The organism is Enterobacter cloacae complex sp. CARB60, assembly GCF_036487345.1.
GTDB lineage: Bacteria > Pseudomonadota > Gammaproteobacteria > Enterobacterales > Enterobacteriaceae > Enterobacter > Enterobacter asburiae_D.
The window spans coordinates 1610896-1668566 of record NZ_JAZKLC010000002.1; the positions used below are offsets into that span (position 1 = coordinate 1610896).

Annotated in this window: 51 protein-coding genes, 2 tRNA genes and 1 other annotated feature (2 of these 54 only partly in view); of the genes, 34 read left to right on the plus strand and 19 right to left on the minus strand. The window is 52.7% G+C overall.

The window, feature by feature from the left end; all coding sequences use genetic code 11:
• From cpsG (V4835_RS08695) to ugd, 20 genes are all read left to right on the plus strand, one after another.
• Nucleotides 1-615 carry the final stretch of a colanic acid biosynthesis phosphomannomutase CpsG gene (gene cpsG / locus V4835_RS08695; protein ID WP_063144522.1) on the plus strand. It extends 756 nt beyond the left edge of the window, so the window shows 615 of its 1371 coding nt (coding positions 757-1371); its start codon lies off the left edge, out of view; it ends in the stop codon at nucleotides 613-615.
• A 46-nt stretch (nucleotides 616-661) separates the two neighbouring features.
• Entirely contained in the window at nucleotides 662-2056 is a 1395-nt protein-coding gene (gene wcaJ, locus V4835_RS08700) for an undecaprenyl-phosphate glucose phosphotransferase (RefSeq protein WP_331411938.1), read from the plus strand.
• A 1-nt stretch (nucleotide 2057) separates the two neighbouring features.
• Nucleotides 2058-3536, plus strand: a complete 1479-nt coding sequence (gene wzxC, locus V4835_RS08705) for a colanic acid undecaprenyl disphosphate flippase WzxC (protein ID WP_331411939.1) — start codon at nucleotides 2058-2060, stop codon at nucleotides 3534-3536.
• Nucleotides 3537-3553: 17 nt separating this feature from the next.
• Nucleotides 3554-4834: a colanic acid biosynthesis pyruvyl transferase WcaK gene (gene wcaK / locus V4835_RS08710; protein WP_331411940.1), complete on the plus strand. Its 1281-nt coding sequence runs from the start codon at nucleotides 3554-3556 to the stop codon at nucleotides 4832-4834.
• Complete coding sequence (wcaL, locus tag V4835_RS08715) at nucleotides 4831-6051, plus strand: colanic acid biosynthesis glycosyltransferase WcaL (RefSeq protein ID WP_331411941.1); 1221 nt, start codon at nucleotides 4831-4833, stop codon at nucleotides 6049-6051. The genes wcaK and wcaL overlap by 4 nt, the downstream gene beginning before the upstream one ends.
• Nucleotides 6052-6063: 12 nt before the next feature.
• On the plus strand, nucleotides 6064-7455 hold the full coding sequence (gene wcaM / locus V4835_RS08720; RefSeq protein ID WP_331411942.1) for a colanic acid biosynthesis protein WcaM: 1392 nt from the start codon (nucleotides 6064-6066) through the stop codon (nucleotides 7453-7455).
• 176 nt (nucleotides 7456-7631) lie between these two features.
• The gene (galF, locus tag V4835_RS08725; RefSeq protein ID WP_331411943.1) at nucleotides 7632-8531 is read left to right on the plus strand and encodes a UTP--glucose-1-phosphate uridylyltransferase GalF; all 900 of its coding nucleotides are present in this window, start codon (nucleotides 7632-7634) and stop codon (nucleotides 8529-8531) included.
• Nucleotides 8532-8791: 260 nt separating this feature from the next.
• Nucleotides 8792-10189: a mannose-1-phosphate guanylyltransferase/mannose-6-phosphate isomerase gene (locus V4835_RS08730; RefSeq protein WP_331411944.1), complete on the plus strand. Its 1398-nt coding sequence runs from the start codon at nucleotides 8792-8794 to the stop codon at nucleotides 10187-10189.
• A complete protein-coding gene (cpsG, locus tag V4835_RS08735) occupies nucleotides 10189-11574 on the plus strand; it encodes a phosphomannomutase CpsG (protein ID WP_331411945.1) in 1386 nt (461 codons plus the stop codon). The genes V4835_RS08730 and cpsG (V4835_RS08735) overlap by 1 nt, the downstream gene beginning before the upstream one ends.
• A gap of 32 nt (nucleotides 11575-11606) precedes the next feature.
• Nucleotides 11607-12923 carry an O-antigen ligase family protein gene (locus V4835_RS08740; protein WP_331411946.1) on the plus strand — a complete coding sequence of 439 codons (1317 nt, stop codon included), beginning with the start codon at nucleotides 11607-11609 and terminating at the stop codon, nucleotides 12921-12923.
• The gene (locus V4835_RS08745; RefSeq protein WP_331411947.1) at nucleotides 12920-14056 is read left to right on the plus strand and encodes a glycosyltransferase; all 1137 of its coding nucleotides are present in this window, start codon (nucleotides 12920-12922) and stop codon (nucleotides 14054-14056) included. The genes V4835_RS08740 and V4835_RS08745 overlap by 4 nt, the downstream gene beginning before the upstream one ends.
• Entirely contained in the window at nucleotides 14049-15215 is a 1167-nt protein-coding gene (locus V4835_RS08750; RefSeq protein WP_331411948.1) for a glycosyltransferase family 4 protein, read from the plus strand. The genes V4835_RS08745 and V4835_RS08750 overlap by 8 nt, the downstream gene beginning before the upstream one ends.
• Entirely contained in the window at nucleotides 15212-16705 is a 1494-nt protein-coding gene (gene murJ / locus V4835_RS08755) for a murein biosynthesis integral membrane protein MurJ (protein WP_331411949.1), read from the plus strand. Before V4835_RS08750 ends, murJ begins: the two co-directional genes overlap by 4 nt.
• A gap of 12 nt (nucleotides 16706-16717) precedes the next feature.
• Nucleotides 16718-17917, plus strand: coding sequence for a glycosyltransferase (locus V4835_RS08760; protein ID WP_331411950.1), 1200 nt, complete (start codon nucleotides 16718-16720; stop codon nucleotides 17915-17917).
• Entirely contained in the window at nucleotides 17895-19076 is a 1182-nt protein-coding gene (locus tag V4835_RS08765; RefSeq protein ID WP_331411951.1) for a glycosyltransferase family 4 protein, read from the plus strand. Before V4835_RS08760 ends, V4835_RS08765 begins: the two co-directional genes overlap by 23 nt.
• 43 nt (nucleotides 19077-19119) lie before the next feature.
• The gene (wbaP, locus tag V4835_RS08770; protein WP_331411952.1) at nucleotides 19120-20556 is read left to right on the plus strand and encodes an undecaprenyl-phosphate galactose phosphotransferase WbaP; all 1437 of its coding nucleotides are present in this window, start codon (nucleotides 19120-19122) and stop codon (nucleotides 20554-20556) included.
• Between the two features lie 65 nt (nucleotides 20557-20621).
• Nucleotides 20622-21686: a dTDP-glucose 4,6-dehydratase gene (gene rfbB / locus V4835_RS08775; RefSeq protein ID WP_331411953.1), complete on the plus strand. Its 1065-nt coding sequence runs from the start codon at nucleotides 20622-20624 to the stop codon at nucleotides 21684-21686.
• A gap of 14 nt (nucleotides 21687-21700) precedes the next feature.
• Complete coding sequence (gene rfbA / locus V4835_RS08780; protein ID WP_331411954.1) at nucleotides 21701-22567, plus strand: glucose-1-phosphate thymidylyltransferase RfbA; 867 nt, start codon at nucleotides 21701-21703, stop codon at nucleotides 22565-22567.
• A 150-nt stretch (nucleotides 22568-22717) separates the two neighbouring features.
• Nucleotides 22718-24124 carry an NADP-dependent phosphogluconate dehydrogenase gene (gene gndA, locus V4835_RS08785; protein WP_023336249.1) on the plus strand — a complete coding sequence of 469 codons (1407 nt, stop codon included), beginning with the start codon at nucleotides 22718-22720 and terminating at the stop codon, nucleotides 24122-24124.
• Nucleotides 24125-24377: 253 nt separating this feature from the next.
• On the plus strand, nucleotides 24378-25544 hold the full coding sequence (gene ugd, locus V4835_RS08790) for a UDP-glucose 6-dehydrogenase (RefSeq protein WP_023336248.1): 1167 nt from the start codon (nucleotides 24378-24380) through the stop codon (nucleotides 25542-25544).
• Between the two features lie 52 nt (nucleotides 25545-25596).
• Here ugd and V4835_RS08795 read toward each other — a convergent pair whose 3' ends face one another.
• Nucleotides 25597-26601: an NAD-dependent epimerase gene (locus tag V4835_RS08795; protein WP_331411955.1), complete on the minus strand. Its 1005-nt coding sequence runs from the start codon at nucleotides 26599-26601 to the stop codon at nucleotides 25597-25599.
• A 192-nt stretch (nucleotides 26602-26793) separates the two neighbouring features.
• Here V4835_RS08795 and wzzB point away from each other — a divergent pair, with 192 nt between their 5' ends.
• The gene (gene wzzB / locus V4835_RS08800) at nucleotides 26794-27774 is read left to right on the plus strand and encodes an LPS O-antigen chain length determinant protein WzzB (protein ID WP_331414103.1); all 981 of its coding nucleotides are present in this window, start codon (nucleotides 26794-26796) and stop codon (nucleotides 27772-27774) included.
• Between the two features lie 40 nt (nucleotides 27775-27814).
• Here the strand turns inward: wzzB and hisIE are convergent, their stop codons facing one another.
• The 9 genes from hisIE to hisL all read right to left on the minus strand — a co-directional run bounded on the left by hisIE (nucleotide 27815) and on the right by hisL (nucleotide 35031).
• Nucleotides 27815-28426 carry a bifunctional phosphoribosyl-AMP cyclohydrolase/phosphoribosyl-ATP diphosphatase HisIE gene (gene hisIE / locus V4835_RS08805; protein WP_331411956.1) on the minus strand — a complete coding sequence of 204 codons (612 nt, stop codon included), beginning with the start codon at nucleotides 28424-28426 and terminating at the stop codon, nucleotides 27815-27817.
• A complete protein-coding gene (gene hisF / locus V4835_RS08810) occupies nucleotides 28420-29196 on the minus strand; it encodes an imidazole glycerol phosphate synthase subunit HisF (protein ID WP_023330862.1) in 777 nt (258 codons plus the stop codon). The genes hisIE and hisF overlap by 7 nt, the downstream gene beginning before the upstream one ends.
• Complete coding sequence (gene hisA, locus V4835_RS08815) at nucleotides 29178-29915, minus strand: 1-(5-phosphoribosyl)-5-[(5-phosphoribosylamino)methylideneamino]imidazole-4-carboxamide isomerase (protein WP_193939492.1); 738 nt, start codon at nucleotides 29913-29915, stop codon at nucleotides 29178-29180. The genes hisF and hisA overlap by 19 nt, the downstream gene beginning before the upstream one ends.
• Nucleotides 29915-30505: an imidazole glycerol phosphate synthase subunit HisH gene (gene hisH, locus V4835_RS08820; RefSeq protein ID WP_023336242.1), complete on the minus strand. Its 591-nt coding sequence runs from the start codon at nucleotides 30503-30505 to the stop codon at nucleotides 29915-29917. The genes hisA and hisH overlap by 1 nt, the downstream gene beginning before the upstream one ends.
• Nucleotides 30505-31572, minus strand: a complete 1068-nt coding sequence (gene hisB, locus V4835_RS08825) for a bifunctional histidinol-phosphatase/imidazoleglycerol-phosphate dehydratase HisB (RefSeq protein ID WP_331411957.1) — start codon at nucleotides 31570-31572, stop codon at nucleotides 30505-30507. The genes hisH and hisB overlap by 1 nt, the downstream gene beginning before the upstream one ends.
• Nucleotides 31569-32630 carry a histidinol-phosphate transaminase gene (gene hisC / locus V4835_RS08830; protein ID WP_331411958.1) on the minus strand — a complete coding sequence of 354 codons (1062 nt, stop codon included), beginning with the start codon at nucleotides 32628-32630 and terminating at the stop codon, nucleotides 31569-31571. The genes hisB and hisC overlap by 4 nt, the downstream gene beginning before the upstream one ends.
• Nucleotides 32627-33931, minus strand: coding sequence for a histidinol dehydrogenase (gene hisD / locus V4835_RS08835; RefSeq protein WP_331411959.1), 1305 nt, complete (start codon nucleotides 33929-33931; stop codon nucleotides 32627-32629). The genes hisC and hisD overlap by 4 nt, the downstream gene beginning before the upstream one ends.
• 5 nt (nucleotides 33932-33936) lie before the next feature.
• Nucleotides 33937-34836: an ATP phosphoribosyltransferase gene (hisG, locus tag V4835_RS08840; protein ID WP_028018500.1), complete on the minus strand. Its 900-nt coding sequence runs from the start codon at nucleotides 34834-34836 to the stop codon at nucleotides 33937-33939.
• 45 nt (nucleotides 34837-34881) lie between these two features.
• Nucleotides 34882-35005: a sequence feature (His leader region), on the minus strand.
• The gene (hisL, locus tag V4835_RS08845) at nucleotides 34981-35031 is read right to left on the minus strand and encodes a his operon leader peptide (protein WP_001364200.1); all 51 of its coding nucleotides are present in this window, start codon (nucleotides 35029-35031) and stop codon (nucleotides 34981-34983) included. Its footprint overlaps the feature before it by 25 nt.
• A gap of 175 nt (nucleotides 35032-35206) precedes the next feature.
• On the opposite strand from hisL, the gene V4835_RS08850 reads away from it, so the two are divergent.
• The 4 genes from V4835_RS08850 (at nucleotide 35207) to V4835_RS08860 (ending at nucleotide 38632) form a co-directional block, all read left to right on the plus strand.
• A complete protein-coding gene (locus tag V4835_RS08850) occupies nucleotides 35207-36031 on the plus strand; it encodes an SDR family oxidoreductase (RefSeq protein WP_331411960.1) in 825 nt (274 codons plus the stop codon).
• A 41-nt stretch (nucleotides 36032-36072) separates the two neighbouring features.
• Nucleotides 36073-37002 (plus strand): LysR substrate-binding domain-containing protein, encoded by a 930-nt coding sequence (locus V4835_RS08855; RefSeq protein ID WP_331411961.1) that lies wholly within the window; start codon nucleotides 36073-36075, stop codon nucleotides 37000-37002.
• 219 nt (nucleotides 37003-37221) lie between these two features.
• On the plus strand, nucleotides 37222-37284 hold the full coding sequence (gene yoeI, locus V4835_RS24370) for a membrane protein YoeI (RefSeq protein ID WP_154816137.1): 63 nt from the start codon (nucleotides 37222-37224) through the stop codon (nucleotides 37282-37284).
• Nucleotides 37274-38632: an APC family permease gene (locus V4835_RS08860; RefSeq protein WP_023336236.1), complete on the plus strand. Its 1359-nt coding sequence runs from the start codon at nucleotides 37274-37276 to the stop codon at nucleotides 38630-38632. Before yoeI ends, V4835_RS08860 begins: the two co-directional genes overlap by 11 nt.
• 99 nt (nucleotides 38633-38731) lie before the next feature.
• Here the strand turns inward: V4835_RS08860 and sbcB are convergent, their stop codons facing one another.
• Complete coding sequence (sbcB, locus tag V4835_RS08865; protein WP_442877323.1) at nucleotides 38732-40168, minus strand: exodeoxyribonuclease I; 1437 nt, start codon at nucleotides 40166-40168, stop codon at nucleotides 38732-38734.
• Nucleotides 40169-40366: 198 nt separating this feature from the next.
• Here sbcB and dacD point away from each other — a divergent pair, with 198 nt between their 5' ends.
• The 4 genes from dacD (at nucleotide 40367) to V4835_RS08885 (ending at nucleotide 43771) form a co-directional block, all read left to right on the plus strand.
• On the plus strand, nucleotides 40367-41533 hold the full coding sequence (gene dacD, locus V4835_RS08870; protein WP_032658759.1) for a serine-type D-Ala-D-Ala carboxypeptidase DacD: 1167 nt from the start codon (nucleotides 40367-40369) through the stop codon (nucleotides 41531-41533).
• Nucleotides 41534-41652: 119 nt separating this feature from the next.
• Nucleotides 41653-42126: a DNA gyrase inhibitor SbmC gene (gene sbmC, locus V4835_RS08875; protein WP_331411962.1), complete on the plus strand. Its 474-nt coding sequence runs from the start codon at nucleotides 41653-41655 to the stop codon at nucleotides 42124-42126.
• Nucleotides 42127-42218: 92 nt separating this feature from the next.
• Nucleotides 42219-43277 (plus strand): FUSC family protein, encoded by a 1059-nt coding sequence (locus tag V4835_RS08880; protein ID WP_063144493.1) that lies wholly within the window; start codon nucleotides 42219-42221, stop codon nucleotides 43275-43277.
• A 158-nt stretch (nucleotides 43278-43435) separates the two neighbouring features.
• A complete protein-coding gene (locus V4835_RS08885; protein WP_008499467.1) occupies nucleotides 43436-43771 on the plus strand; it encodes a DUF496 family protein in 336 nt (111 codons plus the stop codon).
• 47 nt (nucleotides 43772-43818) lie between these two features.
• On the opposite strand, the gene V4835_RS08890 is transcribed toward V4835_RS08885, so the two are convergent.
• A complete protein-coding gene (locus V4835_RS08890) occupies nucleotides 43819-44154 on the minus strand; it encodes a gamma-glutamylcyclotransferase family protein (RefSeq protein ID WP_029739253.1) in 336 nt (111 codons plus the stop codon).
• 53 nt (nucleotides 44155-44207) lie between these two features.
• Nucleotides 44208-44283, minus strand: a tRNA-Asn gene (locus V4835_RS08895).
• Between the two features lie 161 nt (nucleotides 44284-44444).
• Between V4835_RS08895 and emmdR the strand changes: the two genes are divergently transcribed.
• Complete coding sequence (emmdR, locus tag V4835_RS08900) at nucleotides 44445-45899, plus strand: multidrug efflux MATE transporter EmmdR (RefSeq protein WP_331411963.1); 1455 nt, start codon at nucleotides 44445-44447, stop codon at nucleotides 45897-45899.
• A 103-nt stretch (nucleotides 45900-46002) separates the two neighbouring features.
• Nucleotides 46003-46078 (plus strand) — tRNA-Asn (locus tag V4835_RS08905).
• A gap of 145 nt (nucleotides 46079-46223) precedes the next feature.
• Here the strand turns inward: V4835_RS08905 and V4835_RS08910 are convergent.
• The 3 genes from V4835_RS08910 to shiA form a co-directional block, all read right to left on the minus strand.
• Nucleotides 46224-47996, minus strand: coding sequence for an aminopeptidase P family protein (locus V4835_RS08910; RefSeq protein ID WP_331411964.1), 1773 nt, complete (start codon nucleotides 47994-47996; stop codon nucleotides 46224-46226).
• An 18-nt stretch (nucleotides 47997-48014) separates the two neighbouring features.
• Complete coding sequence (locus V4835_RS08915) at nucleotides 48015-49469, minus strand: AMP nucleosidase (RefSeq protein WP_063144489.1); 1455 nt, start codon at nucleotides 49467-49469, stop codon at nucleotides 48015-48017.
• A gap of 73 nt (nucleotides 49470-49542) precedes the next feature.
• A complete protein-coding gene (shiA, locus tag V4835_RS08920; protein WP_063144488.1) occupies nucleotides 49543-50856 on the minus strand; it encodes a shikimate transporter in 1314 nt (437 codons plus the stop codon).
• A 256-nt stretch (nucleotides 50857-51112) separates the two neighbouring features.
• On the opposite strand from shiA, the gene pagP reads away from it, so the two are divergent.
• Complete coding sequence (gene pagP / locus V4835_RS08925) at nucleotides 51113-51688, plus strand: lipid IV(A) palmitoyltransferase PagP (protein WP_331411965.1); 576 nt, start codon at nucleotides 51113-51115, stop codon at nucleotides 51686-51688.
• On the opposite strand, the gene V4835_RS08930 is transcribed toward pagP, so the two are convergent.
• The 3 genes from V4835_RS08930 to V4835_RS08940 are packed head-to-tail and all read right to left on the minus strand — an operon-like array spanning nucleotide 51685 to nucleotide 56794.
• The gene (locus tag V4835_RS08930; RefSeq protein WP_331411966.1) at nucleotides 51685-52650 is read right to left on the minus strand and encodes an acyltransferase; all 966 of its coding nucleotides are present in this window, start codon (nucleotides 52648-52650) and stop codon (nucleotides 51685-51687) included. The two genes, pagP and V4835_RS08930, sit on opposite strands and share 4 nt — an antisense overlap.
• Nucleotides 52647-55709: an efflux RND transporter permease subunit gene (locus V4835_RS08935; protein WP_331411967.1), complete on the minus strand. Its 3063-nt coding sequence runs from the start codon at nucleotides 55707-55709 to the stop codon at nucleotides 52647-52649. The genes V4835_RS08930 and V4835_RS08935 overlap by 4 nt, the downstream gene beginning before the upstream one ends.
• Nucleotides 55709-56794, minus strand: coding sequence for an efflux RND transporter periplasmic adaptor subunit (locus V4835_RS08940; RefSeq protein WP_331411968.1), 1086 nt, complete (start codon nucleotides 56792-56794; stop codon nucleotides 55709-55711). The genes V4835_RS08935 and V4835_RS08940 overlap by 1 nt, the downstream gene beginning before the upstream one ends.
• A gap of 396 nt (nucleotides 56795-57190) precedes the next feature.
• Here V4835_RS08940 and V4835_RS08945 point away from each other — a divergent pair, with 396 nt between their 5' ends.
• Both V4835_RS08945 and V4835_RS08950 read left to right on the plus strand, forming a co-directional pair.
• A complete protein-coding gene (locus tag V4835_RS08945) occupies nucleotides 57191-57622 on the plus strand; it encodes a universal stress protein (RefSeq protein ID WP_032658736.1) in 432 nt (143 codons plus the stop codon).
• A 47-nt stretch (nucleotides 57623-57669) separates the two neighbouring features.
• Nucleotides 57670-57671 carry a 2-nt sliver of a cation-transporting P-type ATPase gene (locus V4835_RS08950; RefSeq protein WP_331411969.1) on the plus strand. 2692 nt of this gene lie beyond the right edge of the window, so just 2 of its 2694 coding nucleotides fall inside the window; its start codon straddles the right edge of the window (only 2 of its three bases are visible, at nucleotides 57670-57671); its stop codon lies beyond the right edge, outside the window.

Consider the following 57671-nt stretch of genomic DNA (forward strand, 5'->3'; position numbering starts at 1 on the left):
CTGTTCGACGAGAAAGGGCAGTTCATCGAGGGCTACTACATTGTCGGCCTGCTGGCGGAAGCGTTCCTCGAGAAAAACCCGGGCGCGAAGATCATTCACGATCCACGTCTTTCCTGGAACACCGTCGACGTGGTGTCTGCGGCAGGCGGCACGCCGGTGATGTCCAAAACCGGCCACGCCTTTATCAAAGAGCGCATGCGCGAAGAAGACGCCATTTACGGCGGCGAGATGAGCGCCCACCACTACTTCCGCGATTTTGCCTACTGCGACAGCGGGATGATCCCGTGGCTGCTGGTCACCGAGCTGCTGTGCCTGAAGGGGCAGACGCTGGGCGAGCTGGTGCGCGACCGCATGGCGGCGTTCCCGGCGAGCGGGGAAATCAACAGCAAGCTGGCGCAGCCAGCCGAGGCCATTGCCCGCGTGGAGCAGCACTTTGCGATTCACGCGCTGGAAATTGACCGTACGGACGGCATCAGCATGGCGTTCCCGCAGTGGCGCTTCAACCTGCGCTCGTCCAACACCGAGCCGGTGGTGCGCCTGAACGTGGAATCCCGTGCTGATACCGCGCTGATGGAAGCCCGAACGAAGGACATTCTGGCGCTGTTGAATCAGTAACAATTGCCCCTCCCGGCGGGAGGGGGAACCGAATACAGGAACAACGATGACGAATCTAAAAAAACGCGAACGAGCGAGAACGAATGCATCGTTAATCTCTATGGTGCAGCGTTTTTCTGATATCACCATCATGGTCGGCGGATTGTGGGCGGTGTGTCGGATCGGCGGGCTGCCGTTCTTATACATGCATCTGCTGATGGCACTCATTGCGCTGGTCGTGTTTCAGATGATCGGCGGGATGACGGATTTCTACCGCTCGTGGCGCGGCGTCAAAATGACCACCGAACTGATGCTGTTGCTGCAAAACTGGACCCTGAGCCTGATCTTTAGCGCGGGCCTGGTGGCGTTCAGCCATGATTTTGACAATCGCCTCGTCACCTATCTCTGCTGGTATCTGCTGACCAGCGTCGGCATGGTGGTGTGCCGTTCCCTGATCCGCTTTGGCGCGGGCTGGCTGCGTAACCGTGGCTACAATCGCCGCTTCGTGGCGGTAGCGGGCGATCTGCCGGTCGGGAAGGTGCTGCTCAACAGCTTCCGCAAAGAGCCGTGGTTAGGGTTTGAAGTGGTGGGGATTTACCACGACGCGAAGCCGGGCGGCGTGCCTGCGGACTGGGCGGGTAATTACGAACAGCTTATTGAAGACGCGAAGGCCGGCAAAATTCACAACGTCTACATCGCCATGCAGATGAAAGACGAATTCCGCATTAAGCAGCTGATGCGCGAGCTGGCGGATACCACCTGTTCGGTGATCCTGATCCCGGACGTGTTTACCTTCAACATCCTTCACTCCCGTATTGAAGAGGTAAACGGCGTGCCGGTGGTGCCGCTGTACGACACGCCGCTGTCGGGCATTAACCGCGTGCTGAAGCGCGTGGAGGATATCGTGCTCTCTTCACTGATCCTGCTGCTGATTTCGCCTGTTCTGTGCTGCATTGCCCTGGCGGTGAAGCTGAGCTCTCCCGGCCCGGTTATCTTCCGCCAGACCCGCTACGGTATGGACGGTAAGCCGATTATGGTGTGGAAATTCCGCTCCATGAAGGTGATGGAAAATGACAAGGTGGTGACCCAGGCAACGCAGAACGATCCGCGCGTCACCCGCGTGGGCAACTTCCTGCGCCGCACCTCGCTGGACGAGCTGCCGCAGTTTATCAACGTCTTTACCGGCGGCATGTCGATTGTTGGCCCACGTCCACACGCGGTGGCGCACAACGAGCAGTACCGCTCGCTGATTGAAGGCTACATGCTGCGCCATAAGGTGAAGCCGGGCATCACCGGTTGGGCGCAGATCAACGGCTGGCGCGGCGAAACCGACACGCTGGAAAAAATGGAAAAACGTATCGAATTCGATCTGGAGTACATCCGTGAATGGAGTATCTGGTTCGATATCAAGATTGTTTTTCTGACCATCTTCAAAGGTTTCGTGAACAAAGCGGCGTACTAAGATGAGCTTACGTGAAAAAACCATCAGCGGGGCGAAGTGGTCAGCGATGGCGACCATCGTCATCATTGGCCTCGGCCTGGTGCAGATGACCGTGCTGGCGCGTATTATTGATAATCATCAGTTCGGTCTGCTAACCGTCTCGCTGGTGATTATCGCGCTGGCCGATACGCTGTCTGATTTTGGTATTGCCAACTCGATTATCCAGCGCAAAGAGATCAGCCATCTCGAGTTGACCACCCTCTACTGGCTGAACGTGGGGCTGGGGATTTTCGTGTTCGTGCTGGTGTTCCTGCTGAGCGACACCATCGCCAGCGTGCTGCATAACCCGGATCTCGCCCCGCTGATGCGCACGCTGTCGTTTGCTTTCGTGGTGATCCCGCACGGGCAGCAGTTCCGCGCGCTGATGCAGAAAGAGCTGGAGTTCAACAAGATCGGCATGATTGAGACAAGTGCCGTTCTGGCGGGCTTTACCTTCACCGTGGTGAGCGCCCATTTCTGGCCGCTGGCGATGACGGCCATTCTGGGATACCTGGTTAACTCCTCCGTGCGCACGCTGCTGTTCGGCTACTTTGGCCGCAAGATCTACCGTCCCGGGCTGCATTTCTCTCTCGCTTCCGTCTCGTCCAACCTGCGCTTTGGCGCGTGGCTGACGGCGGACAGCATCATCAACTATGTGAATACCAACCTGTCTACGCTGGTGCTGGCGCGTATCCTTGGCGCGAGCGTGGCGGGGGGCTACAACCTGGCCTACAACGTCGCGGTGGTGCCGCCGATGAAGCTGAACCCGATAATCACCCGCGTCCTGTTCCCGGCGTTCGCCAAGATTCAGGACGACACCGAGAAGCTGCGCGTCAACTTCTACAAGCTGCTTTCCGTGGTGGGGATTATCAACTTCCCGGTGCTGCTGGGGCTGATGGTGGTATCCAGCAACTTCGTGCCGCTGGTGTTTGGTGAGAAGTGGAATGGCATCATCCCGATCCTGCAGCTGCTGTGCGTGGTGGGGCTGCTGCGCTCCGTGGGGAATCCGATTGGTTCCCTGCTGATGGCAAAAGCGCGCGTGGACATCAGCTTTAAGTTCAACGTATTCAAAACCTTCCTGTTTATTCCGGCGATTATCGTCGGCGGGCATACGGCGGGCGCCATCGGCGTCACGCTGGGCTTCCTGCTGGTACAGGTAGTCAATACGGTTCTGAGCTACTTCATCATGATCAAGCCGGTGCTGGGTTCCAGCTACCGTCAGTACATCCTGAGCCTGTGGCTGCCGTTCTATCTCTCATTGCCAACCCTGGCGGTGAGCTACGGCCTGGGCATCATCCTCAGCGGCCACCTGCCGCTGGCCGCGCTGCTGGCAGTGCAGGTTGCCGCGGGCGCGCTAGCATTCGTCGTGATGATTGTGCTGTCGCGCAATGCGCTGGTGGTAGAGATGAAGCGCCAGTTTTGCCGTAACGAAAAAATGAAAACGCTGCTTCGCGCAGGCTAGTTATTTAAGAGGCCATTATGAAATTATTAATTCTTGGCAACCATACCTGCGGCAACCGTGGCGACAGCGCCATCCTGCGCGGTTTACTGGATGCAATTAACACCCTTAAGCCTGAGACCGAAGTGGACGTGATGAGCCGTTATCCGGTCAGCTCATCCTGGCTACTGAACCGCCCGGTGATGGGCGACCCGCTCTACAGCCAGATGAAACAGCATAACAACGCTGCGGGCGTGATGGGCCGCGTGAAGAAAGTGCTGCGTCGTCGCTACCAGCACCAGGTGCTGCTTTCCCGCGTGACCGATACCGGCAAGCTGCGCAATATCGCTATCGCGCAGGGCTTTACCGATTTTGTTCGTCTGCTGTCCGGCTATGACGCCATTATCCAGGTTGGCGGTTCGTTCTTCGTCGATCTCTACGGCGTGCCGCAGTTTGAGCATGCGCTTTGTACGTTCATGGCGAAAAAACCGCTGTTTATGATTGGCCACAGCGTGGGGCCTTTCCAGGATCCGCAGTTTAACCAGCTCGCGAACTACGTCTTCTGCCACTGCGACGCGCTGATCCTGCGCGAGTCGGTCAGCCTCGACATGATGAAGCGCAGCGAAATTGACACCTCAAAAGTTGAGCACGGCGTGGATACCGCCTGGCTGGTGGATCACCAGAACGACAGCTTCCAGCCGAGCTACGCGGTGCAGCACTGGCTCGACGTGGCGGCGAAACAGAAAACCGTCGCAATAACCCTGCGCGAGCTGGCGCCCTTCGATAAGCGTTTAGGCACCACGCAGGCGGCGTATGAGAAAGCCTTCGCCGACGTGGTGAACCGCGTGCTGGACAGCGGTTATCAGGTGCTGGCGCTTTCCACCTGCACCGGTATCGACAGCTACAACAAAGACGACCGCATGGTGGCGCTGAACCTGCGCAATCTTGTGAACGATCCGTCCCGCTATCACGTGGTAATGGACGAACTGAACGACCTGGAGATGGGCAAGCTGCTCTCCGCCTGTGACCTGACCGTCGGCACGCGCCTGCACTCCGCCATTATCTCCATGAACTTTGGCACGCCGGCCATTGCTATCAACTACGAACACAAATCAGCAGGCATCATGCAGCAGCTTGGTATGCCTGAAATGGCCGTGGATATCCGTCATCTGCTGGATGGTTCGCTAGGTGCGATGGTGGGGGATACCCTGGGTCAGCTGCCCGCCATCAATGAACGCCTGGCCGTAGCGGTGAAAGCCGAGCGCGAGAAGGGCATTGGGATGGTGAAATCGGTACTTGACCGCGTACGGGAGGGGAAATGAAGGTTGGTTTCTTCTTACTGAAATTTCCGCTGTCCTCTGAAACGTTTGTCCTGAACCAAATCACCGCGTTTATCGATATGGGATATGACGTGGAGATTATCGCCCTGCAAAAGGGCGATACCCAAAACACCCATGCGGCGTATACCCAGTATGGGCTGGAGGCGAAAACCCGCTGGCTGCAGGATGAGCCGTCCGGGAAGCTGAGTAAGCTGCGCCACCGGGCCAGCCAGACCTTACGCGGGATCCATCGCGCGTCGACGTGGCGGGCGCTGAATGTTTCTCGCTATGGATCCGAATCTCGCAATCTGATCCTGTCGGCCATCTGCGGGCAAACGGCGCAGCCGTATCGTGCCGACGTGTTTATCGCCCACTTTGGCCCGGCGGGCGTTACCGCCGCGAAGCTGCGCGAACTGGGCGTGATTGACGGTAAAATTGCGACCATCTTCCACGGTATCGACATCTCCAGCCGCGAAGTGTTGAACCACTACACGCCGGAGTATCAGCAGCTTTTCCGCCGCGGCGACATGATGCTGCCTATCAGCGACCTGTGGGCCGGACGCCTGAAAAACATGGGATGCCCGGGCGAGAAAATTGCCGTGTCGCGTATGGGCGTGGATTTAACGCGCTTCACTCGCCGTCCTGTCAAGGTGCCGGGAAAACCGCTGCAGATCATCTCCGTTGCTCGTCTGACCGAGAAGAAAGGCCTGCATGTGGCCATTGAAGCCTGCCGCCAGCTGAAGGCGCGCGGGGTGGATTTCCACTATCGCATTCTCGGCATTGGGCCGTGGGAGCGCCGCCTGCGCACGCTTATCGAACAGTATCAGCTGGAAGATGTCGTGGAGATGCCGGGCTTCAAGCCGAGCCACGAGGTCAAGGCCATGCTCGACGAGGCGGATGTGTTTCTGCTGCCCTCGGTGACGGGCGCCGATGGCGATATGGAAGGTATTCCGGTAGCGCTGATGGAGGCGATGGCCGTTGGTATTCCTGTGGTATCGACCCTGCACAGCGGGATCCCGGAGCTGATTAAGTCGGACCATTCCGGCTGGCTGGTACCGGAGAACAACGCGATGGCCCTTGCGGACCGATTAGCTGCCTTCAGCGACATCGACCAGCAGGCGCTGGAGCCCGTGCTCCAGAATGCCCGACAAAAAGTGGAAGCCGATTTTAACCAGCAGGTGATTAACCGCCAGTTAGCGAGCCTGCTGCAAACGCTGTAACGCCGAGGTTGTATGCTGAAAAAGATTACCCGACGCACCTTTATCTCTTCTCTGTCTGTTCTGGCGGCCACGCCGCTGCTGTCGTCACGCACCGCGCAGGCGGCAGCCGGAAGAACGGTCTCTGTTAATCAGTACAATAACAACGACTGGATCGCCGCCTTTAAGCAGGCGTTTAACGAAGGGGACACGGTTGTTGTTCCTGCGGGACTGACCTGTGAAAACATCAATACGGGCATTTTTATTCCCGACGGTAAAACGCTGCTGATCCGCGGGGCGTTAACCGGCAACGGGCGCGGCCGCTTTGTTTTGCAGGAAGGCAGCAAAGTAATAGGCGAAGGTGCCGGGCGCACGGAGAACATAACGCTCGACGTTCGCGGCTCTGACTGCGTCATCAAAGGGCTGGCCATGAGCGGTTTTGGCCCGGTGACGCAGATCTATATCGGCGGCAAGAAACCCAGCGTGATGCGCAATTTGCTGATTGATAACATCAGCGTGAGTCAGGCCAACTACGCCATCCTGCGCCAGGGTTTCCACAACCAGGTGGACGGTGCCCGCATCACCAACAGTAAATTTAGCCATCTGCAGGGGGATGCGATTGAGTGGAACGTCGCCATTAACGATCGCAATATCCTGATCTCCGATCATGTCATCGACAACATCAACTGCACTAACGGCAAGATCAACTGGGGCATCGGCATTGGCCTCGCCGGCAGCACCTACGATAACGACTATCCAGAGAAGCAAACCGTTAAGAACTTCGTAGTGGCCAACATCACCGGCAGCAATTGTCGCCAGCTGGTGCACGTTGAAAACGGCAAACATTTTGTTATTCGCAATATTAAGGCCAAAAATATTACTCCCGACTTCAGTAAAAAGGCGGGAATAGACAACGCCACGGTGGCTATTTATGGCTGTGATAATTTCATTATTGATAATGTCGATATGGTTAATAGTGCCGGAATGTTAATCGGCTATGGGGTAATAAAAGGCGATTATTTGTCCATCCCGCAGAACTTCAAGCTCAACAATATTCACCTCGATAATCGACAGCTTGCGTATAAATTGCGCGGAATACAGATTTCATCCGGTAATGCCACCTCGTTTGTGGCGATAACCAACGTGGAAATGCAGCGTGCTACGCTGGAATTACACAACAAGCCGCAACATCTTTTTTTACGCAACATCAATGTGATGCAGGAAGCCGCTGTGGGGCCCGCCCTGAAGATCAACTTCGACCTGCGCAAGGATGTGCGGGGTAAATTCATGGCGAAAGACGAGACGTTGCTGTCGCTGGCGAACATTAAAGCTGTGAATGAGAAAGGGCAAAGCTCGGTAGATATTGACCGGGTCGACCAGCAGGTGGTAAATGCAGAAAGGCTGAACTTTGCGCTTCCGCACAGATAATCGACAATGTTCTGTTTTGAGACTATTCCTGGCATAAAAGCGCGATCGAATCAGATTACATCTACAGAAATTTGTGATGCGAAGGCGTAACATTGCTCAAGGATTACGGCAAATCATGCTGGCGAAAACAGGTTAAAGAGCTATAATTCGTCAACCATTTTAAGGTGGAAGAAATAATGATTAATTTGAAAGCAGTCATTCCGGTAGCAGGCCTGGGCATGCATATGCTGCCAGCCACAAAAGCCATTCCTAAAGAGATGCTGCCGATCGTCGACAAGCCAATGATTCAGTACATTGTCGACGAGATTGTTGCTGCAGGGATCAAAGAAATCGTCCTGGTTACCCACTCGTCCAAGAATGCGGTAGAAAACCACTTCGACACCTCTTACGAACTCGAAGCGCTGCTTGAGCTGCGCGTTAAGCGCCAGCTGCTGGCGGAAGTACAGTCTATTTGTCCGCCGGGCGTGACCATCATGAACGTACGCCAGGCGCAGCCGCTGGGTCTGGGACACTCTATTTTGTGTGCCCGTCCGGTTGTGGGTGACAATCCGTTTATCGTTGTGCTGCCGGATATCATTCTGGACACCGCCACAGCCGATCCACTGCGTTACAACCTGGCGGCAATGGTCGCACGTTTCAATGAAACCGGTCGTAGCCAGGTGCTGGCTAAGCGCATGGAAGGTGACCTGTCTGAATACTCTGTTATCCAGACGAAAGAAGCGCTGGAATCGGACGGTCAGGTGAGCCGCATTGTTGAGTTCATCGAAAAACCGGATCAGCCGCAAACGCTGGATTCCGACCTGATGGCGGTAGGTCGCTATGTTCTTAATGCTGATATCTGGGCTGAGCTGGAAAAAACGAAACCCGGTGCCTGGGAGCGTATCCAGTTGACCGATGCGATTGCAGAGCTGGCTAAAAAACAGTCTGTTGACGCGATGTTGATGACGGGCGACAGCTATGACTGCGGCAAGAAAATGGGGTATATGCAGGCGTTTGTGAACTACGGACTGCGTAATGTGAAGGAAGGGCAGAAGTTCCGCGAAAGGATTACGAAACTGCTCGAATCACATGATTAAACGGCAATTTTGAAGATACAGCAAAACAGGAGACTACCCTGAATTTCAGGGTGGTCTTTTGTTCTATTTAAAGTAAATAAACGCATTTTCAAATTTTGGCAATCAATGAGCCAAAATCATATTATATCTCTCCTGCATGTGGTCGGTATCGGCAGGGTGAGAAATTCAATTTCGATTATTGCTTCTGGTAGCCTAAGCCAGGGGCGGTAGCGTGCCTTTTTTACACACAAATCAGTATTGAGCAAAGCAGGAGAAGAAGGATGTTACTTCCAGTGGTGATCGCAGGAGGAACAGGGAGCCGGCTATGGCCGATGTCTCGCGAGTTGCAGCCCAAGCAATTTCTGTCATTCCATCAGGGGGGATCAATGCTTCAAAATACGATCTCTCGTTTGGACGGACTCAATGTGACAAATCCCATCGTTATCTGTAATGAAGATCATCGTTTTCTGGTGGCAGAACAGCTGAGGCAAATGCACAAACTTGCCGGGAACATCATTCTTGAACCTGTAGGACGCAATACTGCTCCAGCGATAACACTCGCTGCACTGCATGCGATTAGCGCAGGGGAAGATCCCGTAATGCTCATTTTGGCAGCGGATCATCTCATCTCCGACACCGCAGCTTTTCATGCTGTCATCACCGACGCGATCCCCTTTGCCGAAGATGGAAAACTCGTCACCTTTGGTATCGTCCCCACTCAGCCTGAAACGGGATATGGTTACATCCAGCGTGGCGAAGAGCAGCATGCTGGCAACTCAACGGCCTGGAAAATCAAAAGATTCGTTGAAAAACCTGATAAAGCGACGGCTATTTCCTATCTTGAAAGCAAAGAATACCTCTGGAACAGCGGGATGTTTATGTTCCGGGCCTCCGCGTATCTGAATGAAGTTGCTAAATTTTGCCCATCAATACTTGATGCCTGCAAGAATGCAATGCAGCAACCTGTCAACGATCTCGATTTTATTAAACTCAATAAAGATACCTTTACGGATTGCCCGTCTGACTCTATCGACTATGCCGTAATGGAGCATACGGAATTAGGGATCGTAACTGCAATGGACGCCGGCTGGAATGATGTAGGCTCATGGTCTGCTCTGTGGGAAACATCGACCCATGATACAAATGAAAACGCATTGATTGGGGATGTATTCACTCATAATACACGCTCATGCTATATACACAGCGAAGATAAATTAACTGCCGCACTGGGATTAGACGATCTTATTATCGTCAATACAAAAGATGCACTGCTTGTCTCTCATAAAAATAGCGTTCAGGATGTCAAAGTCGTAGTTGAACATCTGAAGGCAAATTCACGAAGTGAATGTCGCGAGCATACGACGCGCTATATGCCATGGGGGCATGTTGAAACATTGGTTCGCGATTCACGTTATAAAGTTAATCGTGTAACCATTATTCCTGGCGGCGAGCTTTCACTTCAATTGCATCATCACCGACTGGAGCACTGGGTTGTCTTAACCGGTACGGCGTTGATTGGGGTAGAGGATGAAGTTGTTTACCTGACTGAAAACGAATCTACAACAATTCCGGTTGGTAAAAAACATCGACTTTCAAACCCAGGAAAAATCAATCTTGAGGTTCTGGAAATTCAGTTTGGTAGCTATTTGGGTGACGATGACGTATTAAGGATTTCATAATGGAAGATAAAAATAATAAAAAGTTAACATGCTTCAAAGCCTATGATATTCGTGGGAAACTTGGCGAAGAACTTAATGAAGATATTGCCTGGCGTATCGGGCGAGCTTATGCACAGTGCTTATCTTCGAAGCAGGTAGTGATTGGCGGTGATGTTCGTTTAACTAGCGAATCATTAAAACTGGCGCTTGCAGAAGGCTTGATGGATGGGGGATGTGATGTCCTTGATATTGGGTTGTCAGGGACTGAAGAGATCTATTTTGCGACATTCTTCCTTAATGTAGACGGTGGGATTGAAGTTACCGCAAGCCATAATCCAATAGATTATAACGGGATGAAACTGGTTCGCAGAGGCGCGCGTCCTGTGAGTGGTGATACTGGCTTAAAAGATATTCAAGCGTTAGCAGAAGAAAACAAATTTACGCCCAGCAAGACAAAGGGAAGTTATAAGAAAATTAATATCCTGGACGCTTATGTTGACCATCTGCTGGGATATGTCAATCTTGATAATTTCCGCATCAAACCGTTGAAGTTGGTTATCAACTCCGGTAATGGTGCGGCGGGCCATGTTATTGACGAAATAGAATTACGATTCAAAAAAGCCGGCGTTCCTGTTGAGTTTGTCAAAGTTCATAATGAACCCGATGGCACATTTCCGCACGGTATACCAAACCCACTGCTGCCTGAAGCACGACAGGATACTGCAAACGTTGTGTTAGAAACTCAGGCTAATATGGGCATTGCCTTTGATGGTGATTTTGATCGCTGTTTCTTGTTTGATGAGCATGCCAATTTTATTGAAGGCTATTATATTGTTGGTTTGTTAGCAGAAGCATTTCTTAAGAAAGAGCCCGGTGCAAAAATTATCCATGATCCACGCTTAACATGGAATACCATCGATATAGTTGAAAGTGCTGGCGGCATACCCGTTCTGTCGAAAACAGGCCATGCTTTCATTAAAGAACGTATGCGCATAGAAAATGCGGTGTACGGTGGCGAAATGAGCGCCCACCACTATTTCCGCGAGTTTGCTTATTGCGACAGCGGTATGATTCCGTGGCTCCTGGTTGCGGAACTTGTCCTGACGTCAGGTTCTTCACTGGGAGAACTCGTTAAATCGCGCATTGCAAGATTCCCTGTCTCGGGTGAGATCAATCGTAAGGTGGAGAATGCAGTCGAGCTTATTGCTGATATTGAAGCCCGCTATTCTCCGCTAGCTATTAATATTGACTATACCGATGGCTTGAGCATGTCATTTGCTGATTGGCGTTTTAATATCCGTACGTCTAATACTGAACCGTTGCTCCGTCTTAATGTTGAGACGGATGCTGACGAGGAATTAATGATAACGAAACGAGATGAGCTGTTAGAACTGATTAATAGCTGACTCTGATTTGCTCAATCGCGTGGGAAAAATTAATGATAGAAGTTTTATTAGCGGCGTTAGGTTTAATTTTATTTTTTATTTTCCTCACGCTTTCATTAAAATTCAGACTGCTGCTGGTTTTGATTTGCAGCGTTCCGCAATTATATTTAGTCCAACTGGGTGGGGCGGATGTCCCACTTGCTTTTTTACTCCCTGCACTGCTTCTTCCTGAGTTTGTAAAGAATGCGAACCGGTTTTTAGCTAAACCTGCAATTTTGTCTTTAATTGGTCTGATCTGTATTAGTACAATCAGCCTCGCGTGGTCCGAAGAAAAATCAATGGGTATACGCGATATCGCGTATCTTATAGAGTTTATAGTAATTGCAAATGCAGTTTACGTATTGGGGCTAACAAATAAGCGGGCGCTTTATAAAGTTATTAATGCCATGCTTTTTGTAATCTGTCTTCAGGCAGTGACAGTTATCCTTTTCAGACTAAATGAAACATTAGAGTTATCTATCGTTCTCTCTCCGGTAAGTAAGTATTTGATGGGCATGAATACGCTACAGGGATTGCTGGATGGGGCCAGAAATAACTTCTACGATCCTGTAAAAGCAGGTGGCGTATTATTCGTCAATGCGAATGCGGCGGCTTGCTACGCAGGCGTCTCATCATTTATGGCTTGGGGAATTTATAAAGCGCTCAACTCGAAGCTAACGCTGCTGATGGCCATTTTATTATGGGTAACAGTCTTCTTTACAGGCTCTAAAGCAGGCGTTCTTTTTGCAGTACTTATTCCTGTGTTCATCTTCTACCTGAAACTTCAGCGGCAAACAAAGATCGTTGTAGGTTCAGTTGGTGCCTCATTCGCTATTGCCCTTATCGCAATTAGCTTGATATCCAGCGTTGCTGAACAGAGTGGTTTTTTGCAAGAATCGACAAATACAGCAGAAACGCGCTATGAAATTTGGAACTATGCATTCAATGCCTTTTTGAACAATCCGCTTATGGGGCAGGGCTTTGGTGGCTGGGAAATTGACTATAGCAAGCATACGGATTATTTCCTGCCTCCACACAATACCTTGATCTATCTTTGGTCCAAGTCTGGGATCATCGCTTCACTTATGGGGCTGAGTTTCATTCTGACAAGTATTGGTGTGGCATTGCGTGCAGTCAAAAATATCAATCCAGAAGCGAAGAATCTCGGTTTCTCCTTATTAATGATTCTTGCATGGCAATTTGCTCACGGCTTTGGTGAAAACTTTGGTCTGATCGGTGAACAGCATCAGATGGTGGTAATGGCAGTAATGCTTGGGTTATGTATGGCAGGAAACATATCGATGGCCCGGGAGAGTAAGGGACAACAATGAAAACAGTCGGTATTTTTCGCAATCAGCTCTTCAAGGGTTCTGAAGTTTTTATACAGCAGCAGGCCGAAGCAATTAAGAATTATAACAAGTGTTATATCGGCAGACGCATGATTGGTAATAAACCTGAAGGTGCCACCGCGTGCGTACTTAATCCCAACGGTGATATACGGGGCAGGGTGGCTGAGTTGCTCAATGCTGTAACAACCTCAGCACAGCCATACCACACAGCGTTAAGCAATCAACCTTTAGATCTTATCCATGCACATTTTGCGATAGACGGTCTTTACGCCCTTTCGCTGGCGCAGCGAAAAAACATTCCTTTAGTGACAACGCTACACGGCTTTGATGTGACGGTGAGCAATAAAGATTTGCTTAAGTCACGTTCGCCTGCATGGATTAACTACCTTATTCATCAGCACAAAGTCAAAAAAGAGGGAGATAAATTCATCTGTGTCTCCAATTTTATCGCTCAGCAAGCAATCAAACATGGTTTTCCTGAAGATAAGCTAGTTCAGCACTACATTGGCATTGACGTTGATAAATACCAACCTCGCGACCAACGTGACGATCAGGGTATTATTTTACATGTGGCAAGGCTAGTAGAGAAAAAAGGAACTGCCATCTTGATCAAAGCGCTAAAGCATGTCCAAAAAACATGTGCAGATGCCAGATTAGTGGTAATTGGAGAGGGGCCACTGTTGGCCGAATTAAAAACGCAGGTGGGCGCATTAGGTCTTGAACAAAATGTCACGTTTACCGGTGCGCTGCCCCATCAGGACGTTATGGCATGGATGCGTAAGGCCAGTATGCTGATATTGCCGAGCATCACGGCGAAAACGGGTGATGCTGAAGGGCTGGGAATGGTACTCCTGGAAGCCGCCGTAACGGGGGTTCCTGTTATCGGAACTCATCATGGTGGTATCCCGGAGGCGATTATTGATGAGCGAACCGGCTTTTTAGTGACAGAACGCGATGATATGCAGCTGGCAGAGCGAATTTCTTACTTGCTCAATAATGGCGAAGAGCGATTCAACATGGGCAGGAATGCGCGTGAATTTATCTGCGAGAAATTCAACTTATCAAAACAAACGTTAAAATTAGAAAAAATATATCAGGAACTGATTCATGGCTGAACAAGTAATCATTTTTGCACGCTCTCTCCCATTTCATCATCTGGGAGGTATGGAAGTTGTTGCATGGGATCTTGCTGTTCAGTTGCAGGTCACTGGGTTTGATGTCAAGGTTATCACGACGGATTTTGATGCTGAAACTGTATCGTCAGAGCATTATCCAGAAATTATTAAAATTAAAAACATTCCTAAAGCACAATATTCACCCGGCTGGTGGACTGAGACTGAAAAACTGATAGCAGGCTGGGATGATAAAGAAAATGTCAGTGCTGTGATCAGCATCAGTGCCGGTGCTTTCAGCACTTTAAAATATAAGCCAAGCTTCCCCAACGCAAAGTTTATCATGCAAGCACATGGAACCTCAGTGGGGGAATTAGTATCAAAGTTAAAAACCCGAAAATTAAAAAAAGTATTATCAAGCGTGAAGAACGTACTGGGTTTCTATTCCGATGCTAAGCACTATAGACATTTCGACAGGATCGTAGCTGTTGGTGATGCTGTCAGTAAAGATTTAACTAGCTTCCCGACAAACATGATTTGTGATAGCAACAAAGTGGTGAAGATCGAAAACGGCATTGATGAGCATCTGTTTTCTGACGCCACAACGAGCAAAGACGTCCTGCGGGAGCAATTAGATATAGCACCGGAGTCGTTGGTTTTCATATCGGCATCTCGGTTGCATGAACAAAAAGGTGTGGATAAAAATATTGAGCTCTTTTCTCAAGTAAAAAAAATCAGACCCAAGTCAAAACTCCTTATTTGTGGAGACGGACCTTATGAACCGCAATTAAGAAAGAAAGTGAATGATCTCGGTCTTGAGCATGATGTTATTTTTATGGGCGCTAAAAACCGAACGCAGTTAGCAAATCTTATGCAATGTGCCGATATGTTTTTATTTCTCACAAAGCGAGTTGAGGGTTTGCCTTTAAATGTGCTTGAAGCTATGAGCGCTGGACTGCCATTGATTATTTCTGAGCACCTTACGTTTAGCGCCGGTCCGAAGATATTTAAATGCAACCCAAACGATATTCCCGCCGATAAAGTACAGACTTTTATTGATGACGTCACCCGATTACAGCGGGAGTCCTATATACCCGTTAAAAACACCTTGAGCTATTCAGTGGGTGAGTACATTTCATTGTTTAAAAGATCATCTAAATGAAAAAAGCTATAAGCCAGTTACTTGGCGGAAACATGCTATCAAAAGTTCTGGGATTGCTCAGGGAAATTTTGATGGCAAAATTTTTTGGTACCGGTGATATCAATGGGGCATACCGCATAGCCCAGACAGGCACCTTGGTTCCAATTAACTTCATGACAAGTGATAGCCTGAACTCTGCATTTATCCCGCTATATAAAAAATATCTAACAGAAGATGAATTTCGGGCATCAACCTTCAAGTTGTGCATGTTTTTATTTTTTGCTGTTATCTCGCTGTTGCTATTTTTTGTATTATTCTTTTTATCGGATTACTGGGTGGGCATTATGGCGCCGGGCATTAATGGCAATGCCCGCGAAATGACCAATGAATTGTTCAAAATAATGGCAATTTGCTGTCCATTTTATCTTTGCTCAGGTCTGATTAATTACATATCAATGGCACATGGTGACTACAAACCCATGTCTATGAGAGCATCCATCCAGAATGTTGGTATGCTTCTGGGGGTTGTCGCTGCCTGGTATTATAATAATTATCTGCTGCTGGCATGGGGATTCACCGGTAGCTACATTGCTTTTAGTATCTGGGCGGTGTTGAGGGCACGCAAAGAACGTATTCTTAACCTTCCAGAACGGTTTGATATGTCTGAAGTTAAGCAGGTGATGAACAGTTTCTGGATTACTCTGCGGCCACTACTTCTGCTACCTTTGATTCTGCAGGGCAATATCACGCTTGAGAGAGCGCTCGCATCGTTAATTAGTATAGATGTTGTTTCTGCTCTGGATTACGCGCGCTTTATTACCGACACGGTCACCTTTATCCTGTCTGTGCCTATTGCCTTTGCCGGACTGCCTATCTGGTCCTCGCAATCTCCTGAAGTCGTGCGAGAGAAAGTGACAATTATTTATAATTGGTTAGCACTTCTCTCGATGAATATGTCTTTCTTTATCTTCGTTTATGCGAAAGATATTGTCATTTTACTCTTTATGAGGGGTGAATTTAACTTACACTCAGTGGCTGTTACTACCGATATTATTCAGGGGATGTGTATTGGTCTTTGGGCTCAGGTTATTGGATATATATTCATAAAGGCTTTAAGTGCACATCTGAATAACAAACAAGTGCTGATTGTCATGATCGTTGCATTGCTGGGGAATGCGCTGGTCAACTTAGCGACCTATAAGGTTTGGGGGGCATTTGGTCTCGGCGTGGGTAACTCGATATACGGCCTGGTCATGTTTGTGTGCAGTGCATGGTATCTGAAAATAGCAAAAGACCTCATACCAGCAGCATTGAGGATTGCGCCTGGCCTGATTATCTACAGTGGATTCATTATGGTATTAGGGCATGTTGTCACTGAACCATCCAGTGTGCTTATCAGATTGCTGGTCGACGGGTCACTCTTCGTCACGTTCGCAATTTTGTGGGCCATGTTATTCCCAATGTATCGAAATGGTATTAAAGGGATTTTCATAAAAAAGGGACTGAGATAACGTAATAATATTATGAAAAATAATACTGACATTAAAGATATCGTCGTCTTGTCGACAGCAGACTGGGATAATCCATTCTGGACAAACAAGCAACATGTTGCGGTAGAACTGGCCAACCGCGGCCACCGCGTACTCTATATCGAGTCGCTGGGACTGCGCAGGCCAAGTGTAAATAAGAAAGACCTTTCGCGTATCTTCCGCAGGATTGTTAAAGCGATTAAAGCGCCGAGAAAAGTAAGAGATAATATTTGGGTCTGGTCACCAATCTCAATTCCGTTTAACAACTATGCGTTCGTTCGCAGGCTCAATAAGTTCATTTTGAGCAGCGCACTCAAGTTCTGGTGCTGGCGCTTGAAGTTCAAAGATGAAACGCTCTGGACCTATAACCCGCTCACTACGCGCTTTCTTGAACCCGGTGATTTCCAGTACGTTGTGTATCATTGCGTTGACGAAATCAAAGCGCAACCCGGTATGCCTGTAGACATTCTCCAGGATGCAGAGGAAGAGCTCGTTCGACGTGCGGATATCACGTTCGTTACCTCGTTGACCTTGCTTAAGTCGCGTGAGCAGTGGAGTGATGAAGTCTATTATTTTTCTAATGTTGCCGACTATAACCATTTTTCCACCGCGCTGGATGACGATTTACCTTTGCCGTCCGATCTTCACGCCATTCCTGAGCCACGCATCGGTTTTATTGGCGCAATCAGCGGTTATAAAGTCAACTTCTCACTGCTCGAAGAGATTGCGAAAGCGCATCCTGAATGGTCTATCGTGATGATAGGTGACGTTGGTGAAGGCGATCCGAATACGGATGCAACACAGTTGACCCGCCATAAAAACATCCACTTAATTGGTCCACGCGCTTATCAGCAATTACCGGCTTATTTGAAGGGATTTACCGCAACCTTACTGCCTAATAATTTGAATGAATACACGGCCTCCATGTTCCCGATGAAATTCTTCGAGTATCTGGCAGCGGGTAAAGCAGTGGTTAGCGTTGATTTAGCGTCGTTATGTGATTTCAAGGATTATGTGCGTATTGCCCACACGTCGACCGAATTTATTTCAGCACTGGAAGATATTACTTCAGGTCAGCGAATTTCTGTTGAGAAATGTCAGGAACTTGCACAAGAGTATACTTACCAGTCGCGTACTGAAAAAATGTTTAAGTTAATTGATGAGAAGCGTAATGAAAGTAGCAATCGTTCATGAATGGCTGAGTTCCTATGCAGGTTCAGAAAAAGTAGTTGAACAAATTCTTCGTTGCTATCCTGATGCGGATATTTTTGCGGTTTGTGACTTTTTAAAACCTAAAGACAGACATTTTCTAAACAATAAAAAAGTCACTACGACATTTATACAGCGTCTACCTTTTGCAGCGAAAAAATTTCAGTCTTATCTACCGCTCATGCCACTGGCGATAGAGCAACTCGATATGTCGGCTTATGACGTGGTGATATCGAGCAGCCATGCGGTCTCTAAAGGCGTTATAACGGGTCCAGACCAGATTCATGTTTCTTACGTGCATTCGCCTATCCGTTATGCGTGGGATTTCCAGCATCAGTACTTACGTGAATCTGGCTTGAATAAAGGGCTGAAGGGATGGCTTGCTAAGTATCTTCTGCACAAAATTCGTATCTGGGACTATCGTACGTCTGCAGGAGTAAATCATTTCATCGGTAATTCCCAGTTTATTGCTCGCCGAATCAATAAAGTTTACGGCAGGCAAGCAGATGTCATCTACCCACCCGTGAACACGGATAAATTTGAGTTTAGCGACAGTAAAGAGGATTTCTACCTGGCAGCTTGCCGCATGGTTCCCTATAAGCGCGTCGATCTTATCGTTAGCGCCTTTGCCAAAATGCCCGATAAAAAATTGGTTGTTATCGGTGACGGCTCAGAAATGGATAAAATTAAGCAACTGGCGACTGACAATGTTACGTTGCTGGGCTATCAGGACGATGCTGCGCTTGTTGATTACATGAAGCGTGCTAAGGCGTATGTATTCGCAGCGGAAGAAGACTTCGGTATTTCCCCGGTCGAAGCGCAGGCAAGCGGCACGCCTGTGATTACCTATGGAAAGGGAGGGTGTCTGGAAACGGTTAAACCTCTCGGAAGCGAGAAGCCAACCGGTCTGTTCTTCTTTGAACAAACCGCCGAGGCTATCTGCGATGCCGTGGAAACGTTTGAAAAGCATGCGGGAGAGATCAATCCGCAGGATTGCCGGGAGCATGCTCTGACATTCTCTGAGCAACGATTCCGTGAAGAGATTATCAACTTTGTTGATAAAGCGTGGTCGCAATATTCTGAGTCATTAATAAATACTCAGGCTGCGCGTGTGCAGAACAATTATACTCATCCAGGAAAATAATGACCACGGCATAAATCTTGGGATTTATGCCAGGGAATAAATAATGAAAAGTAGCGTATTTCAAGATCAAAAGAAAGAGTTTGTTTGTCGCATCTCTTTGATGCTTTCGGATTTTTTCTGGTTAAACATCTCTTTAGGGCTTTCATTTTTAACCATCATGTTCTTCATTGGTGATTTGAATACCTTCATGCCACTGGTTCAGATGGACGTTCGTCTTCTGTCGCATCTTGTTCTGACAACATTATGTGTACTTTGGTTTGGCGTCCGTTTACGCCACTATGCACAGAAAAAACCATTCTGGTCTGAGTTGAAAGAAACACTGCGAACTATTGTCATTTTTTCCATTTTTGACCTCGCCTTGGTTGCATTCTCAAAATGGCACTTCTCTCGATATATTTGGGCCTATTGCTGGATATATGCCATCATTATGGTTCCGGTTTCACGAGAACTAACAAAAGTTTTGCTTAATAAACTTGGCTACTGGAAGAAGCGTACTGTCATATTAGGGTCTGGACGCAATGCCCGTGAGGCATATTTCGCACTCCAGAGCCATGAAGTATCCGGGTTTAAAATTGATGCCTTCTGCGATTTTGATGCAACAGCGGATACTCTGGAAGAGTGCCCTATTGTTAAAGATGAGAAGACCCTCTTAACTCACTACAATGCTTTTTCTACACAGTTCGTTGTCGCCTGTGATTTTGATGAAAAAGATAAATTTGAGAACTGGCTACGTTTCCTTGCCAGACATAAATGCCGTAATGTCATTATTATTCCTTCTCTGCGAGGATTCCCGCTTTACGGCACAAGCATGTCCTTCATTTTTAGCCATGAAGTCTTGCTGCTGCAGGTCCACAACAACCTCGCAAAACTGACATCACGTTTTATTAAACGTACTTTCGATATCGTTTGTACGTCAGCTATTCTCTTGCTTTCCTCCCCGCTGTTTGTATATCTTTGGTACAAAGTATCACGCGATGGCGGCCCGGCAATCTATGCCCACAGCAGGATAGGACGACGTGGAGAGTCATTTGACTGCTACAAATTCCGCTCTATGGATATTAACTCAAAAGAAATACTGGCGGAATTACTTGAGAATGATCCTGAAGCCCGTGCCGAATGGGAGAAAGACTTCAAACTCAAGAACGATCCACGTATTACGCCTATCGGCAGGTTTATTCGTAAAACAAGCCTTGATGAACTTCCACAGTTATTTAATGTGCTCAAAGGTGAGATGAGTCTTGTTGGTCCTCGCCCGGTAATTCAGGAAGAGTTAGAACGCTATGCGGATGATGTTGATTATTACCTGATGGTGAAGCCAGGTATGACGGGATTATGGCAGGTGAGTGGTCGTAATGATGTCGATTATACTACCCGTGTTTATTTTGATTCGTGGTATGTTAAAAACTGGTCACTATGGAATGATATCGTAATCTTGTTCAAAACAGTGAATGTTGTCCTGTTTAGAAAAGGTGCTTACTGATTTTAATAGTATCTTAGTTAATAAACGTAATGCTGTCTGTCTTAGCCAGAAATAGTGAAGGGAATATGAAAATACTCGTAACAGGTGGAGCAGGTTTTATCGGTTCTGCCGTCGTCCGTCATATTATTAACCATACGCAGGATACGGTCTGTGTTGTTGATTGTTTGACCTACGCGGGCAACCTTGAGTCCCTGGCATCCGTTGAAAAGAGTCCTCGCTATTCATTTTCGCGTACTGATATCACGGATGCTGTGGGTATTAGCGCTCTGTTCCGCGAGTTCAAGCCGGATGTTGTCATGCATCTGGCGGCAGAAAGCCATGTTGATCGTTCTATCGATGGTCCGGCTGCGTTTATCCAGACCAATGTGATAGGTACGTTCACGTTGCTTGAAGCCGCGCGCCAGCATTATTCAATTCTTGATGATAAGCAAAAAGCGGGATTCCGGTTCCATCATATTTCTACCGACGAAGTCTTTGGCGACCTTCACGACAATGAGGGCTTGTTCAATGAAGAGAGCGCATATGCGCCGAGCAGCCCGTACTCCGCCTCTAAAGCGGGAAGCGACCATTTAGCGCGAGCGTGGAACCGGACTTATGGTCTGCCTGTTATCGTCACAAACTGTTCCAATAACTATGGGCCATATCATTTCCCGGAAAAGCTGATCCCGCTGGTCATTCTAAACGCCTTAGCGGGAAAGCCGCTGCCGGTGTACGGTAACGGAGAACAGGTCCGCGACTGGTTGTACGTAGAGGATCATGCCCGAGCCTTGTACAAAGTGGCGACGGAAGGAAAAGCCGGCGAAACGTACTGTATAGGCGGCCACAATGAGCGTAGAAACATTGATGTTGTCAAAACAGTGTGTTCAATTCTCGATAGCATCATAGTGAACAAACCGGCCAATATAAACAGTTTTGCCGACCTGATTACCTTTGTGGAAGACCGACCGGGGCACGATCTTCGCTATGCGATTGATGCCAGTAAGATTGAACGCGATCTCGGATGGGTGCCTCAGGAAACGTTCGAAAGTGGTATTGAGAAGACTATCAAATGGTATCTCGCCAATGAAAGATGGTGGCAACGTGTGCTTGATGGCTCTTATGCCGGTGAACGACTCGGCCTGAATAAATAATCGAGGTATAAGTAATGAAAGGAATTGTTTTAGCAGGTGGGTCAGGCACGCGTCTTTATCCCATTACGCAAGGTGTATCGAAACAATTGCTCCCAATTTACGACAAACCGATGATTTTCTATCCCGTTTCTGTCCTTATGCTGGCCGGAATTCGCGATATTTTAATCATTACCACCCCGGAGGATATGCCCGCCTTTCAGCGTTTGATGAAAGACGGCTCCCAGTTCGGCGTGAATTTCACCTATGCAGTGCAACCCTCGCCCGATGGCCTGGCTCAGGCATTTATCATCGGTGAGAAGTTTGTGGGGAATGACCCCTGTGCTTTAGTTCTTGGCGACAATATCTTCTTTGGTCACGGTTTCAGTAAGAAACTGGAAGATGCGGCCAGTAAAACGACCGGGGCAACGGTGTTCGGTTATCAGGTCCAGGATCCTGAGCGATTCGGTGTCGTTGAGTTTGATGAGCATTACAAGGCCTTGTCTATAGAAGAAAAACCGCTGAAGCCAAAGTCTAACTGGGCGGTTACAGGGCTCTACTTTTACGATAACAACGTACTGGAGATGGCGAAAGAGGTGAAGCCTTCAGCGCGGGGTGAACTGGAAATTACGACCCTGAATCAAATGTATCTGCAGCGTGGAGAGCTGGACGTACAGCTTTTGGGACGTGGGTTTGCCTGGCTTGATACCGGGAACCACGACAGCCTGATAGAGGCTTCTCAATACATCCACACGATTGAAAAGCGGCAGGGAATGAAGGTGGCTTGCCTGGAAGAGATTGCGTTCCGTAAGAAATGGTTAACTGCAGAAGAGATCTCCGCTCAGGCAGAGAAACTCAAGAAAACGGCTTATGGTCAATATCTGGCGATGTTGATTAAAGAATAAAGGGTAATTGCTTACTTATTTACCCATTGCGTTTCGTTGCAAACGTAAGCGCACCAAAGGCTATCCACAAGTAGCTGGCTTGAGTTAACATCATAGATACATTCAAACTGCATTGCATCGCAGTGATTATCCCCAAGACAGGAGTATGTAATGTCCAAGCAACAGATCGGCGTTGTCGGTATGGCAGTGATGGGGCGCAACCTGGCGCTCAACATCGAAAGCCGCGGTTATACCGTCTCCGTATTCAACCGCTCCCGTGATAAGACCGAAGAAGTCATCGCTGAGAATCCAGGTAAGAAACTGGTTCCCTTCTATACGGTTAAAGAGTTCGTTGAGTCTCTGGAAACACCTCGTCGTATCCTGTTAATGGTGAAAGCGGGCGCAGGTACCGATGCAGCTATCGACTCCCTGAAACCTTATCTGGATAAAGGCGACATCATTATTGATGGAGGTAACACCTTCTTCCAGGACACCATTCGTCGTAACCGTGAGCTGTCTGCTGAAGGCTTCAACTTTATCGGCACCGGTGTTTCCGGTGGTGAAGAGGGTGCTCTGAAAGGCCCATCAATCATGCCTGGCGGCCAGAAAGATGCGTACGAACTGGTCGCGCCTATCCTGACCAAAATCGCAGCCGTCGCTGAAGATGGTGAGCCTTGTGTAACCTACATCGGTGCAGATGGTGCGGGTCACTATGTGAAAATGGTGCACAACGGCATCGAATACGGCGACATGCAGCTCATCGCTGAAGCTTACTCCCTGCTGAAAGGCGGCCTGAACCTTTCCAATGAAGAACTCGCTGAGACTTTCACCGAGTGGAACAAAGGCGAGCTGAACAGCTATCTGATCGACATCACCAAAGATATCTTCACGAAAAAAGATGAAGAGGGTAAATACCTGGTTGATGTGATTCTGGATGAAGCAGCAAACAAAGGTACCGGTAAATGGACCAGCCAGAGTTCTCTGGATCTGGGCGAACCGCTGTCTCTGATCACCGAATCCGTCTTCGCGCGTTACATCTCTTCCCTGAAAGAGCAGCGCGTCGCGGCATCTAAAGTTCTGTCTGGCCCACAGGCTAAACCAGCAGGTGACAAAGCCGAATTCGTTGAAAAAGTTCGTCGTGCACTGTACCTGGGTAAAATCGTTTCTTACGCGCAGGGCTTCTCTCAGCTGCGCGCGGCGTCAGACGAGAACAACTGGGATCTGAACTACGGTGAAATCGCGAAGATCTTCCGCGCGGGTTGCATCATTCGTGCGCAGTTCCTGCAGAAAATCACCGATGCCTATGCTGAAAATGCGGGTATCGCTAACCTGCTGCTGGCGCCGTACTTCAAGAAAATTGCGGACGAATATCAGCAGGCGCTGCGTGACGTGGTTGCCTACGCTGTCCAGAACGGTATTCCGGTTCCGACCTTCTCTGCTGCGGTGGCGTACTATGACAGCTACCGTGCTGCAGTATTGCCAGCGAACCTGATTCAGGCACAGCGTGATTACTTCGGTGCGCATACTTATAAACGCACCGATAAAGAAGGTGTATTCCATACCGAATGGCTGGATTAATCTGATTTAAAGCAGCCTGTTAAAAAAGCCCGGTGATGATCACCGGGCTTTTTTTATCACGTATAAGCCCATCTGGACTTGCTTTGTGCAGTGAATGTCTTTCAACCCCGTATAAACCACTGCATTTTCTCATTTCTGCAGCCAGGCATTCGCCTTGACAGCTACTCAACATAAGAGGTAAAAACCTCAACAGTTGTTTATTGCGGTGGCGTGCTTACGCCTCCTGAAACTTAAACTTGAAGAAGTTAAACGAATGAAAATAACTATCTCCGGAACAGGCTATGTAGGCCTATCAAACGGCATTCTGATCGCACAAAACCACGAAGTGGTGGCGTTGGATATCGTTCAGTCCAAAGTGGATATGCTTAATCAAAAGAAATCCCCGATTGTCGATAAAGAGATCCAGGAATATCTTGCTAATAAACCACTGAACTTCCGTGCAACGACTGACAAAGAAGATGCCTATCGCGACGCAGATTTCGTCATCATCGCCACTCCAACTGATTACGATCCTAAAACCAACTACTTTAATACCTCAACCGTAGAAGCGGTGATCAAAGACGTTGTCGCAATCAACCCAAAAGCGGTGATGATCATTAAGTCGACCATCCCAGTAGGCTTCACTAAATCTATTAAAGAAGAGTTGGGTATTGATAATGTCTTCTTTTCGCCAGAGTTTCTGCGCGAGGGCAGGGCGTTATACGATAATCTGCACCCCTCCCGTATTGTGATCGGTGAGCGCTCTGAGCGAGCGGAGCGGTTTGCCGCACTGCTGCAGGAAGGCGCAATCAAGAAAGATATTCCGGTACTGTTCACGGATTCCACCGAAGCGGAAGCGATCAAGCTGTTCGCCAACACCTATCTGGCAATGCGTGTGGCTTACTTCAATGAGCTGGACAGCTATGCAGAGAGTCTGGGCCTGAACACCCGCCAGATCATCGAAGGCGTGTGCCTTGACCCGCGTATTGGCAACCATTACAACAACCCGTCGTTTGGCTATGGCGGTTACTGCCTGCCAAAAGATACTAAGCAGCTGCTGGCAAACTATCAGGCGGTGCCAAACAACCTGATTTCCGCGATTGTGGATGCCAACCGCACGCGTAAAGACTTCATCTCTGATTCTATCCTTGCGCGTCAGCCGAAAGTGGTGGGTGTCTATCGTCTGATCATGAAGAGCGGCTCTGATAACTTCCGCGCGTCTTCCATTCAGGGGATCATGAAGCGTATTAAGGCGAAAGGCGTTCAGGTTATTATTTACGAACCTGCGATGCAGGAAGACGAGTTCTTCCACTCCCGTGTGGTTCGAGATCTGGATGCGTTCAAGCAGGAAGCGGACGTGATAATCTCTAACCGCATGGCGGAAGAACTGGCGGACGTGGCGGATAAAGTCTATACCCGCGATCTGTTCGGAAGTGATTGATTACTCTTAACGCACGTAAAAAACCCGGCCTGGTTGCCGGGTTTTTTTATTTTCAGACCTTGTAGAAAGCGCGATACCAGTCGACAAAGTTTTTTACCCCGTCTTTGACCGAGGTCTGCGGTTTAAAGCCTATAACGTCATACAAGGCTTTCGTATCCGCGCTGGTCTCCAGCACGTCACCCGGTTGAATCGGCATCATGTTTTTCTCCGCTTCTTTGCCGAGTGCCTCTTCCAGTGCCGTAATGTAATCCATCAGCTCAACTGGGGAGCTGTTACCAATATTGTAAACGCGATAAGGTGCGGAGCTGGTCGCCGGGGAACCGGTCTCGACGGTCCAATTAGCATCGGCCTGAGGAATCACATCCTGAAGACGGATGATCGCTTCAGCGATGTCGTCGATATAGGTAAAGTCACGTTTCATCTTGCCGTAGTTATAGACGTCGATGCTGTTCCCTTCAATCATCGCTTTGGTGAACTTAAACAGGGCCATATCCGGGCGTCCCCAGGGACCGTACACCGTAAAGAAGCGCAGACCGGTTGTCGGCAGGTTGTAGAGATGCGAGTAAGTGTGCGACATCAGCTCATTGGCTTTTTTGGTCGCCGCATAGAGTGAAACCGGATGATCCACTGAGTCATCAGTAGAGAACGGCATCTTACGGTTCAGACCATAAACGGAGCTGGAAGAAGCATACAAGAGGTGTTGAACCTTGTTATGACGACAGCCTTCCAGTACGTTGAGATGACCCACCAGGTTAGCATCTGCATAAGCGTGCGGATTTTCCAGCGAGTAGCGTACCCCCGCTTGTGCGGCCAGATGGATCACACGGTCAAATTTCTCGTTGGCGAAGAGCGCGGCCATGCCTTCACGGTCGGCCAAGTCCAGCTTTTGGAAGGTGAAATTATCGGATTTGAGCAGATCCAGACGCGCCAGCTTAAGGTTCACATCATAGTAGTCATTGAGATTATCAATCCCGACGACCTGGTGTCCGGCATCCAGCAAGCGTTTACTGACATGAGAACCGATAAACCCTGCCGCGCCCGTAACCAAAAATTTCATATCTTCCCTCATTACTTTTCTATCTTGTCGATGCCTGAGGCATCAGAATTGCTATATGATAGCGCGTTGACCGCGAGTTATATAACCCATCTTTCCGATATAACTCATCGGATTCTGATAGAAAAATCGCTGGCAACAGATACACTATGTAAACATGACTATTTTTGCCCTTTTTCATCTGTTAGGGATTGTATGACGCAGAACAACAATACTCCGGTTAATAGCAGTACTGTTCCGGAGCAAATTGATTTACTTGATTTAGTGCTACAGCTGTGGCGTGGAAAGTGGGTAATTGGCGCTTTTGTTGCTGTTTTTATCGTCCTGGCGGGTATTTATATTACAGTCGCAAAAGAGAAATGGACCTCTTCCGCGATCATTTCTCAGCCAGATGCGGCGCAGATTGCCACTTACGCCAATGCACTGAATATCCTGTACGGTAGCGCAGCACCTTCACTGCCGGACATCCAAAACCGTGCTATTAGCCGTTTCAATTCCTCATTTTCTGCTTTAGCGCAAGCGCTCGAAAACCAGGAAATACCAGAAAAGCTGACCATCGACGCTACCGTTAAGGGCCAGACGCTGCCGTTAAGCGTCTCCTATACCGCTGAGTCTGCGGAAGCTGCGCAAAAACAGCTGGCACAGTACATCCAGCAGATTGACAAGCAAACGGCGAAAGAGCTCGCTCTCGACCTTAACGACAACATTAAACAGCAGATCACCACGCTTAATGACTCACTGGAAAACCAGGAAAAAGTGGCTCAGGAGCAGAAGGATTTGCGTATCAAGCAAATCACTGAGGCGCTGAAAAACGCTGAGGCAGCGAAAATCAGCACGCCGCAGATTCAGCAAACCCAGGACGTAACGCAGGAAACCATGTTCCTTCTGGGAAGTGAAGCGCTTAAGTCGATGATCGATAACGAAGCGTCTCGTCCGCTGGTCTTCTCAGTTGCGTACTACCAGACCAAGCAGAACTTGCTGGATATTGAGAATCTCAACGTAAATCCGGAAACAATCCATGTTTATCGCTACGTGATGAAACCGGATCTCCCTGTTCGTCGTGACAGCCCGAAAAAAGCGATTGTACTGATTCTTGCCGTGCTGCTGGGTGGCATTATCGGTTCAGGTTTCGTACTGGGCCGCAACGCATTGCGTAGCTACAAACCAAAAGCCTGATTTGCAGATTAAAAAAAACCGGGGATTATCCCCGGTTTTTTTATTTGTGACGTTTGCGAAGATTTTCAATCACGGCCGTCAAATCCAGCTCTTGATCCTGCAGCAGCACCAGCAGGTGATACATTAAATCAGACGCTTCATTCGTCAGCTCCTCGCGGTCATGCACGGTTGCAGCCAGCGCGGTTTCAACGCCTTCTTCTCCTACCTTCTGTGCGATACGCTTGGTTCCGCTGGCGTACAGCTTGGCGGTATAGGAACTCTCAGGATCCGCCGTTTTACGCTCAGCAAGCAGCTGTTCCAGTTGATACAGGAATAACCACTGATGATTCGTCTCGCCGAAGCAGCTGCTGGTCCCTTTATGGCAGGTTGGGCCGATTGGGTTTGCCAGCACCAGCAGGGTGTCGTTATCGCAGTCGGGCGCTATGCTGACCACATTGAGGAAATGCCCTGAGGTTTCTCCTTTGGTCCACAGGCGCTGTTTCGTGCGGGAGTAGAAGGTCACTTTGCCGCTGTCGAGCGTTTTTGCCAGCGCGTCCTGGTTCATATACCCCAGCATCAGCACTTCGCCTGAGACGGCATGCTGGACCACCACCGGCAGTAATCCGTCCGTTTTTTCCCAGTCCAGCTGCGCCTGTTGTTGCTCTGTTAACATACCCTGATCTCCACGCCCTGGTCGGCCAGGTACGTTTTTAACTCACCAATATTAATAATCTGTTTGTGGAACACGGAAGCGGCCAGCGCACCGTCAACGTTGGCATCGCGGAAGGCTTCGAGGAAGTGTTCCATGGTGCCCGCGCCGCCGGAGGCAATCAGCGGAACGTGGCAGACCGCACGGACTTTTTTCAGCTGCTCGAGGTCATACCCGTTACGCACGCCGTCCTGGTTCATCATGTTGAGGACAATCTCGCCTGCGCCTCGCTTCTGCACTTCCTGCACCCAGTCGAGCGTTTCCCACTGCGTCACGCGCGTGCGGCTTTCATCTCCGGTGTACTGGTTGACGTGGTACTTGCCCGTTGCGGCGTCATACCAGGTGTCGATCCCAACCACAATACACTGTACGCCAAAACGATCGGCCAGGCGGGTGATCAGCTCCGGGTCGGCCAGGGCAGGGGAGTTGATAGAAATCTTGTCGGCACCAAAAGAGAGAATTTTGGCGGCGTCGTCAGCGGACTTAATCCCGCCCGCTACGCAGAATGGAATGTCGATCACTTCCGCCACGCGCGCTACCCAGCTTTTGTCGACCACGCGGCCATCGCTGGAAGCGGTGATATCATAAAAGACCAGCTCGTCTGCGCCTTCATCGGCATAGCGTTTTGCCAGCGGGACGATGTCGCCAATGATCTCGTGGTTGCGGAACTGCACGCCTTTCACGACCTGGCCGTCACGTACGTCAAGACAAGGAATTATCCGTTTTGCCAGCATTGAATCGCCTCCGTCACAGTAAATTTACCTTCCAGCAGGGCCCGGCCCACAATCACACCCTGTACACCGGTACCGCGCAGCGCGGCCACGTCGGCAATATCACCGATACCGCCAGAAGACTGGAACGCTACCTGCGGATAACGGGCACAGACCTCTTCATACAGAGAAACGTTGGAGCCCGCGAGCGTTCCGTCGCGGGAGATGTCCGTGCATAACACGTGCTTAAGACCAACCGGAAGATAGATATCAACCAGCTCTTCCAGCGTCACGCCGGAGTTTTCCTGCCAGCCGCTCACGGCAACCTGCTTGTTACCCTGTTCGTCAATACGCACGTCCAGCGCCAGCACCAGCGCATCTGCGCCAAAGCGGCGGAACCAGCCCTTCACCGTCTCAGGATCTTTCACGGCGGTTGAACCCACCACCACGCGGGCCACGCCAGCGTCCAGCAGCGCCGCAACGTCATCTTCCGTACGCACGCCGCCGCCGACCTGCACGGGCACATCAACACCGGCGACCAGATTTTTCAGCAGTGGGATCTGGCGTTTCGCCGGGTCTTTCGCGCCCGTCAAATCCACCAGGTGCAGCACCTGAGCACCCTGGGCGGCATAATCCTGCAGACGCGGCAGCGGATCGTTACCGTAGTCGCGCTGCTGGCCATAATCGCCCTGGTGGAGACGGACAACGGTGCCGTCAATTAAATCTAAAGCGGGAATAATCATCACATCTCCAGGAAGTTTTTCAACAGCTGCGCGCCTGCGGCGCCAGAGCGCTCCGGGTGAAACTGCACGCCGAAGAAATTGTCTTTCTGTACGGCTGCCGTAAACGCCTCGCCGTAGGTGCACTGGGCGATCGTATTCACGTTCACCGGCATGGCGTAGCTGTGCACGAAGTAGAAATACGCGCCGTCTTCGATGCCGCGAAACAGCCGATCGCCCGCTTTGGCATAAACGCGGTTCCAGCCCATATGCGGCAGAGGCAGGCCGTGGTCGGTCATTTTCGGCACGTCTTCGTCAATAATGCCCAGCAGGTCAACGCCGTTGCTCTCTTCGCTGCGGCGGCCCAGGATCTGCATGCCCAGGCAAATGCCCAGCACCGGCTGGGTACAGGCTTTGATCAGATCGACCAGCTCGCGTTCGCGAATCTGATCCATCGCGGCCTGCGCGGTTCCCACGCCCGGTAAAAAGAGTTTGTCGGCGCGCAGCACCACGTCCGGATCACGGCTCACCGCTGGCTCATAGCCGTGACGCGCAATCGCCGATTTCACGGAGTTCAGGTTGGCGCATCCGGTATCCAGAATCACCACGTTCATTACAGCACTCCTTTCGACGAGGGTAGGGCGTCACCTTCCACGCGAATCGCCTGGCGAAGGGTACGGCCAAAGGCTTTGAAGAGACTCTCCACGCGGTGGTGATCGTTCTTGCCCTTGGTCTTCAGGTGCAGCGTCAGGCCCATGGTGTAGGACAATGAGCGGAAGAAGTGCTCCACCATTTCGGTGCTCAGATCGCCCACGCGCTGATAGGTGAAATCGGCTTTATATTCCAGGTGCGGACGACCGGAGATGTCCATTGCGCAGCGCGCCAGACACTCGTCCATCGGCAGGACAAAGCCGAAACGGTTAATGCCGCGCTTATCGCCGAGCGCCAGCTTCAGGGCTTCGCCCAGCGCCAGGCCGGTATCTTCCACGGTGTGGTGATCGTCAATGTAAAGGTCGCCTTTTACCGCGATCTCCATGCGGAAGCCGCCGTGGGTGGCAATCTGGTCCAGCATGTGGTCGAAGAAGCCGACGCCGGTGTGGATCTTGCTGCCGCCTTCACGGTCCAGCCAGACCTTCACATCAATCTGCGTCTCTTTGGTGTTGCGCTCAACGTGGGAATAGCGGTTGCGTTTTGTCAGCTGCTCGCCAATCTTCGCCCAGTTAAGGTTGTTGCGGTCGTAGCGCAGCCCCGCGATGCCCATGTTTTCCGCCAGCGTAATATCGGTGATGCGATCGCCGATGACATAGCTGTTGGTTTTATCCAGCGCATCTTCAGCCAGGTAACGCTCTACCAGCTTCACCTTTGGCTTACGGCAGTCACACTCGTCGGCCGGCATGTGTGGGCAAATCAGCACCTCATCAAATACCACGCCCTGAGAGGTCAGCACCTGCATCATCAGATTATGCGGGCCGTCAAAGTCTGCCTGCGGGAAGCTGTCGGTACCCAGACCGTCCTGGTTGGTGATCATCACCAGCTTAAAGCCTGCTTTTTGCAGATTAAGCAGCACCGGGATCACGTCCGGTTCAAAAGCCAGCTTGTCGAATCGATCGACCTGAAAATCGGCTGGTGGCTCCGAAATAAGGGTGCCGTCACGATCGATAAAAAGGATCTTCTGGGTCATACTTTCTCCGCTTTCAGGGCGTCAATCACGCGCTGGCTCTCTGCACGGGTGCCTACGGTAATGCGCAGGCATCCGCTCAGAGAAGGTTGTTTATTCTGGTCTCGTAAGATAATGCCCTGATCCCACAAAGATTTAAATACGGCACTGGAGGCGGTGAAGCGCACCAGGATGTAGTTAGTTTCCGAGTCGAACACCTGCTCTACGCAGGAAATATCCTTCAGGGCGGTCACCAGATACTGACGTTCCTCCAGGATTTGCGCCACGCGCTCGCGCATCGCGTTGATTCCCTGAGGCGTCAGGGCCTGTGCCGCAATATCGGCAACCGGCGTCGAGAGCGGGTACGGGGCGATCACTTTCAGCAGCAGGTCGATGACCTCTTTATTCGCCAGGGTGAATCCGCAGCGTAGACCCGCGAGGGCAAAGGCTTTAGACAGCGTACGCAGTACCACCAGGTGCGGGTACTCTTCCAGCCAGCCTGCCAGCGTCGCCTGCGGGCAGAATTCGATGTAGGCTTCGTCGGCCACCACCAGGGCTTTACCGCGCGTCATCTCCAGCAGGGTACGGATATCCTGCGGGTTGATAATCTGTCCGGTCGGGTTGTTCGGGCTACAGACAAAGACGACTTTTACGCCTTCGAGATTGTCGGCAATGCCCTGCAAATCGAGCTGCCAGTTCTCCAGCGCCTGCACGTTGCGGCACGCCACGCCGAAGGTTTCCGCGCTGACGCTGTACATGCCGTAGGTCGGCTGGCAGTACATCACCGCATCTTTGCCCGGCTCGCAGAAGGCGCGGATCAGCAGTTCAATACCCTCATCCGCGCCGCGGCTGACCAGCACCTGCTCCGGCTTCACGCCCGCGTACTGCGCGTAGTTTTCAATCACCGCTTTCGGCTGACACTCCGGATAGCGGTTCAGCGTCTGCTGCGACAGCTCAAAATGCACCGCAGTCGGGAATTCGTTGGCATTCAGCCAGACATCCCCTTTGCCGCCGAGACGACGCGCAGACTGGTAAGGCGTCAGGCGACGGACATTTTCGCGGGCTAACTCTTCAATGTTCATGCTTGCTCCTTCAGGGCTGCAACGCGCAGCGTAACGGCATTTTTGTGGGCGGTCAGTCGCTCGGCGGCAGCCAGGGTTTCAATAGTCGAAGCCAGTGACGCAAATCCTTCGCGGGAGAGTTCCTGCACGGTCATGCGTTTCTGGAAATCCGCCAGGCCCAGGCTGGAACAGGTAGAGGTATAGCCATACGTCGGCAGAACGTGGTTGGTGCCGGAGGCATAATCCCCTGCGGACTCCGGTGACCAGTCGCCGAGGAACACCGAGCCCGCGCTGGTAATGCTGTCGACCAGATCGCGCGCGCTGCGGGTCTGAATAATCAGGTGCTCGGGGCCGTACTGGTTGGAGATGGCAATGCACTGGTCCAGATCGCGCGCCACAATCAGGCGGCTGGCCGCTAACGCCTGGCGTGCCGTGTCGGCGCGGGGCAGGTCGGCAAGCTGACGCTCCACGGCTTCGCCCACGCGTTTCGCCATATCGGCATCCGGCGTCAGCAGGATGACCTGCGAGTCCGGGCCGTGTTCCGCCTGAGAAAGCAGGTCGGAGGCGACGAAGTCCGGCGTTGCGCCGCTGTCGGCAATCACCAGCACTTCAGACGGTCCGGCAGGCATGTCAATTGCCGCGCCGTCCAGACGCTGGCTGACCTGGCGCTTGGCTTCGGTCACGTATGCATTACCCGGGCCAAAAATTTTGTCGACCTTCGGAATGGATTCCGTACCGAACGCCAGGGCTGAAATCGCCTGCGCGCCGCCCACTTTATATACCGCCTGCACGCCGCACAGCTTCGCCGCATAAAGGATCTCGTCGGCAATCGGTGGCGGAGAGCAAAGTACCACTTTCTGACACCCGGCAATGCGTGCGGGAGTCGCCAGCATCAGTACGGTGGAGAAAAGCGGGGCAGAGCCGCCTGGAATATAGAGGCCGACGGATGCAACCGGGCGCGTGACCTGCTGGCAACGCACGCCGGGTACGGTTTCGACATCCACGGTCTGCAGCTTTTGCGCGGTGTGGAAGGTATCAATGTTTTTCACCGCGACGGCCATCGCCTGCTTGATGTCGTCACCCAGGCGATTACTGGCGTCAATGATTTCCTGCTCGGTAACCTGCAATGCGCCGACTTCCGTCTTATCAAATTTTGCGCTGTATTCACGCAGCGCGTCATCGCCACGGGCTTTGACGTTGTCCAGGATCTCCGCCACGATGCGTGAGATGCTTTCGGAGGCGGAAATCGCCGGGCGCATCAGCAGCTCGCGCTGCTGTGCGTCGCTACAGTTATTCCAGTCGATGATTGTGTTAAAGCTCATGGCCATTACTCCATCATCTTCTCAATAGGCAGCACCAGGATGGAGCTTGCGCCCAGCGCCTTCAGTTTTTCCATGGTTTCCCAGAACAGGGTTTCGCTGCTCACCATGTGCATCGCCACGCGCTGCTGATCGCCCGCCAGCGGCAGGATGGTTGGGCGCTCGGCGCCCGGCAGCAGGGCAATCACTTCATCCAGACGCTCGGTTGGGGCGTGCATCATGATGTATTTGGACTCACGCGCCTGAATCACGCCCTGAATACGGGTCAGCAGTTTGTCGATCAGCTGCTGTTTGGCGTCGGCCATGTCGCCGTCGCGCTGAATCAGGCACGCTTTAGAGCGGTAGATCACCTCTACTTCGCGCAGACCGTTCGCTTCCAGCGTCGCGCCGGTAGAGACGAGGTCACAGATGGCGTCCGCCAGACCCGCACGCGGTGCCACTTCAACAGAGCCGTTCAGCAGGCAGGATTTAAACTGCACGCCTTTCTGGTCGAGATAACGCTTTAACAGGTGAGGGTAAGAGGTGGCGATACGTTTGCCGTTCAGCGCGGCCGGTCCGTCCCACGCTTCATCAACCGGCGTTGCCAGCGACAGGCGGCAGCCGCCGAAGTCCAGACGACGCAGGGTGAAGTAACGCGGATCTTCGCCCTGCGCGCGGCGGGTCAGCAGCTCTTCTTCCAGCACGTTTTCACCGATGATGCCGAGGTCAACGACGCCGTCCATAACCAGGCCGGGAATATCGTCATCACGCACGCGCAGAATGTCGATGGGCATGTTTTCAGCCAGAGCAATCAGGCGCTGCGTGTGCAGGTTAATTTTAATCCCGCAGCGGGCCAGCAGTTCGCGTGAGTCATCGCTCAAACGGCCTGATTTTTGAATAGCTATGCGTAAGCGTGAGTTATCTAACATTCTTTATTCCTCGTTAACCTGTTTTAACCTGTCTGAATTCGGTCCAAAAAAAAGCCCCCGGAAGAAGATCTTCCGGGGGCTTTCTCATGCGTTCATGCACCACTGGAAGATCCAAACGTCTTCCAGCACACATCGCCTGAAAGACTAGTCAGGATGATGGTGATGATGGTGGTGTTTAAATTGAACGCGTGTCATATAAATTCTCGATGAATGCTTATTCATTTGATGTCTTTTAACCTAAACCAGTTGTACGACATATTGCAAGGGCTTTTTTTGATCATTAATTCATTTCATATTGATGCTATGAATTGTGTGTTCTGCCGGGCTGGCGTAGCCTTATAAAAGACGAGTGAGAGTCAGGAGAATTCGCATGAAAAAGGTCGCGATTGTCGGTTTAGGATGGCTGGGAATGCCGCTGGCGATGTCATTAGCCGCAAAAGGCTGGCAGGTGACCGGGAGCAAAACCACGGCGGATGGGGTAGAGGCAGCGCGCATGTGCGGTATTGATGGCGTTGAACTGCGTCTTGAACCGGAGCTGGTGTGTGATGCTGACGATCTGGACACGCTGATGAACGTCGATGCGCTGGTGATTACGCTACCCGCGCGGCGCAGCGGGCCGGGCGAGTCTTTTTATCTGCAGGCGATGCAGGAGATCGTCGACAGCGCGCTGGCGCACCATGTTCCGCGCATCATTTTTACCAGCTCGACGTCGATCTATGGCGAGGTTGAGGGCGTGGTGAAAGAGAGTTCCGAGCGCCGTCCCGTGACGGCGAGCGGTCAGGTTCTGAAGGAGCTGGAAGACTGGCTGCATCATCTTCCCGGCACGCAGGTCGATATCGTACGTCTGGCGGGGCTGGTAGGCCCTGGCCGCCATCCGGGACGCTTTTTTGCCGGGAAATCTGCGCCAGACGGACAGCATGTCGTCAATCTTGTACATCTTGACGATGTTGTTGGCGCGATTGAGCTACTCTTACAGGCTCCGAAAGGTGGACACATCTATAATATATGTGCACCGTCTCATCCGGCGCGCAGCACGTTTTACCCGCTGATGGCACGTCAGCTGGGCCTGGCGGCGCCGGTTTTCGGTGAGGCAAAGGATGACAGTAAAGGCAAAATTGTTGATGGCAATCGCATTTGTCATGAGCTGGGGTTTGAGTATCAGTATCCCGATCCGCTGGTGATGCCCATGGAATAAGTCCCGCAGCGGAGACCATCGCACACCGAAAGGGGGCGAGCATGAAACCGCTGCTGGATGTTCTTATTATTCTGGATGCACTGGAAAAAGAGGGGAGCTTTGCCGCGGCGTCGGCAAAGCTCTACAAAACCCCGTCTGCGTTGAGCTATACTGTTCAAAAACTGGAAAGCGATCTCAATATCCAGATCCTCGATCGCACAGGACACCGCGCCCGTTTTACCCGTACCGGACAGATGCTGCTGGAAAAAGGCCGCGAAGTCCTCCATACCGTCCGTGAACTCGAAAAACAGGCCGTAAAACTCCATCAGGGGTGGGAAAACGAGCTGATCATTGGCGTGGATGATACCTTTCCGTTTTCTCTCCTGACGCCCCTGATTGAGGCCTTTTATCAACATCACAGCGTGACCCGGCTTATTTTTATCAACGGCGTGCTGGGGGGCTCCTGGGATGCCTTAACGCAGGGCAGGGCGGATATTTTTGTCGGTGCACTCCATGAGCCTCCCCAGTTGAGCGAGTTTGGTTTTGCCCGGCTGGGCGTGCTGGAGCAGGTGTTTGCCGTAGCGCCTCATCATCCTCTGGCTCAGGAGCCAGAACCTATTAACCGTCGCGTGATTAAAGGCTACCGCGCCATCGTGGTCGGAGACAGCTCTCGTCCGGAATGTTCGGTCTCCTCGCAGCTGCTTGATGAGCAGGAGGCCATTACCGTTTTCGACTTTAAAACCAAGCTGGAACTGCAAATAAGCGGTCTGGGCTGCGGTTTTTTACCCCGCTATCTGGCGCAGCGGTTTATTGACAACGGTGCGCTTGTTGAAAAACAGGTACTTGCTCAAAGCAGTAATGAATCGGTGTGGGTAGGCTGGAATGAACAAACTGCAGGGCTGGCCAGCGCATGGTGGCGAGACGAGATTTTAGCAAATAGTGCTATCGCCGCCGTTTACTCTCAGCCCGGCGTCCAGAAATCAGCCATTTAGCAAAAAGAAAATTGTCCCGTGCTTTGCAAAGTATTGCCTTTTGTATCCGATGTGGGGCAAAATGCCGCCGCTGCAACCAAATGAATAATCGACGATATAAAAGGCGTCGGTTATTTTTTTTTGCATGTACGAAACGAAACTAAAAACCAAGAGGCCGGGCTTCGTACCGGATAGATATTTACTAAAATCCGACAGTTGTTGTCGCTGAGGAAGAAAGAAATGGGGCAATTTTTCGCTTACGTGGCGGTTATCACCTTCAAGGAGAATAACTATGTCGCATAACGCAACTCCAAACACCTCTCGCGTGGAATTACGTAAAACGCTTACGTTGATTCCGGTTGTTATGATGGGCCTCGCCTATATGCAACCGATGACGCTGTTCGATACATTCGGTATCGTATCGGGCCTCACAGACGGTCACGTGGCAACGGCGTACGCCTTTGCGCTGGTCGCCATTCTCTTTACTGCGCTGAGCTACGGTAAACTGGTTCGCCGTTTCCCGTCTGCAGGCTCTGCCTACACCTATGCCCAAAAATCCATCAGCCCGGCGGTTGGCTTTATGGTGGGCTGGTCATCTCTGCTGGACTATCTGTTCATGCCGATGATCAACATTCTGCTGGCAAAAATTTACTTTGAAGCGCTGGTGCCTTCTGTTCCATCGTGGATCTTCGTTGTCGCGCTGGTGGCCTTTATGACCATCTCTAACCTGCGCAGCATCAAGACCGTGGCGAACTTCAACACCCTGATTGTTATTCTGCAGATGGGTATTGTGGCGGTTATCGTTGGCCTGATCATCTACGGTGTTTCTCACGGTGAAGGTGCAGGTACGCTGACCAGCACGCGTCCATTCTGGTCTGAAGGTGCGCACGTTGTGCCGATGATTACCGGTGCGACAATTCTGTGCTTCTCGTTCCTGGGCTTTGACGGTATCTCTTCTCTGTCCGAAGAGACCAAAGATGCTGAGCGCGTGATCCCGAAAGCGATTTTCCTGACCGCGCTGATTGGCGGCCTGATCTTTATCGGAGCTTCCTACTTCCTGCAGCTGTACTTCCCGGACATCTCTCGCTTTAAAGATCCGGATGCGTCACAGCCTGAAATCATGCTGTATGTTGCGGGTAAAACCTTCCAGTGGGGCGTGCTGATCTTCTCCAGCGTGACCGTACTGGCGTCCGGCATGGCGGCACACGCAGGCGTTTCTCGTCTGATGTACGTGATGGGCCGTGACGGCGTATTCCCGACCCGTTTCTTCGGCTACGTTCATCCGAAATGGCGTACTCCGGCGTGGAACGTGCTGCTGGTTGGCGCTATTGCCCTGCTGGCGATTAAATTCGACCTGGTGACGGCGACCGCGCTGATCAACTTCGGTGCGCTGGTGGCGTTCACCTTCGTTAACCTCTCCGTGATCTCGCAGTTCTGGATCCGTGAGAAGCGCAACAAAACGCTGAAAGACCACTTCAACTATCTGGTGCTGCCAGTGTGTGGTGCCCTGACCGTGGGCGCGCTGTGGATTAACCTGGAAGAGAGCTCTATGGTTCTGGGTCTGATCTGGGGTGCTATCGGTTTGGTTTACCTGGCCTGCGTCACCAAGAGCTTCCGTAACCCGGTTCCTCAGTACGAAGACGTCGCGTAATTCCGTGTCGGGTGGCGGCTACGCCTTACCCGACCTACAAAACCCAAGCGGGTATAAAAAAGCCGGAGACATCGCCTCCGGCTTTTTTATACCCCTCACTCAGACTATCTCTTGCGCGTACTGGTACAGGGATTTCAACAGTGCCTGTTTTTCAGCATTCCCTTCATACTGGCCATAAAGCATTTCCAGCTCCTGGGCATAGCTATTAAGGAACTCAGGGGTAAAGACATTGCGACGATGCTGCAGCCAGCGATCCTGTTCTGCCTCGTCCAGCGTGCCGGGGTAGTTACGCGCGCGGTAATTAAACATCAGCTTTTCGATGCGTTTATCTGCGAAGGTAATATCCAGCGCCGGTAAGTTGCGCGGCTCGGTTTGCAGAAGGATATTCATCGCCGCGCGATCGGCATCGCTGAAGAAACCGTTATAGAGCTGGGCATCCACGTTTTCAGACGGAACGAAAGGCTCCGCCTCGGCAAAGATGGCGACCACCTTCTCGCGCACCTGAGGATTATCGCGCAGCACTTTCAGATTATCGAGGCAGTGCTGCCGGTTTATGCCCAGCCTGTCCGCATCTTCCGGGCGTAGCGTATTCGCCTGCGCCAGGACCGGACATTTATTGATATGCACCAGTTTAACCGGCACCGCAGGCAGATCCCCGAGTTCATTTTTCGGGGTATAAAGCCGCTCGCGCAGGGTGTCACTGTCAAGCTCCAGCAGCGGTGAAATATCACCGGCCAAATCCACCATGATGACCGCATTACGGTTATCCGGATGCCAGGCCAGCGGGGCGACCCAGCTGGTATTGCCGCGCCAGGCGCCAAACATGCCGGAAATATGCACCAGCGGCTTCATCTGTGGCACATCAATCAGCGTGGTTAATTTTTGTTTACTGCGGTGGCTCAGCAGATATTCAAATAGCCGCGGCTGAGCGGTTTTCACCAGCTTCGCCATGGCAATGGTGGCATAGACGTCCGCCATCGCGTCGTGAGCATTGCTGTGCTCGATACCGTTTGCGCGCGTCAGGTGTTCCAGCCGGAAGCTGGTCAGCCCTTCCTCATTTTCCGGCCAGTTAATGCCTTCAGGGCGCAGGGCATAACAGGCGCGCATGATGTCGAGTAAATCCCAGCGCGAGTTGCGGTTCTGCCAGCTCCAGGCATAGGGATCGTAAAAGTTACGATAGAAGATGTTGCGCGTCACTTCGTCATCGAAGCGGATGTTGTTGTAGCCGACCACGCAGGTATGGGGGACGGTAAACAGATCGTGAATGCGTCGGGCGAATTCTGCCTCGTTAACGCCTTTTTCCCGCGCTTCCTGAGGCGTGATCCCGGTGACCATGACCGCCCCGGGCTGCGGCAGGTAGTCATCAGCCGGTTTGCAGTAAAAGACCTCAGGCTCGCCAATGATATTGAATTCGTCGTCGGTGCGGATGGCGGCAAACTGCGCCGGTCGGTCCAGCGCCGGGTGCGTGCCAAAGGTTTCGTAGTCGTGGAACAAAAAAGTCGGGCGAGCGGCAGAGTCAGACACCAGTAATACCATCCTGTTAAAAAATGACGTCACTATGGTAAACGATCGTGCGGTCCAGACCGAATAAAAAGCACCGCCGTGGCGCAAATTTGCGCGCCAGCTTCAGGGGAAAATCTGCGTTTTGTCACATTTTTTTGCAATTAAGCCAGGTAACGACATCAGAACTCCCGTAAAAAGGTCATCGATTTTTAATGACCTGAGGATATACCGTTGAAACGCCGTCTGTTTATTGCTGTTTCTTTACTCGCTTCGAGTGTCTCATCTGCTTTTGCGGCCGAACCGCTGGATTTTTCGCCGCAGCCTCCGGCCATTCAGGCTGGCTCATGGGTGCTGATGGACTACACGACCGGTCAGATCTTAACGGCGGGCAACGAACATCAACAACGTAATCCGGCGAGCCTGACCAAGCTGATGACGGGATATGTGGTTGATCGGGCCATTGATAGCCACCGCATTACGCCGGACGACATTGTCACCGTAGGGCGTGACGCGTGGGCTAAAGGCAACCCGGTTTTTGACGGCTCGTCGCTCATGTTCCTGAAAGAGGGCGATCGCGTCTCCGTGCGTGACTTAAGCCGCGGCCTGATTGTCGATTCCGGCAACGACGCCTGCGTGGCGCTGGCCGATCACGTGGCGGGCGGTCAGCCGCAGTTTGTGAAGATGATGAACGACTACGTGCAAAAGCTGAACCTGCGCGATACGCATTTTGAAACCGTCCACGGGCTGGACGCGCCGGGACAGCACAGCTCTGCCTATGACCTGGCCGTCCTCTCCCGCGCCATCATCCACGGCGAGCCTGAGTTTTATCATATGTACAGCGAAAAGAGCCTGACCTGGAACGGGATCACCCAGCAAAACCGTAACGGCCTGCTGTGGGATAAAACTATGAACGTGGACGGCCTTAAAACGGGGCATACCTCGGGGGCGGGTTTTAACCTGATTGCGTCCGCCGTAGACGGCCAGCGCCGTTTAATCGCGGTGGTGATGGGAGCAGACAGCCCGAAAGGGCGTGAGGACCAGGCCCGAAAACTGCTGCACTGGGGGCAGCAGAATTTCGATACGGTGCAGATCCTGCATAGCGGTAAAAAAGTGGGGACAGAGCGTATCTGGTACGGCGATAAGGAGCAGGTGAAACTGGGTACCGACCAGGACTTCTGGCTGGCCCTGCCGAAAGCGGAAGTGCCGAACATCAAAGCCAAATACGTGCTGGATAAAAAAGAGCTGGAAGCGCCGATTGCCGCGCATCAGCGTGTCGGGGAGATCCAGCTCTACGATCGCGACAAAGTGGTGGCGCACTGGCCGCTGGTGACGCTGGAAGCCGTTGATAAAGGCGGCCTGTTCTCTCGCATGAGCGATTATCTGCACCACACGCTCTAACGGTAGATGAGCAGACTGGCAGGGTTGCGAGTCTGCTCACATAATAAACACTTCACGTTTGCTGAACGCTCAGAATCCGCTTTATAGTGTATGTATATACAGTAATAAATGGAGGCAGCATGGACTACAGCATTAAGCAGCAACAGAAACGTAAGATTGCCGGTTTTCATTTGGTCGGACCGTGGGAACAAACGGTAAAACAGGGCTTTGAACAGCTGGTGATGTGGGTGGACGGGCGTCACATTGAGCCGCTGGAGTGGGTTGCGGTCTACTACGATAATCCGGATGAGGTCCCGGCAGAAAAACTGCGCTGCGATACGGCCGTTACGGTACCGGAGGATTTCGTTATCCCGGAAAACAGCGAAGGCGTCATGATGACGGAAATCGCGGCCGGGGATTATGCCGTGGCAACGGCGCGCGTGGAAAACTATGACTTCGCCACGCCGTGGTATCAGTTCTTTAATTCTCTGCTGCAGGACAATAAGTACCAGATGGCGCTCAAGCCCTGCTTCGAGCGCTATCTCAATGACGGCAATGCAGACGGCTACTGGGATATCGAAATGTATATCGCGGTAGAGCATAAATCGGTTTAAGCCTGCTCAATGAAGGGTTTTTCAGCCGGGAACGATCCGCCCGGCTGAAAACACAGTACAATTGTGATTTGCCGTGTAGCTGGAGAGCGGGTGTGCGTCCCGACAAATCATTAACCCCTTTTGAAATTCGGTTGTACAAACATTACCGCGTGGTGCACGGGTGTCGCATCGCGCTGGCTTTTGTGTTGACGTTTGTGCTGGTCCGTTTGCTGGATGTTCCGGAAGGAACATGGCCGCTGATCACGCTGGTGGTGGTGATGGGGCCCATCTCGTTTTGGGGGAACGTTGTTCCGCGCGCCTTCGAGCGAATTGGCGGGACGGTTTTAGGCTCGGCTCTTGGGCTTATTGCCCTGAAGCTGGAGCTCATCTCATTTCCCGTGATGCTGGCATGGTGCGGTGCCGCTATGTTCCTGTGCGGCTGGCTGGCGTTGGGTAAAAAGCCGTATCAGGCGCTGCTGATTGGTATTACGCTCGCGGTGGTTGTCGGCGCGCCCGCCGGGGATATGACCACGGCGCTGTGGCGAAGCGGGGATGTCATCCTGGGGTCACTGCTGGCCATGCTTTTCACCGGTATCTGGCCACAGCGTGCTTTTCTGCACTGGCGTATTCAGATGGCCAACTACGTCACCGCCTTTAACCGCGTCTATCAGGCTGGTTTTTCCCCGAATCTGGTTGAGCGTCCCCGGCTGGAAAAGCATCTGCAAACGATCCTCAACGACGTGGTCAAAATGCGCGGCCTGATCACGCCCGCCAGCAAAGAAACCCATATTCAGAAAGCAATTTTCGAAGCCATCCAGACGGTAAGCCGCAATCTGGTCTGCATGCTTGAACTGCAAATCAACGCCCACTGGGCGTCGCGTCCCAGCCATCTGTTGATGCTCAACGCGCAGACCCTCAAAGAGACCCAGCAGATGACGCAGCAAACGCTGTTGACCATCGCCCATGCGCTCTATGAAGGGAACCCGCAGCCGATAATGGCCAACAGCGAGCGGCTGAATGAGATCGTCGCGGAGCTGAAGCAGCTCATCAATGAACGCCAGGGCGATAACGTGGCGGAAACGCCTATTCATGGCTACGTCTGGCTGAGCATGGAACTGGCGCGGCAGCTTGAGCTGTTATCGCACCTTATTTGCCGGGCGCTGCGCAAATAAAAGGCGTATGTGACGGCTGCTGCTTCGATTCAGCAGCAATTGGGGTTATGATAGCTTTAAACGATATACTCATTGTCATTCGCAGCCGCTGTCAGTAAGGTTATTGTTACAACGGTTGCCTTAACGAATCCGAATCTCACATTATCAGGGGTGTAAAAATGGAAACTACCAAGCCTTCGTTCCAGGATGTTCTGGAATTCGTCCGCCTGTTCCGCCGCAAAAACAAACTGCAGCGTGAAATCCAGGACGTTGAGAAGAAGATCCGTGACAACCAGAAACGTGTTCTGCTGCTCGACAACCTGAGCGACTACATCAAGCCAGGTATGAGCGTTGAAGCTATTCAGGGCATCATCGCCAGCATGAAGAGCGACTATGAAGACCGCGTTGATGACTACATCATCAAAAACGCAGAGCTGTCCAAAGAGCGTCGCGACATCTCCAAGAAGCTGAAAGTGATGGGCGAAATCAAAAACGGCGAAGCAAAAAGCGAGTAATCGCAGCGAATAGTAAAAAAGGCTCTCTGGTGACAGAGAGCCTTTTTTTATGACGCAGAACGCGGCTGTAGCTGATAAATCCAGGCCTTAACCTGCTTGCCTTCAAGAGTGGTCACCGTGACCTCAACCCGATCGTAGCCATCTTCAAATTCATCCAGCATTTGCCAGTGTGCGGCAAGGTTATCAGAGATAAACAGATAGCCTTCGACGCGGGGTCCGTCCGGGTGGAGCACAATCCCCGGGAAATCCGCCGCAGCGCCCCAGCCGCGTTCGTAAAACGTACCGGATACGGAACCGGCCAGCCATTCGCCGCCAATGTTTTCAAGAATATGCGCATTTGAGTGGCCCGGGCGCAGCGTGCCGTAGACAAACAGAGCGTTCATTTTCCCTCATCCGCAAAGCAAAAAGCCTGCTTTAAAAGCAGGCTTTTTAAATTTGGCTCCTCTGACTGGACTCGAACCAGTGACATACGGATTAACAGTCCGCCGTTCTACCGACTGAACTACAGAGGAATCGTTGTGGAGGCTTATCTTAGCGGCGAAAAAACTTTTGTCAAACCTGATCTTAGGGAAAATCGACCGATTGCTGATTCTGTCGTCAGTTTGTTGTAAATCCACACATCTTTTTCTGGAAAATACTTTGCAGGATGAGCATTTGTCCCCCATCATTTGAAATGGGGTTTCAACTTTTCTCTCTAAGGTCCATTTTGAACGTCACTGCCTCCTTACGCCAGGCGATAGAGCGCACGCCATGGTATGCAAAACGTAAAAGCTATCGTGTCCTGTTCTGGCGTGAAATCACCCCTCTCGCTGTGCCTATCTTCCTGGAAAATACCTGCGTTTTGCTGATGGGGGTCCTGAGCACCTTCCTGGTGAGCTGGCTGGGAAAAGAGGCGATGGCAGGGGTTGGGCTGGCGGACAGCTTTAACATGGTGGTGATCTCGTTTTTTGCCGCTATAGATCTCGGGACGACGGTGGTGGTGGCTTTTAGCCTCGGCAAGCTTGACCCCAAACGTGCACGCGAGGCGGCCCGCCAGTCGCTGATGATCATGACCATTTTTTCGATCGTTCTGGCGGCGGTGAACCACTATTTCGGTAAAGAGATTATCGATTTTGTCGCCGGAGAGGCCACGAACGAGGTTAAAGACCTGGCGCTGACCTACCTGGAAATGACCGTCTTAAGCTATCCGGCGGCGGCCATTGCGCTGATTGGCAGCGGCGCGCTGCGCGGGGCAGGCAACACTAAAATTCCGCTGCTGATCAACGGCGGGATGAATATCCTGAATATCATTATCAGCAGCGTGCTGATCTACGGCGTGTTCTCGTGGGACGGGCTGGGGTTCGTCGGTGCGGGACTTGGCTTAACCATTTCACGCTATATCGGTGCGGTAGCCATCATCGGGGTGCTGATGGCGGGGATCACCCCCTCGCTGCGTCTGACGCTGAAAAGCTATTTCCGGCCCTTTAATTTCGCCATTATCTGGGAAGTGATGGGGATCGGCATTCCCGCGAGCATAGAATCGGTCTTGTTCAACGGCGGGAAGCTGCTCACGCAGATGTTTGTCGCCGGGATGGGGACCGACGTTATCGCCGGTAACTTTATCGCCTTCTCCATCGCCTCGCTGATTAACCTGCCGGGTAACGCGCTGGGTTCGGCATCGACCATCATCACGGGTAAACGGCTCGGGAAAGGGCAGATAGGCCAGGCGGAGCGGCAGCTGCGGCACGTCTTCTGGCTGTCGACCATTGGACTGACGCTGATCGCCTGGGGAACCGCGCCGTTTGCCGGGCTGATGGCCTCGTTCTATACCCACGAAGACGACGTTAAAGAGGTCGTTAAGATCCTCATCTGGCTCAACGCGGCCTTTATGCCCATCTGGGCGGCCTCATGGGTATTACCCGCCGGGCTGAAGGGGGCGCGCGATGCCCGCTTTGCGATGTGGGTATCGATGCTCGGCATGTGGGGATGTCGTGTTGTCGCGGGGTATACGCTCGGGGTGATGCTCGGATGGGGTGTGGTCGGCGTCTGGCTGGGGATGTTCCTCGACTGGGCCGTGCGCGGTGCGCTGTTCTACTGGCGCATGGTCAGCGGGCGCTGGCTGTGGAAATATCCGCGAAAGAATGCCTGACAATTGCGCGAAGTGGAGAATAATTCGGCAAACGATCGGAAATATGCATTCTGCCTTTGACATCATGGGGGAGCATCGATAATATGCGCCCCGTTCACACGATTCCTCTGTAGTTCAGTCGGTAGAACGGCGGACTGTTAATCCGTATGTCACTGGTTCGAGTCCAGTCAGAGGAGCCAAATTTAAAAAGCCTGCTTTTAAAGCAGGCTTTTTGCTTTTCTGCATCTGGTAAATTTGTCGGGTGGCGGCTTCGCCTTACCCGACCTACATAAACCTCGAATCGTAGGCCGGGTAAGGCGAAGCCGCCACCCGGCAAAAGCCGCACTATCCGTTCACACGAATCGGCGCCGTCGCTTCCACCAGCCACGGACGCGCATCGCTATTCACCAGAGGTGAGAGCGCCTCGCGTACCTGCCGGTGATACGCATCCAGCCACTGCTTTTCCTGCTCGCTCAGCAGATGCAGCTCGACCTGGCTTAGGTCAATCGGGATCAGCGTCAGCGAGGCAAATCTACAGAACCCCGGACGACTCTCCACAATCTCCACCTGGTTTTCAATACGAATACCGTGGCTGTCGCCCAGATAGTAGCCCGGCTCGATAGTCATAATATTGCCCGCCACCAGCGGCCACGGGTTGACCTTTTTGGCGATGCGATGCGGGTTTTCATGGATAAGCAGCTGGTGCCCCACGCCGTGCCCCGTGCCGTGATCGTAATCCAGCCCCATCTCCCACAGCGGGCGACGCGCAAACGCATCCAGCTGATGCCCCTGAGTCCCGGAAGGGAACTGCAGGGTAATGAGCGACAGGAAGCCTCTCAGCACGGCAGTGTAGTGCAGGCGCTGCTGCGGATCGACTTTACCCCACGCCAGCGTGCGCGTGGCGTCGGTGGTGCCGTTAACATACTGACCGCCGGAATCGTTCAGGTAAAAATGGTCATGGCCGATGGGCTTATTGCTGGCCTCGCTCGAATGATAGTGGCACATCGCCGCATTGCTCGAAGAGGCGGAGATGGTCGCAAAACTCTGCTCGATGAACCCAGGCTGCTGTTGACGGAACGCAAGCTGCTGCGCCTGCGCGTCCAGTTCAGTGAGCGGTTGTCCTGCAGCCTCGCGCCGCGGCACTTCACGGCTCAGCCAGGCGAGGAAGTTGACCCACGCGGCCCCGTCCTGGTGATGACACTCGCGATAGCCTGCCAGCTCGACCGGGTTTTTAGTCGCTTTCAGCAGGGTGATGGGGTCTGTCCACCAGACAATTTCTCCGCGTGGCTCAATGGCGAAGCGCAGGGCCACCGGCGCGGAATCGGCATCAATCATCACCCGTTTGCCTTCAGCAATCTGCTGGCAGCGTTCAATAAAGGTATCCTGCGGCGCAATGGTGAACGCATTGCGCACATCGTCAGGCAGGGCGCTGAGCTTATTGTCGTTAACAAACCACTCAACGTGACCGTCACGACCAAGAAGGGCAAAGGAGAGCGGTACCGGGCTGTAAGGGATATCCGCGCCACGCACGTTTAGCAGCCAGGCGATGTTATCCGGCAGGGTGACGGCAAGATAATCGGCACTGTTTGCGGCCAGCACGGCGGCGACGCGCTGACGTTTTTCTGCACTGCTTTCACCGCTGATCTCAACGGGCATCTCGCGGATAAGCCCCGCTGGTGCCGCAGGGCGGTCAGTCCACAGCGTATCAAACGGCGAGTCCTTCAGAGGCACCAGCTCGCACGGCGTGGCAGACAGCTGCTCAAACTCTGAATTTGTCATCAGCAGCGCGTCAAAACCGATGCGTGTCCCGGCCTCAGCGTTTTCTGCAAGCCATTCTGCCAGCGGCTCGTTATGCAGGTGGTGGATCTCAACCTCTTCCATATTAACCTGAACGCGGGCCTGAACCTGATAGCGCCCGTCGACGAACAGCAGCGCTTTGTTTTTCAGCACCAGCGCGACGCCGGCCGAACCGTCAAAGCCCGTCAGCCAGGCCAGCTTTTCGTCGTAGGGCGCGCAGTATTCGCTCTGCCAGGCATCCGCCCGCGGGACGATCATCCCGTCGAGATGGCTGGCCTCAAGCCAGTGGCGCAGGGCAGAGAGCGGTGATGTGCTGGACATTGTTTTTCCTTATCGTTATTAGCGGAACGGCGGCTCGTTGAAGGTGCGCAGCTTGCGGGAATGGAGCTTGTCACCTTCTGCCCGCAGCAAATCAATGGCGCGAATACCAATCTGCAGATGCTCTGAGATAGCCCCTTCATAGAAACGGTTGGCCTGGCCCGGCAGCTTAATTTCACCGTGCAGCGGCTTATCGGAGACGCACAGCAGCGTGCCGTAAGGGACGCGGAAGCGATACCCCTGCGCGGCGATGGTGGCGCTCTCCATATCAATCGCCACCGCGCGGCTCAGGTTGAAGCGCAGCGCGGAGGCGGAGTAGCGCAGCTCCCAGTTGCGGTCATCCGTCGTGACGACCGTACCGGTGCGCAGGCGCTGTTTAACCTCTTCACCCGGCATCCCGCTGACCTCTTTGGTGGCGTCATACAGCGCGCGCTGGACTTCCGCGATGCTCGGGATAGGAATATCCGGCGGCAGCACCGCATCAAGCACGTGGTCATCACGCAGATAGGCGTGGGCCAGCACGTAGTCGCCAATCAGCTGGCTTTCGCGCAGGCCGCCGCAGTGGCCAATCATCAGCCACACGTCCGGGCGCAGTACCGCGAGATGGTCACAGATGGTCTTGGCATTTGACGGGCCAACGCCGATGTTGATCAGCGTGATGCCCTGACCGTCGGCGGTGATCAGGTGCCAGGCGGGCATCTGGTGCTTTTTCCACGCCAGGTCGGAAATGGCCTGCTCGGGCGCTTCGGTCTCCGCGGTGATCCAGATCCCGCCCGCACAGGACAGCGCGATGTACGGGCTTTCCGGGTCGAGGATCTGGCTGCAGCCCCAGCGGACAAACTCGTCAACGTAGCGGGTGTAGTTGGTAAAGAGCACGAACGGCTGGAAATGTTCGACTGGCGTACCGGTGTAGTGGCGCAGGCGCGCCAGGGAGAAATCGACCCGGCGGGCATCAAAGTGCGACAGGGGAGAAAATTCTGCCGGGTGATAAATCCCGTCAGCCGTCTCATCGCCAATCTGTGATAGTTCCGTCGTCGGGAAGTGGCGGGTCAGCCCCGCGCTCATGGAGCGGTCAAGCGTTAACGCCGAGCCGTCAATCACGTAGGGATACGGGATCTCATGCAGCGAGGGCTCAACGTGAATATGCGCGCCGTAATCCTGGTACAACAGCGTGAGCTGTTCTTCAAGATACGGGCGGAACAGTGCAGGACGGGTGACGGTGGTGCTGTAGCAGCCCGAGTGGGTAAAACGGGCGTAGGCGCGGGTTTTTGGGGTGGTGCTGGCGCTGCCGTCCCAGGTCACAGAGAGCGATGGATAAACAAAAAGGCCCGCGGTTCTGGCCTTTTCATCGGGAAGTTTCCCTGTTTCGATATATTCGCTGATGGCGCTGCGCAGCGCGTTGACGGACTGTTCATACAGCGCGTCGAGTTTTTCCAGCGCCTGAGCCGGGGTCAGGCTGGAGCCCTTATTATTCATCTCTGTCTCCTTGTTCCACAGGTGTGCGACTCTACCCGATAGTATGTCACACGCCTGTGAAACAAAAGGGAGATCAGCTGTGGCTCGTCTCTTTCATCAGCAGCGCCGTCGCTGCCGACAGCAGGCAGCCGGCCAGCAGATAAATCGCCACGCTGTGCCAGTTGCCGCCGGAGAAGGTTACCAGCGCGGCGGCAATAAACGGCGTAAATCCGCCGCCGACCACGCTTGCCACCTGGTAGCCCACGCCCGCGCCGCTGTAGCGGTAGCTTGCCCCGAACAGTTCAGTAAACATCGGCTGCTGCACGCACACCACCATATCGTGAGCGATGTTCGCGAGCATGATGGCAAAGAAGACAATCCAGAAGATCGACTGCGCTTCCAGCGCCATAAAGAACGGCCAGGCGCTGAGGGTGCCAATCAGCGCCCCGGTGATGTAAACGCGACGACGGCCAAACCGGTCCGCCAGCCAGGCGAAGCAGGGGATAGACAGGCAGCTGATCCCGCCGACCAGCAGGCCAATATTCAGGAACAGCTCGCGCGGCAGACCGAGATTCTGCGTCGAGTAGTTCAGGGCAAACGCGGTGACGATGTACATCGTCAGCAGTTCGCACAGGCGCAGGGCGATAATTTTCAGAAAAGCGCCAGGGTGCCGGACGAGGGCTTCCATGACCGGAAGACGTGTGTTCGTGGCCGGTTTTTCCTGCTGCTTTTCGAACTCTGCCGACTCCTCCATCCCGTTACGGATCCACAGCGCGGCGATGACCAGCACGATGCTGAAGATGAACGGAATGCGCCAGCCCCAGCTCAGGAACTGCTCGTCGGTGGTGAGCTGGCTGATTAACGACACCAGCCCGGTGGAAAGCAGCAGGCCGACGCCGTACCCGACCTGTACGCCGCTGCTGTAAAACGCTTTCCTGTTCTTCGGCGCGCTCTCAACGGACAGCAGCGCCGCACCGCCCCATTCACCGCCTACCGCAAAGCCCTGAATGGCGCGCAGGGTGACCAGCAGTACCGGCGCCCACCAGCCGATAGAGGCAAACGAGGGGAGAATACCGATAAGCGCGGTGGCGATCCCCATCATCCAGACGGTGAGCATCAGCATGCGCTTGCGGCCAAGACGGTCGCCGAAGTGGCCGAAGATCACCCCGCCCAGCGGGCGAAACAGAAAGCCGACGCCGAAGGTGGCAAACGCGGCGAGCGTGCCCATTGCGGGGCTGACCTGAGGGAAAAACTCGCGGTTAAACACCAGGGCGGCAGTGATGCCGTAAAGCAGAAAGTCATACCAGTCGACGACGGCACCCGCGAAGCTGCCTAAGGCCGCGCGGCGGGCACGATTGAGCGAAGGTGTCTCCTCGTTGGGACGATCGGAGATGAGGGTGGAGTCCATAGTTGTCCTGTCCGTACTGATTTTTTAATTATTGGTATAAGAAAAGGTCACTCACAAAGCAGCCGTCGTATCAACGGAACCTATGAGACTACCGCGACAAAACGCCTGAGAAAACGTTTTTATCTTTCCGGAAGGCGCTGAATAAATAAATTTCATCTTCCCCTGCCTCGAGATAAATCAGTCTGTTTGGCTCCGGTTAGTGCTGAATGGATTACAGTAATAGATACCGCTGCGTGGCTTAAGCTGAGGGAAAACGATGCAACGTAACTTTTCGGCCATCTGGATGGTCCTGTTTTTATTCGCCGCACCGCTTAACGCGGAGCCCAACGTCTATGGTGAGCAACGCATCAGCGGCTGGTGGAATGCGCTGACGGACGATATCTCCCGGACCTGGGAAGAGCCTCAACGTTACGACCTGTACCTGCCGTTCCTGAGCTGGCACGCTCGCTTAATGTACGACAAAGAAAAAACGGACAATTACAATGAAATGCCGTGGGGCGGCGGGCTGGGCGTTTCCCGCTATAACGAAGAGGGCAACTGGAGCGCGCTGTTTGCGATGATGTTCAAGGACTCGCACAACGAATGGCAGCCCGCGATGGGCTACGGCTGGGAGAAGGGCTGGTATCTGGATAATGCCAAAGATTTCCGTCTTGGACTCGGTGCCGCAGCGGGCATCACGGCGCGAGATGATTTTGCAAACTATGTCCCGCTACCGTTCATCTTCCCGCTGTTTTCGGCCGGGTATAAGCGCGTTACCGTTCAGTTCACCTATATTCCCGGGACGTATAACAACGGCAACGTGCTCTTTGCCTGGCTGCGCTTAGGCTTCTAAAGAGTGATCACCTTTTTAGCCACGGCGTTAGACAGTACCAGCATGGAGAAGAGAACAGAGGTGACGAACGTGAGCACAATCAGCGCCAGCTTCATACCGAGAGAGGTCACCGGTATCAGCGCCGTCAGCAGATGAAACACCGAGTAGTGCACAATGTACACGCCGGTCATCGTTTTGCTGATGGCGGCCAGAATGGACTCCTTAAATTCAGCGTTGCGGCGAAAGCGCACGCCGTTCGCCGCAATCACCAGGGCAATAATCAGGATGTAGATCTGCGAGCCGGTGAGAATAAAGGCGTTTCTGTCCGCCTTGAACAGCGCGAAGAAGAAGTGGCGCTCGTAAAACCAGGTGAAAAGGTAGATAAACGGGATAGCGACAACCGCCGCCCTGACCACATTTTTGCGGCTAATCCACTCGGCGACTTTCGGGTCGCAGAAGAGTTGCCCCGTAAGATAAAACAGCAGCCACGTCCACAGCCGATACTGCGGTGAAAGCGAAAGGGCGTGCGTTTCAGGATAAAGCGCCGAAAGCAGATCGTATCCGTAGGAAAAGAGCAGCAGGGCGGCAATCGCGCCGCAGAACAGCGCTCGCCGCTGGCTGAGCCACTCCACCACCGGGTGGAAGGTGTAAATCACCACAAAGGCAAACACGAACCAGGGCTGGATTAAATACCCGCGCTGATAGGGCTCCCACAGGTAGTAGATCGTTATCCAGAACAGAAAAACAATCACCAGACTTTTAATTTTACCCAGCTGCCAGCGGGTGCCGTGCCGTGATTGTCCGTCGAGATAGCCCGCAACCACAAAAAACAGCGGTGTAGCAATCGTTGAGATAAAGGTTAAAAACCCCAGGATCCAGTGATAGTCATAATCATAATGATCCCAGGTGTTGTAGATGGTAAAGAAGGTGACCGCCGTCATACAGCCCAGCGTCTTGATAATATTCAGCCCTGTCGCATTCATTGTTGTTTGGCTTCGTCCTTACGATGGAAACACGCATAGATCACGGGGAGTACCAGCAGCGTCAGGATTGTAGCAAACCCCAGTCCAAACATAATCACAACGGCCATGCTCTGGAAGAAAACATCCAGCAGCAGCGGAGCCAGGCCAAGTACGGTCGTGAACGCGGTGAGCAGGATGGGGCGCAGGCGCGAGGTCGCGGCGTACACGATCGCGCTGTGCTGATCCTTTTGCGTTTTCTGCTGTTCGATCTCTTCCACCAGCACGATGCCGTTGCGGATCAGCATTCCGCTCAGGCTCAGCAGACCAATCAGCGCCATAAAGCCAAAGGGAATGCCGGTAAGTAAAAATCCCGGCGTGACGCCAATCAGCGCCAGCGGTACGGTCAGCCAGATGGCAACGGCATTTTTTACCGAGCTGAACATCAGCACGGTAATAACAAACATCACCAGATACCCGAGAGGTAGCGTAGTGAATAGCCCCTGCTGCGCTTCACTGGAGTTTTCCGCGTCGCCCCCCCATTCAATGCTGTAGCCGTGTGGCAGGCTAAGGGCATCAATCTGCGGCTTCACGCGGGCGAGAATGTCCCCGGAGGTTTGCTGGCTTAGCGGGTCTGGATCCGTCTGCACCGTTAGCACCCGCGAGCGGTCGCGGCGAAGGATGAGCGGATCTTCCCACTCCAGCGAGAAGCGGCTGACGACGTTACTTAGCGGGATATACTGCTGTCGCGTCTGGCTCCACACCAGCACGTTGTTCAGGTGATTGGCGTCCAGCCTTTCGCTCTCAGGCGGTCGCACCACCACGGGCAGCAGGTCGCTGCCTTCCCGGTACAGCCCCGCCAGGCTGCCGGAGAAGTTCATCTCCAGCGCGTTATCCACGTCCTGCTTATCTACGCCAAGCTCGCGGCCCAGGGCGGCAACGTACTGTGGGCGGATCACCTTGCTGCGGTTTTGCCAGTCGTTCCTGACGCTGCCCGTGGCCGGATCGCGCGTGAGAATATCGTCCACCTGGCTGGCAATCAGGCGCAGCCTGTCAGGGTCCGGGCCTTTAATGCGCACCTCAATGGCGCTGTCGCCGGAGGGGCCAAACATCACGCGTTTGGTGCTGGCGTTGACCTGCGGATAGTTTCGCGCGATGTACTCGTCCACGTGGCGCGTCAGGGCGGATATGTTGCGCTGGTCGTCCATGCGCACCATGATCTGCGCATAGTTGCCGTACTGGCGCTGTCCGCTGTAGGTCAGAATAAACCGCATACTTCCCTGACCAATGGTTGAGACGGTGGTCTCCACGCCTGGCTGGCCATTGATCGTCTTTTCAATATCGCCGGTCATTTTCTCAGTCCACTTGATATCGGTACCGTAGGGTAACCACAGGTCGACAAAGAAAATCGGCGTATTAGACGACGGGAAAAAATTTTGCCGCACGGCGCCGAAGCCCCAGACAGACGCTGCCAGCAGCGCAGCCATCACAATGAGCGTCGGTGCCTTATGGTGCAGCAGCGTGTTAAGCAGGCTCTGGTAGAGGCGGTAGAGACGTTTGTCGTAAGGATCTGACTCGTCGGTTTTATCAGGCGCGCTGTCGTTTTTAAACAACCACCACTTAATCAGGACCGGGGTGAGGGTGAGCGCCGAGAACCAGCTAAGCATCAGGGAAATCAGCAGCACCTGGAACAGGGATTTACAGTATTCCCCGGTGGAATCCTGCGACAGCCCGATAGGGGCAAATGCCAGGATGGCAATCACCGTCGCCCCCAGCAGCGGCAGGGCGGAGCGGCGGATGATGTAGTTCACGGCGGTTAACAGCGGAGAGCCCTGCTGTCGGGCAATCAACACCCCTTCGACAATCACGATGGCGTTATCCACCAGCATGCTGAGGGCGATAATGAGCGCCCCGAGCGAGATACGCTGCAGCTCAATGCCCCACAGATACATAATCAGCAGCGTGCCCAGCACGTTAAGCGCGAGAGAAAACGCGATGATGATCCCGCTGCGCACGCCCATAAAGATCAGCAGCACGCCGATGACAATCGCCAGCGCCATCAGGAAGTTAATAATAAAACCATTAACAGAGTGGCCCACTTCGGCTGCCTGATCGTAAAACAGGTCTATCTGTATGCCCGCCGGTTTTTCCGCCGACATCTGGTTTAGCTTCGCCTCCAGCGCGTGGCCCACGTCGATAACGTTCACGCCGGGAATAAACGAGACGCCCATGGTGACGGCTTTTTTGCCGTTGGCATGGTAGATACTGGCTGGCGATTCGTTCAGCCCGCGCGACAGCGTGGCGATATCCCGCAGACGCGTCGCCGCCCCGGTGCCGGAAGGCGTGATGATGATATCCGCCAGTTCATTAAGATTCTCGAACTCACCGGTCGGGTGCAGGCGAATGGATTCGGTGCCGGAGGTGATTTCTCCGGCGCTGGAAACGACGTTAAGTCTGCCGAGCAGGGCGGAAAGCTGGTTCAGCGTAATGCCGCGCGCGGCCATTTTGGTCAGGGAGATATCAATGTTGACCTGCTGGCTAATCGCCCCGCCGATGGCGACCTTCGCGACGCCGGGGATCAGAATCAGCTCCCGGCGCAGCTGCTCCGCATATCTCACCAGCTCAGGATTACTGAATTCATCTCCGGAAATGGCGAAGAAGAAGCCGAACACGTCGCCGAAATCGTCATTCACGAAGGGCGTGACGACGCCGGGCGGAAACTGGCGCGAGGCATCGCCCACGCGGCGGCGCAGTTCATCCCAAATCTGCGGCAGCTCGTTCGAGTGATAGCGAGAAGCGATGTTAACGGTGATTTGCGACAGGCCGTTTGAAGAGATGGAGCTCACGTTGTCCAGATAAGGCAGCTGCTGAAGGGCATTCTCCAGCGGAAGCGTCACCTCCTCTTCAACCTGCTGAGCGGATGCGCCGGGGTAGTGGGTGACCACCACTGCGGTTTTGATGGTAAAGGCGGGATCTTCCAGCCTGCCGATATTCAACAGGGCGAAAATACCCCCAATGCCCAGCAGCAGGATCGTTAGCCAGACGCGAACAGGGTTATTAATAAATTGACGAGAGATATCCATTACAGTCCCCGTTCACGCGTCCAGATACGCACCGGCTGGTTAGCATGGAGCTCCCCAACGCCTGCGGCCACCACGCGCTCGCCCGCCTTAAGCCCGCTGGTAATCACCACGCCTTCGGTACTCACTTGCCCCACGCTGACCTTGCGGTCCTCAAGATGGAGCGTGTCGCCTTCGCCCGTTACGACCCAGACGTGCGGCTCGTTACGCGGGCTGTTGTCCGGGTTAAAGACTGCCTCAACCGGTACGACCAGCGCCTGAGCGTCCGCGCCAGCCGGGAGGTTGGTCAAATTGATGGTCACCGTACCGCTTACGCCACCGACGGCGGGAAAATCATCGGGCCGCGGCATGGTCAGTATCACCTGCCAGGTCAGGGTATTGCTGTCGCTGCTACCCGAGTGCTCTTTGTAGACGGCGGTAAATTCCCGATCCGGAATGGCGTTAATTCTCACCACGGGGCGATACTGCGCGTTGCGGATATCAAAGGTCTTAAACAGGTTTTCAGGGATGCTGAACACCACGTCCAGCAGGTCGGTGCGGGTTAACGTCGCGATGGGCTGACCGGGGGACACCACCTGATGGTTTCGGACATGTACGCTGGCCGCCGTCCCGCTGAAGGGGGCGACGAGCGTCATCTGATTCAGTTCTTCTCGGGCAATCTGTAGCGCCGCATTTGCCGAATCGCGGTTCGCGCGCTGCACGTCCATTTCTGCTTTGGAAATCGCCTGGCGGCCCGCCAGCGTCTGGAAACGATCGAATTGCCTCTGGGCCAGCGTCGCCGCCGTTTGTCTGTCGTTAACCCGCTGCTTGGCTTCACGGGCGTTCAGTCTGGCAAGCTGTTGCCCCTGTTTGATGACGGCACCCTGACGAACATCGAGCGCTTCAATTTGACCTGCGCGCTTGAAGGAAAGGTCTGTGGCATCGCCCGATTCAATACGGGCGGGAAAAACGCGCTGCTGGGCGTGACCGGGAACCGTCACCTCCGCCACTTTTACCATCCTGGGCAGGGGGGCGGCTTGCTTGGGTTTCGGGTCGCACGCCGTGAGCGTTAACAAAACGAACGGTAAAAGTGAGAGGTAGCGGTTCACTGTATTCCCCTAATAAATAACTGTTTTATTTATTCCATCACCTGGACAGGGGTGACACTATTCTGCCAGAACAGTGACGACCATATAGGTAAATAAACCAATCGCCGTGCTGGCGATAATGGCAAGCGCAATAAACATACCCAGGCGGATCAGGCTTAAACCATACATACATTCCTCCATGAGCCGGAAGCGGTGGCTGACTATGAGCATAGTCGGCGAAAAGATAAATGTTAAATAACCATTATCAGTGGGGAAGCGCTAAACCTGATATTCCTGTGCTACGTTTAATATTATTCATCTCTTTTTACCGTAACTGGCATTAAGGGCAACCCCCTGCATTTAATGCGTTTTTTTGCTTCATTCACTCTCGTGTTGGTTATAAAAAGGATGCTCGATATGTATAAAAACATTCTCGTTCCGGTGGATGTCTACGAGACAAGCCTTGCGGATAAAGCGTTGCAGCATGCACAGTTTTTGGCGCAAAGCGCATCGGGTGACATTCATTTGCTGCACGTCATGCCCAAATTTTCAGCCGAACTGACGCGTGGTTTTATTTCAGATGCGCGCAAAATGGATGAATATATGATTAATAATTCGAAAGAAAAGCTGTCTGACCTGGTCAAAAAAGTGAATCTGCCAGAAGAGCGTGTTCATCTCCACGTCCGTAGCGGGAATGTTCGTGATGAGGTTATTAAGCTGGCGGATGAACTTGCTGCTGGCGCGATTATTGTCGGCTCGCGAAATCCAAATATTCAAACCCATTTGTTAGGATCGGAGGCGGCTAGTATTGTTCGTTACGCTCATGTTCCTGTTTTCGTTATTCGTTAATTACAGAGAAGCAAGGTGATTTCTGAATAGAACCTGAGGAAGGAACGAT

What these genes read in the sequence shown, in the direction of transcription:
- wcaJ (WP_331411938.1), top strand. Translation starts at nt 662, where the DNA reads ATGACGAATCTAAAAAAACGCGAACGAGCGAGAACGAATGCATCGTTA.
- wzxC (WP_331411939.1), top strand. Translation starts at nt 2,058, where the DNA reads ATGAGCTTACGTGAAAAAACCATCAGCGGGGCGAAGTGGTCAGCGATG.
- wcaK (WP_331411940.1), top strand. Translation starts at nt 3,554, where the DNA reads ATGAAATTATTAATTCTTGGCAACCATACCTGCGGCAACCGTGGCGAC.
- wcaL (WP_331411941.1), top strand. Translation starts at nt 4,831, where the DNA reads ATGAAGGTTGGTTTCTTCTTACTGAAATTTCCGCTGTCCTCTGAAACG.
- wcaM (WP_331411942.1), top strand. Translation starts at nt 6,064, where the DNA reads ATGCTGAAAAAGATTACCCGACGCACCTTTATCTCTTCTCTGTCTGTT.
- galF (WP_331411943.1), top strand. Translation starts at nt 7,632, where the DNA reads ATGATTAATTTGAAAGCAGTCATTCCGGTAGCAGGCCTGGGCATGCAT.
- V4835_RS08730 (WP_331411944.1), top strand. Translation starts at nt 8,792, where the DNA reads ATGTTACTTCCAGTGGTGATCGCAGGAGGAACAGGGAGCCGGCTATGG.
- cpsG (WP_331411945.1), top strand. Translation starts at nt 10,189, where the DNA reads ATGGAAGATAAAAATAATAAAAAGTTAACATGCTTCAAAGCCTATGAT.
- V4835_RS08740 (WP_331411946.1), top strand. Translation starts at nt 11,607, where the DNA reads ATGATAGAAGTTTTATTAGCGGCGTTAGGTTTAATTTTATTTTTTATT.
- V4835_RS08745 (WP_331411947.1), top strand. Translation starts at nt 12,920, where the DNA reads ATGAAAACAGTCGGTATTTTTCGCAATCAGCTCTTCAAGGGTTCTGAA.
- V4835_RS08750 (WP_331411948.1), top strand. Translation starts at nt 14,049, where the DNA reads ATGGCTGAACAAGTAATCATTTTTGCACGCTCTCTCCCATTTCATCAT.
- murJ (WP_331411949.1), top strand. Translation starts at nt 15,212, where the DNA reads ATGAAAAAAGCTATAAGCCAGTTACTTGGCGGAAACATGCTATCAAAA.
- V4835_RS08760 (WP_331411950.1), top strand. Translation starts at nt 16,718, where the DNA reads ATGAAAAATAATACTGACATTAAAGATATCGTCGTCTTGTCGACAGCA.
- V4835_RS08765 (WP_331411951.1), top strand. Translation starts at nt 17,895, where the DNA reads ATGAAAGTAGCAATCGTTCATGAATGGCTGAGTTCCTATGCAGGTTCA.
- wbaP (WP_331411952.1), top strand. Translation starts at nt 19,120, where the DNA reads ATGAAAAGTAGCGTATTTCAAGATCAAAAGAAAGAGTTTGTTTGTCGC.
- rfbB (WP_331411953.1), top strand. Translation starts at nt 20,622, where the DNA reads ATGAAAATACTCGTAACAGGTGGAGCAGGTTTTATCGGTTCTGCCGTC.
- rfbA (WP_331411954.1), top strand. Translation starts at nt 21,701, where the DNA reads ATGAAAGGAATTGTTTTAGCAGGTGGGTCAGGCACGCGTCTTTATCCC.
- gndA (WP_023336249.1), top strand. Translation starts at nt 22,718, where the DNA reads ATGTCCAAGCAACAGATCGGCGTTGTCGGTATGGCAGTGATGGGGCGC.
- ugd (WP_023336248.1), top strand. Translation starts at nt 24,378, where the DNA reads ATGAAAATAACTATCTCCGGAACAGGCTATGTAGGCCTATCAAACGGC.
- V4835_RS08795 (WP_331411955.1), bottom strand. Translation starts at nt 26,601, where the DNA reads ATGAAATTTTTGGTTACGGGCGCGGCAGGGTTTATCGGTTCTCATGTC.
- wzzB (WP_331414103.1), top strand. Translation starts at nt 26,794, where the DNA reads ATGACGCAGAACAACAATACTCCGGTTAATAGCAGTACTGTTCCGGAG.
- hisIE (WP_331411956.1), bottom strand. Translation starts at nt 28,426, where the DNA reads ATGTTAACAGAGCAACAACAGGCGCAGCTGGACTGGGAAAAAACGGAC.
- hisF (WP_023330862.1), bottom strand. Translation starts at nt 29,196, where the DNA reads ATGCTGGCAAAACGGATAATTCCTTGTCTTGACGTACGTGACGGCCAG.
- hisA (WP_193939492.1), bottom strand. Translation starts at nt 29,915, where the DNA reads ATGATTATTCCCGCTTTAGATTTAATTGACGGCACCGTTGTCCGTCTC.
- hisH (WP_023336242.1), bottom strand. Translation starts at nt 30,505, where the DNA reads ATGAACGTGGTGATTCTGGATACCGGATGCGCCAACCTGAACTCCGTG.
- hisB (WP_331411957.1), bottom strand. Translation starts at nt 31,572, where the DNA reads ATGACCCAGAAGATCCTTTTTATCGATCGTGACGGCACCCTTATTTCG.
- hisC (WP_331411958.1), bottom strand. Translation starts at nt 32,630, where the DNA reads ATGAACATTGAAGAGTTAGCCCGCGAAAATGTCCGTCGCCTGACGCCT.
- hisD (WP_331411959.1), bottom strand. Translation starts at nt 33,931, where the DNA reads ATGAGCTTTAACACAATCATCGACTGGAATAACTGTAGCGACGCACAG.
- hisG (WP_028018500.1), bottom strand. Translation starts at nt 34,836, where the DNA reads ATGTTAGATAACTCACGCTTACGCATAGCTATTCAAAAATCAGGCCGT.
- V4835_RS08850 (WP_331411960.1), top strand. Translation starts at nt 35,207, where the DNA reads ATGAAAAAGGTCGCGATTGTCGGTTTAGGATGGCTGGGAATGCCGCTG.
- V4835_RS08855 (WP_331411961.1), top strand. Translation starts at nt 36,073, where the DNA reads ATGAAACCGCTGCTGGATGTTCTTATTATTCTGGATGCACTGGAAAAA.
- V4835_RS08860 (WP_023336236.1), top strand. Translation starts at nt 37,274, where the DNA reads ATGTCGCATAACGCAACTCCAAACACCTCTCGCGTGGAATTACGTAAA.
- sbcB (WP_442877323.1), bottom strand. Translation starts at nt 40,168, where the DNA reads ATGGTATTACTGGTGTCTGACTCTGCCGCTCGCCCGACTTTTTTGTTC.
- sbmC (WP_331411962.1), top strand. Translation starts at nt 41,653, where the DNA reads ATGGACTACAGCATTAAGCAGCAACAGAAACGTAAGATTGCCGGTTTT.
- V4835_RS08885 (WP_008499467.1), top strand. Translation starts at nt 43,436, where the DNA reads ATGGAAACTACCAAGCCTTCGTTCCAGGATGTTCTGGAATTCGTCCGC.
- V4835_RS08890 (WP_029739253.1), bottom strand. Translation starts at nt 44,154, where the DNA reads ATGAACGCTCTGTTTGTCTACGGCACGCTGCGCCCGGGCCACTCAAAT.
- emmdR (WP_331411963.1), top strand. Translation starts at nt 44,445, where the DNA reads ATGGGGTTTCAACTTTTCTCTCTAAGGTCCATTTTGAACGTCACTGCC.
- V4835_RS08910 (WP_331411964.1), bottom strand. Translation starts at nt 47,996, where the DNA reads ATGTCCAGCACATCACCGCTCTCTGCCCTGCGCCACTGGCTTGAGGCC.
- V4835_RS08915 (WP_063144489.1), bottom strand. Translation starts at nt 49,469, where the DNA reads ATGAATAATAAGGGCTCCAGCCTGACCCCGGCTCAGGCGCTGGAAAAA.
- shiA (WP_063144488.1), bottom strand. Translation starts at nt 50,856, where the DNA reads ATGGACTCCACCCTCATCTCCGATCGTCCCAACGAGGAGACACCTTCG.
- pagP (WP_331411965.1), top strand. Translation starts at nt 51,113, where the DNA reads ATGCAACGTAACTTTTCGGCCATCTGGATGGTCCTGTTTTTATTCGCC.
- V4835_RS08930 (WP_331411966.1), bottom strand. Translation starts at nt 52,650, where the DNA reads ATGAATGCGACAGGGCTGAATATTATCAAGACGCTGGGCTGTATGACG.
- V4835_RS08935 (WP_331411967.1), bottom strand. Translation starts at nt 55,709, where the DNA reads ATGGATATCTCTCGTCAATTTATTAATAACCCTGTTCGCGTCTGGCTA.
- V4835_RS08945 (WP_032658736.1), top strand. Translation starts at nt 57,191, where the DNA reads ATGTATAAAAACATTCTCGTTCCGGTGGATGTCTACGAGACAAGCCTT.